The sequence below is a fragment of the Micromonospora sp. CPCC 206060 genome (assembly GCF_036906895.1).
In the GTDB taxonomy this organism is placed as follows: domain Bacteria; phylum Actinomycetota; class Actinomycetes; order Mycobacteriales; family Micromonosporaceae; genus Micromonospora.
The window spans coordinates 112333-168026 of sequence record NZ_JBAKHU010000006.1 but is presented as its reverse complement, the minus strand read 5'-3'; the positions used below and the strand labels follow the sequence as shown (position 1 = coordinate 168026).

The window sequence follows — 55694 nt, the reverse complement described above, 5'->3', positions numbered from 1 at the left end:
AAATCCAGGGGGTGGAGCGGGTCGGTGATCTGCTGGTGCTCTTCGGTGGTGGCGGCCACGGGCCGGAGGCCAGGTCGTGGAGCGTCGCCGTGGGGGCCGCCGACGGCGTTGCCCGCTGGCAGTTCCCCGGCGGGTCGCACGGGTTCACCGCCGGTGGCCTGCCACTGTTCTGGGAGTCCGACGGCACCACCGGTACCGAGACGCTGCGTGCGGTCGACCCGCAGACCGGTCGGGTGCGCTGGTCGCTCCCCCTGCCGGCGGGGGTCACCGTGACGATGCGGCCCCGACAGGATCGTGCCGAGTCGCTGCTCGCCGTCGACCTGTCCGGGAAACTCACCACCTACCGGGCCGACTCCGGTGAGCGGACCGGAACGGCGGAGCTGCCCGCTGCGGGTCCGTTACTGGCGTACCGGACCATCGTCGGAGTCCACGACCTGCTGGTCGCCACGGACACCGGCGGTACGGTCACCGCCTACGGGTACCCCGGTCTGGACCGGCGCTGGTCGATGCAGCTCGACGAACGGCAGAGCGAGTTCCACCCGTTGCCCTGCGGCCGGTACGCGTGCACCTTCCACCTCGGCGGCATGCAGATCCTGGATCCGGCCACCGGTCGCGTCCTGGCGGCAGACCAGCGGTGGCAGTTCATCCTGGCCGTCGGTGACCATCTGCTGGTGACCTCCGCCCACGAGTTGTCCACCTCGGTCGACCCGGTCTGGGTGGTCGACCCGGGTACCAGCCGGGTCGTGGGCGACCTCGGCCGCTGGCGGCTCCCCCTGCTGGCCTGGGTCGGGGTATACGAGGCCGGCGAGCCGGTGATCGGGATCCGGATCGACCCGGTCTCCCGCCGGATGCTCATCGCCGAGCTGGATCCGACCGAGTCCCGGGCCCGGGTGCTCGGCGCGGTCCAGAGCATCTCCGGGGAATGCCACACCGGATCCGGTGTCCTGGTCTGCCGGCGGATGGACGGCTCCGTCGGGGTCTGGCCGGTGGGCCGCTGAGGCACCTGCGGGCCGCTCAGCCGCCCCGTGGGTGCCGGGTCACCAGTTGGGCCGGGCCGGCGCGGGTGGCAGCGGCACGCCGGGCGGCCGGATCACGTAGGTCACCCCGCCGCTGGCCCGTACCTGCCAGGCATGCTCGAACCGGGCCCGGTCCACGGTCCGGCGGACCGAGGTGTCGTCCGGTGCGTACGGGTCGTTGAGCACCGGGTCCCCGTCGACCGTGAAGCCGACCAGCACCAGCAGATGTCCACGGGTGTCGTAGTCCAGGCCGGGCACGTCGCCGACCGCGTACGCCACCGACAGCACCAACGGCAGGCCGGCGGCGATGAACAGTTCCGCCTCGGCCAGGCTGCGCAGCCGGGTCACGAACGCGTCCATCCCGTACCGGCCGGCGTAGGCGGTGTTGAACGGCCAGTTTCCCGCCCCGCCGTAGGCGTGGTCGAAGCAGTGCCGGGCGGCGTGGTCGACGGCCGGGCGCGGGTCCGCCGGGTCGACCCAGGCGTACTCGTCGGGTGCCGGCCCGGCACCGTGGAAGGCGAGCACCATCGACACCGAGGTGGGGCTGCACCAGGAGTCCCCACCGCCGCCCCACTGCGGATGGTGTCCGGCGTGCACCCGCTGGGAGAACCGGGGTACGTCGAGGACCGTGCCGTTCGCCACCCCGGTCGGTGCGCTGCCCGCCACCCTGGTCGGGGTGCCGGTGGTCCCGCCCGTCCCGCCGGGTTGTTGGCCGCAGGCGACCGCGCCGACCGAGCGCAGCACCGGGGTGGCGGTCGAGCCGGCCGGACGCAGCAGCGTCACCCGGATCTGCCAGGCCGGCACGTTCCGGGACCCGGCCAGGACCAGCACGTCCGTCTGTACCTGCCCGTCGTCGTCGTGCTGCCCGGGTACCGAGGTGGGGCGGATGGTGTCGTCGTCGCCGGCCCAGCGGCCGAGGACGTACCAGCCGGTGACCGGGGCGGTGCCGTCGTGGCCGCGCAACTCCACCTCCAGCCAGCAGCCCTCCGGCGTGTCGGCGGTCCAGGACGGGATCACCTCACGGACCGGGAACCCGGTGAGGACCGGCGGTGAGGTCCAGCTTGCGCAGTCGTACCTGCCGGACCGGCCGGTGTGCGGGTCGGTGTGGTCCCGCCACCCGGCCGGCTGGGCGAGCACCAGCCCGGCGGCGCCAGCCCGCAGCCCGGTGCCGGTGCCGGTGGTGAAGTCCGGGAGCGTACGGAATCCGCGGTAGGCGAGGTCCCGACCGGGCAGGGCGGGCGCGGGGCGGGACATGGCACTCCCGGGCGGATTGTAGGAGGATGCCGCGAAGCATGGCGTACCCGAAGATTTTTTGCAACGCCCGCTCCGGCGCGCGGGCCTACCTGCGGTTTGCCGGGTCGGACTAGGTTGTCGTCGACGGGTGCGGGAGGGAGACCGGGGTGCGGGTACTGGTGGTCGAGGACGAACGGCCGCTGGCCGACGCGATCGCGCGTGGGCTGCGCCGGCAGGGCATGGCGGTGGACGTCGCCTACGACGGCTCGGCAGGTCATGAGATGGCCTTCGTCACCCGGTACGACGTGGTGATCCTCGACCGCGACCTGCCCGGCATGCACGGCGACCAGATCTGCGCCGAGCTGGTCTCGTCCGGCACCCTGACCCGGGTGCTGATGCTCACCGCGAGCGGCACGGTCGCCGACCGGGTCGAGGGGCTGCAACTCGGCGCCGACGACTACCTGCCCAAACCGTTCGCCTTCCAGGAACTGGTGGCCCGGGTGCAGGCGCTCGGCCGGCGGGCCACCCCGGCCGCGCCACCGGTGCTCGCGGTCGCCGATCTGGTGCTCGACCCGGCAAAGCGGGTGGTCACCCGGGCCGACGTCCCGCTCGACCTGACCAACAAGGAGTTCGGGGTACTGGCCGAACTGCTCAAGGCCCGGGGTGCCGTGGTCTCCAGCGAGGAGCTGCTGGAGCGGGTCTGGGACGCCAACACCGACCCGTTCACCACCATCGTCCGGGTCACCATGATGACCCTGCGCAAGAAGCTCGGTGACCCACCGCTGATCGAGACCGTGGTCGGCGCCGGTTACCGGATGCCCGAGGCGTACGAGCGATGACCGTCTACCTGACCCGCCGGCTCCGTACCCGTCCCCGGCCCCGCCCCCGGTTCCGCCTGCCGTCCGGTCTCCGCCTGCCCGCGCCCCGGCTCCGGCCCACCCTGCGCCTGCGGCTGACCCTGCTCAACGGGGTACTCCTGGTCGGTGCCGGGGCCATCCTGGTGGTGCTGGCCTGGCTGCTGGTCCGGGACGCGTTGCGCCCCACCGACGAGTTGCAGCCCGGCACCACCGTGGTACTCGCCAACGGCAGCACCGTCGACGCGGGGCAGTGGCAGCAGCAGCTCGTCTCCGCCGCCTTGCAGGAGCTGCTGGTCAAGGGGCTCGGGGCGCTGCTGGCCATCAGCGTGGTCGGGGTGGCCGGTGCGTACGTCGTGGCCGGCCGGGCACTGCGCCCGCTGCACCAGGTCACCTCGACCGCCCGCCGGCTCGGCGAGGCCACCCTCGACCAGCGGATCGGCTACTCCGGTGCGGACGACGAGGTGGCCGAGCTGGCGGAGACCTTCGACGCCATGCTCGACCGGATCGCCGAGGCGTTCGAGTCGCAGAAGCGGTTCGTCGCCAACGCCTCGCACGAGCTGCGTACGCCGCTGGCGGTGATGCGTACCGAGATCGACGTGACGCTCACCGACGACGAGGCGGACGTCGACGAGTTCCGGCGGATGGCGACCGTGGTCCGGGACGCCTCGGAGCGGGCCAACGGGCTGGTGGACGCGCTGCTGGTGCTGGCCCGCAGCGAGGCGCAGTCGGGGCGGCGGCTCGGCCGTAAGGTGGAGACCGACCTGGCCGACGGGGCCCGTAACGCGCTGGCCTCGATGCGCCGTGAGGTGGACCGGATCGGCCTCACCGTGGACACCGCGTTACGCCGTGCACTGGTGGTCGGTGATCCCGGGCTCCTGGACCGGCTGGCCGGCAACCTGGTGGAGAACGCGGTCCGCTACAACCATCTGCACGGTCGGCTCTGGATCCGCACCGGCTCGGACGGGATCGAGTCCTGGCTGGTGGTGGGGAACACCGGCTTCGAGGTCGACCAGGCGGACGTACCGGGGCTCTTCGAACCGTTCCGTCGCGGTGGCCGGGAGCGTACCGGGGCGCGCGGGTCCGGGTTGGGGCTCTCCATCGTGCGGGCGGTCTGTGACGCGCACGGTGGCAGCGTCCGGGTGGTCGCCCAGCCCGGTGGTGGACTGGAGGTCACGGTTACCCTGCCGGCTGCCGGTACCACCCCGGTGGTTGCCGCCTCGGCCAGCGTCCCCGTCGCCACTCCCACGCCTGCTCCGCCCGCCGTCGACCCGACCGCAGACTGAGCGGTCCCGGCGGTCACCGGCGATCCCCAGCCGTCCCGGCGGTCCCGGCGGTCACCGGTCCGCCGGCCCGGCCACCTGGCCGACCCAGGCATGCCGGTCACTCTTGGTCACTTGGGTGGCGACATTACGGTACGTCATGAGCGGCGCCGCCCCCATTAGGCCCCTTCCGACGCTTTGCTCTGCTTCAGCGCCGGCTACACCATCCTGAGCAGCAGGAATGCTGCCGGAGGTTGGAGATGGTGCGGAACTGTCGCTACTGACGGTTGCTGTTTCCTACGCTGAAGCAGAGCAAAGGGAGAGTGTGGGGTGCCACCGACAGGATTCGCCGAGGGTTCCGGCTACGGTCCGTCGTCGGTAGGCGGCTGTTCGCCCCGGTCAGTGTGCCGCCGGATCCGGCGGCGCAATCCGCTTGCCCGTCCCGTTCACCGCAGCGAGAATCGCCCGGTCAGCCCGACGACCGGAGGGAGGTGCGGTGATGTCCATTCCGAACAGTCGCGCGCCCCGTTCCGGTCCACGCTGACACCGGTTCCCACGGGCGCCGTTATCCCTCTGGGAGTAAGACCGTGACCTCGTACATCAGAACCATCACTGTCGACTGCGCCGACCCGTACACGCTGGGCCGGTGGTGGTCCACGGTGCTCGACCGGCGGCTCGGCGACGACGACTTCCCGGGTGACCCGGAGGTCATCCTGCTCGCACCCGACGGAGCCGGCACCGATGTGCTCTTCATCCAGGTGCCGGAGGGCAAGTCGGTGAAGAACCGCCTCCACCTCGACCTCGAACCGACCGACTGTACCCGGGACGAGGAGGTGCAGCGGGTGCTCGCCCTCGGCGCCACCCAGGTGGCGGATCAGCGCCGGCCGGACGGCAGCGGTTGGGTGGTGCTCGCCGATCCGGAGGGCAACGAGTTCTGTGTCCTGCGCAGCGCAGCGGAGCGCGCCGGCTGACCTGGCACAGGCGTTAAGAAGGGCCCCTTCCTATGCATAAAGCGATAAGAAGGGGCCCTTCCTTACACCTACAGGCTTGCGGCACCCGGGGGCAGGAACCGCTTGCCGGCGACCCGTTCGCTGGTGCCGGTCCGGTCCAGGTACGGCGTGACGCCGCCCAGGTGGAACGGCCAGCCGGCGCCGAGGATCATGCACAGGTCGATGTCCTGCGCCTCGGCCACCACGCCCTCGTCCAGCATCAGCCGGATCTCCTGCGCCAGGGCGTCGAGCGCCTTCTGGCGTACCTGCTCGGCGGTCAACGGCTGGTCCCCGACGACCAGCAGCTTCGCCACCTCGGGGTTGATCTCGTCGTCGACGACGATCGGCTGGCCGGCGTCGGCGATCCGCTTCAGGTTCTCGCTGACGGCGAACCGGTCCGGGAAGGCGGCGTGCAGCGTACCGCCCACGTGGTAGGCGACCGCCGGACCGACCAGCTGGAGCAGGGCCAACGGGCGCATCGGCAGGCCCAGCGGGTCCAGCGCGCTGTTCGCCACCTCCAGCGGGGTACCCGCGTCCACCGCCGCGAAGATCTCGCCGAGGAAGCGGGTGAGCAGCCGGTTCACCACGAACGCCGGGGCGTCCGAGACGAGCACGCAGGACTTGCGTAGCTGCTTGCCGACCGCGAACGCGGTGGCCAGGCTGGCGTCGTCGGTCCGTTCGCCCCGGACGATCTCCAGCAGCGGCAGCACGGCCACCGGGTTGAAGAAGTGGAAACCGACCACCCGCTCCGGGTGCTCCAGCTCCGCCGCCATCGCGGTGACCGACAGCGACGAGGTGTTGGTGGCCAGCAGCGCCTCCGGGGAGACGATCTTCTCCAGCTCGGCCCAGACCTGCTTCTTGACGTTCAGGTCCTCGAAGACCGCCTCGATGACGAAATCGGCGTCCGCGAACACGCTCTTGTCGACCGAGCCGCTGACCAGGCCGTACAGCTTGGCGGCCGTACCGGAGTCCATCCGGCCCTTGCTGAGCGCCTTCTCGATTTCGGTGTGCACGTACGCCACGCCCTTGTCGACCCGGGCCTGGTCCAGGTCGGTCATCACCACCGGCACCTGGAGGCGCCGGGCGAAGAGCAGCGCGAGCTGGCTGGCCATCAGGCCGGCGCCGACGATGCCCACCTTGGTGACCGGGCGGGCCAGCCCCTTGTCCGGCGCGCCGGCCGGGCGCTTGGCGCGCCGCTGCACCAGGTCGAACGCGTACAGCCCGCTGCGCAGTTCCTCGCTGAACACCAGGTCGGCCAGGGCCTCGTCCTCGGCGGCGGTGCCGGTGGCGAAGTCCGCGTCCTTCGCGGTGTCCAGCAGGTCGAGGGCCTGGTACGCGGCCGGCACCGCACCGTGCAGCCGCTGGTCGAGGGTCTGCCGGGCGAAGTAGAGCACGCCCGCCCACATGTGCCGGTCGACCTCGGGGCGGGTGACGGTGACCTCGCCCCGCACCACGCCGGCCGCCCACTCCAGGGACCGCTCGAGGAAGTCCGCCGGCTCCAGCAGCACGTCCGCGATGCCCATCCCGGCGGCCTGCTTCGGCTTGAGCATCTTGTTCTGCATCAGCGGGTTCTGGATGATCACCTGGGTCGCCGCCGGGATACCGATCAGGTTCGGCAGCAGTTGGGTACCACCCCAGCCGGGGATCAGGCCGAGCGACACCTCGGGCAGGGCCAGCGCCGCCGCGCCCCCGGACAGCGTCCGGTAGTGGCAGTGCAGGGCCAGTTCCAGGCCACCGCCCATCGCCGCGCCGTTGACGAACGCGAAGGTGGGGACGGTGCTGTCCTTCAGCCGGGCGAAGACCCGGTGGCCGAGCCGGCCGACCGCGAGCGCGGCGTCCCGGTCCGGCAGCAGCGGCAGGCCGGTGATGTCCGCGCCCACGCAGAAGATGTACGGCTTACCGGTGACCGCCACGAACGCCGGATCGGCGGCGAACGCCCCGGTGAGCGCCTCGTCCAGGCTGGCCAGACCGGCCGGGCCGAAGGTGTTCGGCTTGGTGTGGTCGAAGCCGTTGTCGAGTGTGATCAGTGCGGCCGGCTTGGCCAGCCCGGGTACGTCCACCAGGCGCAGCAGCGCCCGGGTGACCACCTCGTTCGGGTTCTGCGGGGTGGTGCTCACTTGGTCACCTTCCGATCGCACTGCGGGGCTCGCAAACCCGGCTCACTCCTCGTGCTCACTTGGCCGTACCCTCCCAGTTCGGGTTCTCCCAGATGACCGTGCCGCCCATGCCGATGCCGATGCACATGGCGGTGAGGCCGTAGCGGACCTCGGGGTGCTCGGCGAACTGCCGGGCGAGCTGGGTCATCAGCCGTACGCCGGAGGAGGCGAGCGGGTGACCGATGGCGATGGCGCCACCCCACTGGTTGACCCGGGGGTCGTCGTCGGCGATCCCGAAGTAATCGAGGAAGGCGAGCACCTGCACGGCGAACGCCTCGTTCAGCTCGAACAGGCCGATGTCGTCGATGGTCAGCCCGGCCAGGCGCAGGGCCTTCTCGGTGGACGGGATCGGGCCGACCCCCATCACCTCCGGCTCGACGCCGACGAAGCCGTACGACACCAGCCGCATGGCGACCGGCAGGCCCAGCTCGCGGGCGGTCGACTCGGCGGCGATCAGGCTGGCCGTGGCACCGTCGTTGAGGCCGGCCGCGTTGCCGGCGGTGACCTTGCCGTGCGGGCGGAACGGGGTCTTCAGGGTGGCCAGCTTCTCCAGCGAGGTGTCCCGGGGCGCCTCGTCCACGGTGGCCAGGCCCCAGCCGGTCTCCGGGTCGCGGATTGCCACCGGTACCAGGTCGGGCTGGAGCTTGCCGTTGGCGTACGCCTTGGCGGTCTTCTGCTGGGAGGCGAGCGCGAACGCGTCGGTACGCTCCTTGGTGATGTGCGGTACCCGGTCGTGCAGGTTCTCCGCGGTGGAACCCATCACCAGGGCGGACGGGTCGACCAGCTTCTCGGCCAGGATGCGCGGGTTCGGGTCGACGCCCTCACCCATCGGGTGTCGGCCCATGTGCTCGACCCCGCCGGCGATGGCCACGTCGTACGCCCCCATGGCGATGCCCCCGGCCACCGTGGTGACCGCGGTCATCGCGCCGGCGCACATCCGGTCGATGGCGAAGCCGGGCACGGTCTTGGGCAGTCCGGAGAGCAGGGCGGCGGTCCGGCCGATGGTGAGGCCCTGGTCACCGATCTGGGTGGTGGCGGCGATCGCGACCTCCTCGACCCGCTCCGGCGGGAGCTGCGGGTTGCGGCGCAGCAGTTCGCGGATGCAGCGGATCACCAGGTCGTCGGCGCGGGTGTTGGCGTACATGCCACCCGCCTTGCCGAACGGGGTGCGGACGCCGTCTACGAAGACGACATCCCGAACTTCACGGGGCACTTGAGCCTCCTTGCCGGCACGGGCGTGGTCCCTCGGATGCTACTCGCCGGTAACTATTGGCGTCAGCATGGCTCATGTGGCGCATCCCACATCCGCCCGGCTCCCCGGCCCGCCCCGGGCTGGCCCCGGCCCGTCCCCGCCCGGCTCCCCGGTCGCCCTCGTTGATCATGAAGTTGTTGTCACTGCCGTCGGCGTGTCGTGACAACAACTTCATGATCAACTTCTGGGTGGTTGGAGGGGTTGGGGCGGTCAGCGGGTGGGTGCCGGTTCCGGCAGGGCGGCGGCCAGCTCGGTGACGAGCAGGCCGAGTTGCCAGTTACGCGCCCCGTACCCGCGCAGCACCCCGGTGATGGTCTCCGGGGTGATCTCGTCCGGCGGTACCCAGGCGAGCCGGCGTACCGAATCCGGCGCGATCAGGTTCTCCGGCGGCAGCTGGTGCTCCGCCGCGATCCGGGTGACCACCTCCCGGCACCGGGCCAGCCGGGCCGCCGCGACCGGGTCCCGCTCCGCCCAGCGGTGCGGCGGGGGCGGCCCCTCGATCGTCGGCGCCACCGGCAGCTCGTCGTCCGGCAGCAGCCGGGCGCTGTCCAGCGCCTCCAACCAGGTACGGGCCAGGCGGCGCACCGACCGGCCACCGAAGCCCGGCAGGGTGAGCAGGGTCCGCTCGTCGCGCGGGTCCAGCTCGGCGGCAGCGATGATCGAGGCGTCGGGGAGTACCCGACCCGGGGCGGAGTCCCGCCGGGCGGCGATGGCGTCCCGGGCGTACCACATCGCCCGGACCCGGGCCTGGGCCCGGGCGCCGCGTACCCGGTGGATGCCGGAGGTGCGACGCCACGGCTCGGCCCGTACCTTGGGCGGTCGCGTGCCCCAGAGCACCAGCGCGGCGAACTCCTCCTCGGCCCACTCGCGCTTGCCCTGCCGGTCCAGTTCGGTGGCCAGGGCGTCGCGCAGGTCGGTGAGCATCTCGACGTCCAGCGCGGCGTACGTCAGCCACGACTCGGGTAACGGACGGGTGGACCAGTCGGCCGCCGAATGGTGCTTCTCCAGGGTGAAGCCGAGTAGCTGCTCGGTCAACGCGGCCAGACCGACCCGCTCGAATCCGGCCAGCCGGGCGGCCAGTTCCGTATCGAAGAGCCGGCGGGGCCGCAGCCCCACCTCGGCCAGGCAGGGCAGGTCCTGACTGGCCGCGTGCAGCACCCACTCGACGTCGGCGATCGCCGCGTCGAGGGTGCTCAAATCGTCCAGCGGCAGCGGGTCGACCAGCGCGGTGCCCGCACCGGCCCGGCGGAGCTGCACCAGGTACGCCCGCTGGCTGTACCGGTAGCCGGAGGCGCGTTCGGCGTCCAGTGCCACCGGACCGGTGCCGGCGGCGAAACGGGCGACGACCTCGGCCAACTCTTCGGTGGTGGACACCGGGGTGGGCGTGCCGTCGCGGGGGGCGGTGAGCGGTACGGGCCCGCCGGGCGTTGGGTCGGGCCCCACGGTCTCCGGCTCCGGCGCGGGCGTCGGCAGGCGGTGCGGCTCGTCCCCCGCTCGACTTTGCGCGGCCCGACGGCGCAGGGGTGGTTCGTCGGTCACCTGACAACCCTAGTGTGCGCCGGGACCCGGCATGTGAAGCCGGTACGGCGAGTCGGCGCTCCGCGTGACACCGTCGTCCGGTCGGAGGATGACGGATCAGGCGGGCGGTACCACACAGAGCCGGACATCGGGGGAGACAAAGCCCGGGGGTGCGGGTACCGTCCACCTGCCGTTGCCGCCGGGGTTGACCGGTGCTGCAACTGTGTAACGAACGTCTAGGGGAGGGCGTCCGCTCATGACTGCCGGGCACGAGCCGTACACCGGCCAACCGCACCAGCCGTACCAGCCATCGGGTCAGCAGCCGCCCGGCCAACCCGCCAGCGGTGCCGACCGGCCGGGTCCGATGCCGCCGCGCTTCGAACCACCGTACGCGCCGACCGCGCCGGCCGGGACCTACGGACGCCCTGCGGGTGCGGTGCCCGCACCGCCCGCCTGGCCCGGCGCCGCCGCACCCGCCGCTGCTCCGGCACCCGTACCGTCCGCGCCGCCGATGCCCGTACCGTCCGCGCCGCCGGTCACCCCGGGCGGCCAGCCGGCCGGGATGCCACCCACCGGCGCACCACCGTCGTACGGGCCGCCGGCCGTCCCCGGTGCGCCACCGGTCCTGGTCCGCCCGGCGGCCGGCCGCAGCCGGCTGGCCGTCGTCGCATTCGTGCTCGCCGTTGTGCTGGCCCTGGTCACCGGGGTGCAGGCGTTCCAGATCAACCGGCTCTCGGACCGGCTCGGCGCGACCGACCGGGCGCTCGCCGAGGCGCAGGCTGCCGATCGCGGTCGCCTCGACGGTCTCCAGGGCCGTACCGACGCCCTGGAGAAGCAGGCCGGCAACGTCTTCAACCCGGAGGCGATCGCCGGCGCCGTGCTGCCCAGCGTGTTCCGGGTCCGGGCCGGCCAGTCGACCGGTACCGCGTTCGCGATCGGCAAGCCGTCCACCGACGGTGGCACGAACCTGTTCACCAACTTCCACGTCGTCGACGCGGTCTGGGAATCCGGCGAACGCCAGGTCTTCCTGGAGCGCACCGACCAGCGCTTCCCCGCGACCATCATCAAGGTCGACAAGGAGAACGACATCGCCCACCTGCAGACCGACGGCAAGTTCACCGGCCTGGTCGCGGCGCCGGAGGCGGTCAAGTCCGGCCAGCAGATCGTGGTCGTCGGCGCACCGCTCGGGCTGGAGGACAGCGTCTCCTCCGGTGTGGTGAGTGCGTTCCGCAAGTCCGACGACGGTTCCGGCACCGTCATCCAGTTCGATGCACCGATCAACCCCGGCAACTCCGGCGGACCGGTGATCAACGGCAGCAAGCAGGTGGTCGGGATCGCCACCGCGAAGGCCCGGGACGCCGAGGGGATCGGTCTCGCCGTACCGATCAAGACCGCCTGCGACAGTTTCCGGATCTGCTGACCGGCCCACCGGCCGGTCCGTGACCAGCCTCAGCTTCCCCGTTCTTGTCCGACCTCAGCTTTCCAGTTGTTGACCGCGGCCGACGCCGCACCGCGACCCTGTCGGAGAGGTTCCGCAGGGCCACGTCGATGGAGGAACACCGCATGTCCTACCCTCCCACCGGCCCCGACGGCTCACCGTCGTACCCGCAGGGCGGCGCCCCCGGGTACCCGGGCCAGCCCGGCGGTGGCCAGCCCGGCACCCCGGGCACCTACGGGTCCCCCCAGACACCCCCCACCCAGCCGATCTACGGCGCACCGCAGTCCACCCCGCCGAACTACGGGGCGCCGCAGTCGTCCCCGCCGGCGTATGGCACCCCGCAGTCGTCCCCGCCGACCCAGCCGATGTACGGCGCGCCGCAGTCCGCCCCACCCGGCGGGCCGGTGTCCGGGTCGCCCGCCCCGGCGCAGCCCGGGTACCCGGGTGCCTCGATGTCCGGGCCGCCGTTCGGTGAGTCGATGTCCGGTCCGCCCGCCGCTCCCTACGGTGCACCGGCGGCCGGTGGTGCGGGCAAGGGTCGTACCGTGCTGATCCTGGCCATCGTCGCCGGCCTGCTCTTCGTGCTCGGTGGCGTGATGACCGGGCTGTACCTGTCGAAGAACAGCGAGCTGGAGCGGACCGAGCGGCAGCTCACCGCCCAGGTCAAGGAGCGCGACACGACGATCGGCGCGAACACCAAGGAGATCGAGAAGCTCAAGACCGATCTCCAGTCGGCCAAGGACAAGCTGGAGGCCACCCAGCAGGACCTGACCGGTACCAAGAACGACCGGGACGAGCAGGCACGGCAGAAGCAGGTCATCGCCAAGTGCCTGGACAAGCTGACCAGCGCGCTCAGCGCGGCGGCGGCGAACAACCGGACGGCGTACAACGCCGCGATCAAGGACCTGGACAAGGTCTGCGACGAGGCCGAGAAGTACCTCTGACCGGCAGCTCCTCGTCGATCATGGAGTTGTGGTGCCCGGACGGCCCCGTTACGAGGCGTTCGTCACCCACCACAACTCCATGATCGACTTTTTCTGTCCGGCGGACAGGTAGCCGGGGTCAGCCTGTGGTGGCCGGCCGGCGGGCCGGCAGGGCGGTCACCCCGGGTGGGGGCAGACCGGCGGTCGAGGCGAGCAGCGCGTACCAGGCGAGCAGATGCGGGCGCAGGTCGTCACTCAACGGGGTCCAGGACGCCCTGATCTCGATGTCACCGGCGGCCGGTGGGCCGGCCAGATCACCGAACCGGGTCGACATGGTCTGGGTGATGGTCCCGCCGATCGCCCGGTGACCCGCGTCCTGCGCGTCCAGCGCATCGGTCAGCCAGGTCCAGCCCACGCTGGGCAGCAGCGGGTCCGCCGCGAGATCCACCTCCAGGTCGGCGGTCACGTAGGTGACCAGCCGGAAGGTGCCCTGCCACGCCTCGTGACCGGCCGGATCGTGCAGCAGGATGAGTCGCCCGGTGGCGACCTCCTCCTCGTCGCGGAGCACGCTCGCGCTCAGCGCGAAGGCGTACGGGGCGAGCCGGCGGGGTGCCCCCACCTCCTCCAGGCTGATCTCCGTCCGAGGGGTGGCCGACCGCAGCCCCGCCACCGCCCGGGCGAAGGTCTCGGGAATCGCGATCGGGGGGGACATGTGCGCAGCCTAAGCCGCCGCATCGTCCGGTAGCTCGGCGGCGCGCCGGTACGCCGACCAGAGCCGTTAACAACCGGACCTGTTAACAAGGGGCCCTTCCTCTACCGAAAGCGTTAACCGGGGGCCCTTCCTTGCATCCCTTCCTTGCTGCGGGTCACATTCTGTGGCGGTGGTCGTCGGCCGTCGCGATCACCGTGGCACCATGGCGGGCGATGACCACCACCGTTGATTCCCCCTTCGTCCGGGCCTGCCGGCGTGAGTCGGTGCCACACACGCCGGTCTGGTTCATGCGCCAGGCGGGGCGTTCGCTGCCGGAGTACCGGGAGATCCGGGCCGGGGTGCCGATGCTGGAGTCCTGCCGCCGGCCCGACCTGGTCACCGAGATCACCCTCCAGCCGGTCCGCCGGCACGGGGTGGACGCCGCGATCCTGTTCAGCGACATCGTGGTGCCGGTCGCCGCCGCCGGGGTCGACCTGGACATCGTCCCGGGCACCGGGCCGGTGGTGGCCGAGCCGGTCCGGGAACGCGCCGACGTCGAGCGGATCCGCCCGATCAGCCGCGACGACGTGTCCTATGTCGACGAGGCGGTCCGGCTGCTCGTCGCCGAGCTGGGCGGCACCCCGCTGATCGGCTTCGCCGGTGCGCCGTTCACCCTGGCCAGCTACCTGGTCGAGGGTGGCCCGTCGCGGACCCACGCGAAGACCAAGGCGATGATGTACGGCGCGCCCGAGCTGTGGCACGCGCTCTGCGGCCGGCTGGCCGAGATCACCCTCGCCTTCCTGCGGGTGCAGATCGACGCCGGGGTCTCCGCCGTGCAGCTCTTCGACTCGTGGGCCGGGGCGCTCTCCGAGGCCGACTACCGCCGGTACGTGCTGCCGCACTCGACCGTCGTGCTGCGTGGCCTCGCCGACGCCGGGGTACCCCGGATCCACTTCGGGGTGGGCACCGCCGAACTGCTCGGCGCGATGGGCGAGGCCGGCGCGGACGTGGTCGGGGTCGACTGGCGTACCCCGCTGGACGTCGCCGTGGGCAGGGTCGGACCGGGCCGGGCGGTGCAGGGAAACCTGGACCCGTGCGTGCTCTTCGCCCCCTGGGAGGTCGTCGAGGCCGAGGTGCGGCGGGTGCTCGCCGAGGGGCGGGCCGCCCCGGGGCACATCTTCAACCTGGGGCACGGTGTCCTCCCGGAGACCGACCCGGACGTACTGACCCGGGTGGTCGCGCTGGTGCACGAGGTGTCTGCGCGACCGAACGGCGACGGGAGCCGTCGGCAGAACCAGCAGGACAGCAGGGAAGGCTAGGAGCGGACCATGCGACGACCGTGGCGGGTGGCGGTGATCGGCGGCGGGATCACCGGGCTGGCCGCCGCGGTCCGGTTGCGCGACCACGCGCCGGCCGGCACCGAGATCACCGTGTACGAGCAGTCCGGCGCCCTCGGTGGCAAGCTGCGCACCGGTGAGCTGGCCGGTTCGGCGGTGGAGTTCGGCGCCGAGTCGTTCCTGATGCGGGATCCGACCGGCGGGGACTCCGCCGCCGTGGCCCTGGCCCGCCGGCTCGACCTGGCCGGGGCGATCGTGCACCCCACCGTCAGGCAGGCCGCGTTGCTGGTCGACGGGCGGCTGGTGCCGATCCCGGGCGGCACGCTGGTGGGCGTACCCGGGGATCTGTCGACCCTGGCGGCGGTGGCCCGGCTGCCCGAGCACCCGGACCCCGACGAGGGCCGGCCGCTGCTCGGACCGGATGCCGACGTGCCGGTCGGCGCGCTGGTCCGGTCCCGCCTCGGTGACCAGGTCACCGACCGGCTGGTGGACCCGATGCTCGGCGGGGTGTACGCCGGCCGGGCCGATCACCTCTCCCTGGCCACCACGATGCCGGCGCTGGCCCGTGCGGCCCGGGTCGAGCACACCCTGACCGGGGCGGTCCGGGCCGCGCAGGCCGCCGCCCCACGCGCCCCGGGCGCGCCGGTTTTCGGCGCCGTCGACGGCGGGATGAGCCGCCTGGTCGAGGCGGCTGCGGCAGCCAGCCGGGCGGTGATCCGGCGCAACGCGGCGGTCCGCGAGCTGACGCCCACCGCGACCGGTTGGCGGCTGGTGGTCGGCCCCACCCCGGCCGCCGAGACCGTCGAGGCCGACGCGGTGCTGCTGACCGTGCCGGCCCGTCCGGCGGCCCGGCTGCTCGACGGCTTCGCCCCGGAGGTGGCGGCGACGGTCGGCGGGCTGGACTACGCCAGCGTCGCCCTGGTCACCCTGGCCCTGCCCGAACCGGAGCTGCCGCAGCTCTCCGGCTTCCTGGTGCCGGCCACCGAGGGCACCCTGATCAAGGCGGCCACCTTCTTCACCACCAAGTGGGGGCACCTGCGCCGGCCGGACGGGGTCGCCCTGGTGCGCGCCTCGGTCGGCCGGTACGGCGAGGAGACCCTGCTGCACCGCGCGGACGACGAGTTGCTCGACCTCGTGCACCGGGAACTGTCGGCGGTGCTCGGCAGCCCGCTGCCCACCCCGCTCGCCGGGCACGTACAGCGCTGGGGCGGCGCGCTGCCCCAATACACCCCCGGCCATCTGGACCGGGTGGCCGCCGCGCGGGTCGCACTGCGGGCCGCGCATCCGACCCTGGCGCTGGCCGGCGCCGGGTACGACGGGGTCGGCATCCCGGTCTGCGTCCGCTCCGGCGAGACGGGTGCCGAGGAGATCATCAAGGCCCTGGGAGGATCGGGATCATGACGGAACAGAGCAACGCGGCACCGGACCAGACGAACGCCGCCCGGATCCGCGAGCTGAACGAGACCATCCGTTACACCATGTGGTCGGTGTTCCGGGTGACCAACCCGCTGCCCGCCCTGCGCGACAGCATCTCCAACGAGGTGGAGTCGCTCTTCACCGAGCTGGCCGGCACGGACGTCACCGTCCGGGGCACCTACGATGTCTCCGGTCTGCGCGCCGACGCGGACCTGATGGTCTGGTGGCATTCCTCGACCAGCGACGCCCTCCAGGACGCGTACGGCCGGCTGCGGCGGACCGTCCTCGGCCGGCATCTCGCCCCGGTCTGGTCGCAGCTGGCACTGCACCGGCCGGCCGAGTTCAACAAGAGCCACATCCCGGCGTTCCTGGGCGGTGAGGAGGCCCGCGCCTACCTTTGCGTCTACCCGTTCGTCCGCTCCTACGAGTGGTACCTGCTGCCCGACGCGGAGCGCCGGGAACTGCTCGCCGAGCACGGCCGGATGGCCCGGGGCTACCCGGACGTCCGCGCCAACACGGTCGCCTCGTTCGCCCTGGGTGACTACGAGTGGATGCTCGCCTTCGAGGCGGACGAACTGCACCGGATCGTGGACCTGATGCGGGACCTGCGCGGGTCCCGGGCCCGCCGGCACGTCCGCGAGGAGATCCCGTTCTACACCGGCCGGCGCCGCTCCATCGCCGACTTCGTGGCCGCCCTGCCCTAGCGCAGACCGGTAAGGAAGGGCCCCCTGTTATCGCTTTCTGCATAGCAGGGGGCCCTTTTTAACACCCGTATCCGGTTCTCCGGCCCGGCCCCTCCCAGCCGCCCCGCGTGCTGTCTATATTGCGCGCGATGACCCGCTCACCGAACGTGACAACGGCTGTTCATGGCCCGGAATCCGGTCCGGCGTCGCCTCGTGGAACGGATCGGTGGGCCAGCGTGCAACATGGAGGATCGCGCGATGGAACAGTCGGCCTCGACCATGCCCCGCCGGCAACTCGGCCGCTACCTGCAACAGCTCCGCGACGAGGGCAACCTGTCGATCAAGACGGTCAGCGAGGTGCTGGACGGCTCCCGGCAGAAGATCTGGCGGATCGAGCAGGGCGTCGGTCCGGTACGCCCCGCCGACGTGCAACTGCTCTGCGAGGTCTACCAGGCGCCGACCGAGCTGGTCGGCAGGCTGATCGACCTGGCCCGGCAGACCCGGGTCAAGGGCTGGTGGCAGGCGTACGACGACATCATGCCGGACTGGTTCGAGCCGTACGTGATGATGGAAGCCGAGGCCACCACGCTCCGGCACTATGACACGGAGCTGATTCACGGGCTGTTGCAGACGCCGGACTACATGGCCGAGGTGATCCGGACCGGCCGGCCGGAGCTGACCGGGGAGCAGCGGGACCGCCGGATCGAGCTGCGCCTGCGACGGCAACGGCTGCTCAACCGGCGCGGGCCGACCGCACCCCGGGTGGAGTTCGTGCTCAATGAGGCGGTGCTGCGCCGCCCGCTGGCCGACCACCCGGCGATGGTGGCCCAGCTCCGGCACCTGCTGGCGGTGGGCGAGCAGCCGAACGTCAGCCTGCGGGTGCTGCCGCTCTGGGCCGGTCCGCACCCGGCGTCGCTGGCCGGCACCTTCAGCATCCTCGAATTCAGCCAGCCCAAACGGGAGAGCGGCGAGCCGACCGTGGTCTACCAGGAGGGGCCGACCGGTGCGCTCTATCTGGACCGCCCGGTGGAGGTCGCCTGCTACCAGGAAATCTGGGCCGGGCTGGTGGCGGTAACGCTGGACGAGACACAATCCCGGCAGGTGATCGCATCGTTCGCAGGGGAGGCCCGATGATCGACCTGACCGGCGTGACCTGGCACAAGAGCAGCCACAGCGGCGCCGACGGTAGTTGTGTGGAGGTGGCCGGCAACCTGCCCGGCCTGGTCGCGGTGCGGGACAGCAAAGACCCGGCCGGTCCCGCGCTCGTCTTCGACCGGCCGCACTGGGCCGTCTTCGTCACCGCCCTCCGCCAGGCCCGGTAATCCCGGATCCTCAGCCTGGCCTGGTAGTCCCGGATCCTCAGCCTGGCCCGGTAGTCCTGGATGCTCAGCCTGGCCTGGTAGTCCCGGATCCTCAGCCTGGCTCCGGGCGCGGTAGCCGGTCGGGGCCGCACCTGGAGGGGTAGGTGCGGCCCCGACCGGGGCTATCGGGTGGTGCTGCCGGCGCGTCGGTCAGGCTGCCGGTGGCGGTCCCGCCACGTCGTCGACCGGTGCTCCGTCGTCCGGTGCCCCATCCGGTGCCTCATCCGGTGCCTCAGGCGGTGGCGGTGCAGGTGAGTGTCGCCGGTGCGGTGTTGGTGCCGTTCCATGAGGCGAGGAAACCAAAGGTGGTGCTCGTGCCGGCGGCAACGGTGCCGTTGTAGCCGACGTTGCGGGCGGTCACGGTCGCCCCGCTGGAGGTGACCGTGGCGCTCCAGCTCGAACTGATCTGCTGGCCGTTGGGGAAGGTCCAGCTCACCGCCCAACCCCGGATCGGGGCGCTGCCGGCGACGACCTCGACCTCACCCTGGAAACCGCCGCTCCACTGCCCGGTCACCCGGTAGCTGGCCGTGCAGGTGGCCGGCGGTCCGGTGGTCGGGGGCGGGGTCGGCGAGAACGTCGGCGACGGGCTGCTGGTCGGCGTGGGCGACGGCGTGCTGGTCGGGGTCGCGGTCGGGGTGGGCGACGGCACGGTCCCGCCGAAGTTCACGTCGCTGCACAGGTAGTACGACTGGTCCAGGTGGCTGGCCTGCCAGATGGTGTAGACGATGTGCCGGCCGGTACGCCCCGGCGCGTTGGCCGGTACGTCGATCGAGACCCCGCCGGCCGGGTCCGGGTTCCACCCCGAGGCCGGGGTGTTGCCGATGCTGCCGGCCAACTCCAGGTCGTCCCAGCCCAGCGGCTCGGTCAGCGCGTTGAAGCCCTGCTTCGTCACGTACACCCGGATGTAGTCCGCGCCGTGGCTGGCCTGGTCGTAGAGCCGGATGCGGAAGTTGTTGCCCACATTGGCGGTCTTCCATGCGCCGACCGTGTCGAGGGCGTTGTACCGGCCACCCTCGGTCCGGCCGCCGCTGCACAGTTGGCCGTTCGGGATGGCGGCCTCATGGTTGCCGCCCACGTTCTCGCGGAACAGGCCGTTCCAGTTCCACATGGCGTTCGGGTTGGCCTGCCAGGCCTGCCAGCACATCGGATCCTCGGTGGCCATCGCCGGGTTCTGGAAGTCGTCACCCCAGCGGTCCCAGCAGCCGTAGTTGCGGGAGGCCGGATCGACCACCGAACCGTGGGCGGAGGCCGGTTGGGTCAGGACGGTACCGAACAGGAGCATCGCGGCGGTGAGGAGACCCGCCATGATCGGGACTCGGCGGAGGCGGGGGGAAAGGGACATCGAGCCCTCCAGGGAGAGGTCTGACGACGACGTTGCCCGGTCTGCCGGGAGTTGCCCGCTCCCGTGCCGACTGCGTGGCTCCCGCGCGGCTCTGTACCCGCAGAATCCCATCTGGCATAGTCGTTAGTCAATAACTGTCCACATTCCGGTGGCTCAGGGAGGACTGATCCGATCCGTCAGCCGGTGACGGGTTCGCGGCGCATCGGGCGGTGCGGGATGCCATCCTCCAGGTATTCCTCGCCGTCGACGACGAAGCCGTACCGGGCGTAGAAGTCGACCAGGTGCGACTGCGCGTTGAGCACGCAGCGGCGGTGGCCGACCAGGGCGAGTGCCTCGGCCAGCAGCCGGCCCGCGTGCCCGGCACCGCGCGCCGCCGGGGCCACCACCACCCGGCCGATCCGGGCCACCCCGTCCGGGTCGGTCAGGATCCGCAGGTAGGCCACCGGCAGGCCGTCGTGCTCCAGCCAGAGGTGGCGGGTGTCCGGCTCGACGTCCCGGCCGTCCAGCTCCGGGTACGCGCACTCCTGCTCCACCACGAACACGTCGATGCGCAGTCTGAGCAGGTCGTGCAGGGTGCGCACGGCCAGGTCGGAGAAGGCGGCGACGCGGAGTTCGATGAGCGGGGAAGGCATCAGCCGATCCTAGGCCGGGTCGACCTGCCGTCGTTCCCCGGCCACCTCGGCTACCTCGGCCGCGCCGGCCACCTCGGCCGCGCCGGCCACCTCGGCCGCGCCGGCCACCTCGGCCGCGCCGGCCACCTCGGCCACCTCGGCCACCCTGGTGGTTCCGGTGCTCCGGCGGCGGGCAGCGGCACGGCGTACCCCGGTCACGGCGGCGGCGACCGCGAGCAGCGCGCCGAGCACCGCCGTGACCCCCCACGGACCGAGGTCGGCCAGCCACCCGCTGAGCGTGCTCTGCACCCGCCCGGCGGCCCCGATGACCGGGTCGTCCGGGTCGCCACCGGCGAAGACCCGTACCTCGTACCAGCCGTACCAGGCGACGTAGCCGCCGGTCAGCACGAGCAGCGCCCCGGCCACCCGGCTGAGCAGCGGACCGGCCTGCCGGGCCCGGCGGACCAGGGTCTCGCGGGCCAGCGCCACGGCCAGTGCGGCCGCACCGACCACCAGCCCCATACCGAGGGCGTACGCCCCGAACAGTCCCACCCCGGCACCGGGCGACCCGGCCTGGAAGCCGGCCACCACCACCGCCAGGAACGGACCGATCGTGCAGCCCAGCGAGGCGATCGCGTACGCCGCGCCGAACGCCACCATCGACGCGAAGCGCAGCCGGACCTGCGGGCCGGTGGCGATCCTCGGGGCGAACGTGGGTAGCTGCCGGCCGGCGAGCAGCCAACCACCGGCCGCCAGCAGGGTGAGTCCGATCAGGACCGACACCCAGGGCAGCCGGCTGGCGACCGCGTCGGCGACCGGTGCGGCCAGCAGCCCGAACGTGCCGAACACCGCGACGAAGCCGAGGGTCATCGCGCCGGTCAGGGCCAGCGCCCGCAGTACCGGGGTGAACGACCGTCGCCCCGGCTCCGGCTGCTCGCCCAGGACGAGCACCGACAGGTACGCCGGCAGCAGGGCGAAGCCGCACGGGTTGACCGCGGCGAGCAGGCCCGCGCCGAGCGCGAGGGCGTACGGTGCGTCGGGCACGCCGGATCCCCCCTCAGCTCAGTGCGGTGACGCGTCGGCGCAGCTCGGCGGCGGAGAGTGGCCCGGAGTGCACGACCGTACCGGCGGAGTCGAGGAGGACGTACCACTCCTGGCTGGTCACCTCGAAGCGGCGCCACACCGCACCGGCGTCGTCGGCCAGGCTGGGGAACCCGCCGATGCCGTTGTCCGCCACGAAGCGGCGCATCGCCGCATCGCCGCTGTTCAGCCCGGAGACCCCGATCAGGTTCACCCGGTCGGCGTTGGCGCGCTGCACCTCGGCGACGTTGGACGCAGCGGCCCGGCAGCGGGTGTACCAGGCGGCCCAGAACCACAGCACCGCCGGCCGGCCGGCGAGCGTGGCCGCGTCGAACTGCTTCCCGTCGACCGTCCGGCCGGTGAACCGCAGGGTGTGGGGTACCGGCTGCGGTGTGCCGCTGCCGGCCGGTGCCGCAGTACCGGTCACCGGTCCGCTCCCGGTGTCCGGGCGGGCGGTCACCTCGCCACCGCCGGTCACCGCGCCGCCGGCCCGCTCGTTGCCGGTCCCGGTGCCGCGCCCGGAGGCCCGGTCGGCGGCGTCCCCGCAGGCGGTGAGCAGGAGGGTGACGGCGAGTACGCCGGGGGCGAGTCGTCGGGCGAGCGGCAGCAGTCGATCTGGCATGACCGGATGCTAGTGCCTGGCCGGTCCCGGACACCCTTACCGCTTCGTTACGGCCGGCCCGTCGTACCCGGTCGTCAACGTGGGGCGCCGGACCGGCGCTGGCCTGCGCGGAGGCGGGGGAGCCATGGCGAGGTGATCGTCGGTACGACCATGTCGGTGGACGGGTTCGTCACCCGATCGACACGGTGCCGCCGGCCGCCTCTGCCGTGAGCTCGGTTGCGGCGCGTCAGGCGGGGCGGGAGCCGACCGCGTCCCGGATCTGGGCGCCCTGCTCACCCTCGGTAGTGCGGGCGCAGTGGGCGCAGCAGAAGAAGCGCCCGGAGACCTCGACCCCGTGCCCGACGATCTTGCACTGGCAGTGCTCGCAGATCGGGGCCAGCTTCTGGATCGCACACTCGAAGGAGTCGAAGGTGTGCCGGTCGCCGCTGACCGTGTTGATCTCGAACGCCATCCAGTAGTCGTTGCCGCAGACCTCGCACGTGGCCATGATGAAACCCCCCGAATCAGGACAGATGACACCAGCCTGCGGCATCACCGGGTCACTGCACGGCAAAACCGGCGAATCGGTTCCCGCCGCTAACGTTGACCATGGACTTGTGGTGGGCGTAGTGCCACTATTTGCCCGGTTTGCGGGGCACCACAAGTCCATGATCGACAGCGCGAAGGGGTGCGCGGGTCAGCCCCCTCGGGTCGGTCAGCCCTCGCGTGGGTCCAGGCGCAGCGAGACCGAGTTGATGCAGTAGCGGGCGTCCTTGGGGGTGTACCCCTCACCGTCGAACCGGTGCCCCAGGTGGGAGTCGCAGTTGGCGCAGCGCACCTCGGTCCGCACCATGCCGTGCGAGCGGTCCTCGACATAGCGGATCGCGCCGGGCAGCGCCTCGTCGAAACTCGGCCAGCCGCAGTGCGAGTCGAACTTGGTGTCACTGGCGAACAGTTCCGCCCCACAGGCCCGGCAGCGGTACATTCCCGGCATCTTGGTGTCGACGTACTCGCCCGTCCAGGGACGCTCGGTGCCGGCCTCACGCAGCACCCGGAACTCCTCCGGGGAGAGCCGGACCCGCCACTCGTCCTCGGTCTTCGGCAGTTCACTCTTGTCAAGACTCACCCGACAACGGTACGTCGCCTGTCGTACCCGTGGCATATGGTCGCCAGATGGGTGGCACCACGAGGTCCGCCGCCACCGAGGTTGAGGTGGCCGGGCGGACGGTACGGCTGACCAGCCCGGACCGGGTGATCTTTCCGGGTCCGGGCTACACCAAGTCCGACGTGTTCCACTACTACCTCGCCGTCGGCGACGCGATCATGCGGTCGTTACGGGACCGGCCCACCACCCTCCAGCGCTTCCCCGAGGGCGTCGAGGGGGAGATGTTCTTCCAGAAGCGGGTGCCGGCCCGGGGCGTACCGCCCTGGCTGCGGACCGCGGAGATCAGGTTTCCCAGCGGCCGGTCGGCCGACGAGCTGTGCCCGGCCGACCTGGCGCACGTCGCGTGGGCGGCCCAGATGGGCACCATCGTCTTCCACCCCTGGCCGGTCCGGGTCGCCGACGTCGACCGCCCCGACGAGCTGCGCATCGACCTCGACCCGCAGCCCGGCACCGACTTCGCCGACGCGGTCGAGGCGGCCGGCGAGGTCCGCGCGCTCCTGGCCGAGCTGGGCGCCACCGGCTGGCCGAAGACCTCCGGCGGTCGTGGCGTGCACGTCTACCTGCGGATCCAGCCCCGGTGGACGTTCACCGAGGTGCGTCGGGCCACCATCGCGTTCGCCCGGGAGGTCGAGCGGCGCCGCCCCGACCTGGTGACCACCGCCTGGTGGAAGGAGCAGCGGGGCGCGCACGTCTTCATCGACTACAACCAGATGGCCCGCGACCGGACCATCGCCTGCGCGTACTCACTGCGCGCCAACGCCCGGGCCACCGTCTCCACCCCGGTCACCTGGGACGAGCTGCCCGACGTCGACCCGGACGACTTCCACCTGGGCAGCGTGCCGGCCCGTCTCGCCGAACGGGGTGACCCGCACGCCGGCATCGACGACACCCCGTGGGACATCACCCCACTGCTGGAGTGGGCCGACCGGGACGACGCCGGTGGCCAGGGTGACCTGCCGTACCCACCCGACCACCCGAAGATGCCCGGCGAACCGAGGAGAGTCCAACCCTCTCGCGCGAAGCGGTCTACCAGCTAAAACGGCCGTCTGTCGAGCGTGGACAGGGGTAGCATAACGCCGACTCGCCCGATAATCTACTGGCATGTCGTCGCCTGAAATCTCTGACCTGGCAGCGTCCTTCCGCCGTCACCTGCGCGCCGCCGGCAAAGCCGAGCGGACCCAGATCCTCTACGGACAGTCGATCCGGTTCTTCTGCGACTGGCTGACCGCGCAGGGCCGGCCGGCCACCCTGGACCAGCTCAACCGGCACTCCATCTCCGCCTGGCTCGCCGACCTCGCCGAGCGGGTCGACATCGAGACGGTGCGCACCCGGCTACGCGGGATGCGCCGGTTCTGCCGGTGGCTCGTCACCGAGGGGGAGCTCGACAAGGCGCCCACCGAGGGCGTCGAGATGCCGGCCAAGACCGAGAAGCCGGTCCGCGTCCTCAACGATGACGAGCTGGGCCGACTGATCAAGGCGTGCACGGTGCCCCGGGGCCGGGCCGGGACGTTCGACCGGCGCATCTTCGACGGCCGCCGTGACGAGGTCATGGTCCGGCTGCTCGCCGACTGCGGGTTGCGGGTGTCGGAACTGGTCGGGCTCACCCTCGCCGACGGCGTCGACCTGGACCAGGAGTTGGTGTACGTCGTGGGCAAGGGCAACCGCCCCCGGGTGGTGCCGTTCGGTGCCCGCACCGGGCAGGCCATCGACCGATACCTGAGGATCCGGTCGGCGCACCCGTACGCCAAGCGGTCCGACCGACTGTTGCTCGGCGAGCGGGGACCGATGTCCGCAGACGGGGTGCGCTGGCGCCTGGAGGTACTCAGCGAGCAGACCGGCATCACCGACCTGCACCCGCACGCCTTCCGGCACACCTTCGCTCACCGTTGGTTATCGGAGGGTGGGCAGGAGCGGGACCTCATGCAGCTTGCCGGGTGGCGCTCCGACGCGATGCTGTCGGTGTACGCCCGGTCGACGGCCGTAGAACGGGCGCGTGCCTCGCACCGCCGGATGGGGCTCGGAGACCGGCTGTGATCAATCGAACGAGTGTTCTAGGCCCGCGTTGCGCCTCAGGCCCTCGGGCGTTTGTGCCGGTAGACACGGGCAGTAATGCCCGACTGTGGCTTAAATCACATGCGGACATCTGTGTCCGGGTGATCGTTTCTGCCAGGCATGTGCGCTGACCTGCGTCAACCCCTGTCAGTCCCCGTCAGTCCCCGTCAATCCCCGTTGAGCACATGGCGAGGGATGCACTCCTATGCAGTCGTATTCCGTCATTCGGATGACCATGGGGGTCATGCATGTCCGGAACAGCGCTGTAGCCCTGTGACTTCGGCTAGACGAACGCGCGGTGTCCCGCTAACGTCACGTCAGCGGGACACCGTAACCACATGGATGTAGTTCTACCCGACCCGAGTTGCAGCTCGGACGGGATGACGCGAGGTGTTGCAGCACCAGTGCGTCAACGCACACGCTAGCGCTGTGCCGTCAACGTCGCCAGTGGCGACTGTGGGCAACTGTAGGCAACTGCTGGCATCTGCCGGCATTTAGTTATACGCAGCGTAACGTGTGACCGTCCGGTAACTCGGGTCGGGCCAACCTGAAAGGTTGACCCGACCATGGCATCGAGCCACCCCTCCGACGCTGCCCAGATCGCCAAGCTTGCCGCCCACCTGAAGTGGGCCAAGTGCGACGACCGGACCACCGCCACCGCTGCCGCACGTAAGGCGTTCCTCGACCGGTTCGAGAGGGAAGTCGACCCGGACGGCACCCTCGACCCGGCCGACCGCGCCACCCGGGCCGCGCACGCCAAGTCTGCCTACTACGCCCGCCTCGCGCTGAAGTCCGCCCAGGCGCGACGTGCCAAGGCCACCGCCCGCAAGGCCGAGCAGCCCGCTGGCGGTGAGGCATGACCGCCCTCGCTCAGGTGTTCGAGTACGGCACCACGCAGATCCGCATCCTGGTGCGCGATGGAGAGCCCCTCTTCAGCGTTCCGGACGTGTGCCGGGGCCTTGAGCACAGCAACCCGTCGGTGGCGTTGAACCTCGTCGAGGAGGAAGACCGCACCCTCATCGACCTGCGGGAAACGGACAGCCCTAACCTAAACCGGACATCGATCAACCCGATGATGTGGTTCGTGACCGAACCCGGCTTTTACACCCTCGCTCTCGCCAGTCAGGCGCCAGGCGCGAAGGCGTTCCGGCGTTGGATCACCCACGATGTGCTGCCTCAGATCCGCAAGACCGGCACGTACGCCCTGGAGCAGCTCACCCCCGCCGAGATGCTGCTCCGTCAGGCTCAGCAGCTCGTCGACCAGGAGCGCCGTATTCGCGCCGTGTCGTCGGGGCTCGCCGACGTCACCGCCCGGGTCGACGCGATCGAGAACCGTACCGGCTGGTGGATCGCGCTGGCCTTCGCCAAGCGTCAGGGGTTGCCGACCGACCACTCCTACCTGCTGCGGCTGGGCAAGCGGGCTGCATCTATCGCCAGGGCGGCCGGCGTCGAGCCGGTGAAGACCGACTCGGTGGTCTACGGGACCGTCAACAGCCTGCCTGAGTGGGCGTGGGAGCAGGCCGCAGGAGAGATCGCGTGACCGTCCGCATCCGACCGGCCTGGCGCGTCCAGGCGACCGGGTGCCGGCGGTACGGCGGGTGCCTGCCGGGTGCACGGTGCCCGGAACACCGGATCGACGTCGACCCGGAACCGCTCGCCGAGCTGCTCGCCCGGTACGCGCCCCGGCGGACCCCATGACCGCCCCCACCGCAGGCGGCATCCTCGCCGCCACCGACGCCATGCGCAGCGACCAGCAGACGTACACCCGCGAGCAGGTCGCCTACCTCATGCACCTCGCCTACGACTCCGGGCGCACCGCCCGGTACGTCGGCGACCTCGCCGAACTGCACGCCGGGTGGGCCCGGCACCCGATCCAGCGGCCCACCGCCGAGCAGCGGTACGCCGAACGGATGGCGGAGATGACCGCCGCCGCCGGACAGGTCAACGCCGAGCTGGGCCGACCGGCCGGCTACCGATACGACGGTGGCCCCGTCCAGTGGGAACCCGAGGTGAAGGGTTGACCAGCACCGCCCACCACCGCGACCTGGACGCGATCCACGCGGCCAGCGAGCAGCTCGCCGACGCCGGTCACCGCGCTGAAGCAGCCCAGCGGAACCGGCAGGCCAGCACGAGCGGATGCACACCCTCGGACCCGTGCCGGGGCGAGGCGTGCCCGTTCTGCTCCCCGGCCGGCTACCTCGACGCCCGCCAGGGCAGGGGTAGCCGGCCACCGGCCCGGCCGGAAACCGCCCGACCGGAACCGGCCCGGCCGCGCTCCGTACGGCTGTTCGCCGCATCCCGGATCAAACCCAAGCGGGTCCGGTGGCTGTGGGCCGACCGGGTACCCGTCGGTGAGATCACCCTCGTTGCCGGCCGGGAAGGCGCCGGGAAGTCCACCTTCCTCGCCTGGCTGGTCCGGGCCATCACCCGAGGGGAACTACCCGGCGAGTTCTACGGCCAGCCCCGGGCCGTGCTCTACGCCGCCGCCGAAGACTCGTGGGAGTACACCGTCGCGCCCCGGCTCATCGCGGCCGGCGCCAACCTGGACATGGTGTTCCGGGTCGACGTGCACGACGCCGAGCACGGCAACGCCCGGATGACGCTGCCGCTCGACACGGCCGAGGTCATGGCGGCCGGCGCCGAAGTCGACGCGGCCGTGCTGATGCTCGACCCGGGACTGTCGTTCCTCGACGACAAGATCGACACGTACCGGACTCCCGAGGTCCGGCCCGCCCTGGAGGCTCTCCGCCGGCAAGCCGAGCGGTTCGGCCTGTCCGTGGTGATGCTCTGCCACTTCAACAAGGGCCAGGGCACCGACGTCCTGACGAAGATCGCCGGATCCCGGGCCTTCGCGGAGGTCGCCCGGGCCGCGCTCGCCGTGGCCGTCGACGACTCCGACGACGAAGACGACGACCAGGGCCCGGCCAGCGAGAAGACCATCATCCTCAGCCAGGCCAAGAACAACCTGGGCCGGTCCAACCACCCGAACCTGACGTACGTCATCCGGGACACCATCGTCGAGACCGAAGACGGTGACGCCCACGTCGGCCGGCTCCACTGGACCGGCGAAAGCGAACGCACCGCCGAGCAGGCCCTCAACGGCGTCAAGGCGGGGAAGAAGAAGACGCTCGGCGACACCGGGCAGGCCATCGTGAACATGGTCAGCGCGCAGCGGCACCCGTCGACCACCAGTGAGGTGGTCGCGGCCCTACCCGACTTCGCTGATGGCACCGTGAAGAAGGAGCTTCGCCGCCTGGTCGAGCGGGACGTGCTCTACCAACCGACCCGGGGTCACTACGCGATCACCTTCAACTACGCCCGCACCGCCGGGCACCGCGTACCGGCCTCGCAGCCGGCCAGGAACGTTCCTGCCACTTCCGTCGGTGCCACTGCCACTTCCGCCACTTCGGCCAGGACCCATAGAGACGCTGCCACTTCTGCCACTTCTGCCACCTTCCCTGCTCACACACACACTCATATAGATAGAGATAGAGGTAGAGATGCCACCACTGCCACTTTGGAGAGTGGCAAAGTGGCGAAAGTGGCAGTAGTGGCAGGGGACAGCGGCCAAAGTGGCACCCCCGACGACTTCTGGTCGAACGTCACCGAGCCACCCCCGGAGGAGTGGTGACCGAGCAGGAACGCGCCCATTGGGAGGAACGCCTCCAGGCCGCCGTTGCCGAGTCGGTACGCCGACGGAAGGCACGCCGGGACGCACGCGCACAGTTCGACGCCGCACGGGCCCACGGCCTGCAACGGCGCCACGCAGGCAAGCTGGCCAGGAAGAACGACACCGACCGAACCGACCAACTGGAGCGTGACCAGTGACCATCGAGATCGGCGGCAACCTCGCCCTCGTCATCATCATCGTCACCGTGCTGCTCGGCCTACGCCGCCGGTGAGCAGGTCATGGCAGGGCGGCAGCACTCGGGCGTGGCGCAAACTCCGCGCCCGGGTACTGCACCGCGACGGATACCGGTGCCGGATCGAACTGCCCGGCTGCACCACCGTGGCCACGCACGTCCACCACACCCTCGGCAAAGCCGCAGGCGACGACCCGGCGCACCTGCTCGCCGCGTGCGCCCACTGCAACCTGAAGACCGGCCAGCCCACCGCAGATCCCGCGCCGCAGCCAAGAACCCGCTGGTGAGCGCGTTTTTTCCGGCCGACCCCCTCCATGGGGAACACCCGCGTCCTGTCTTTTTCTCCCCGCTGGTGCCGCCGACTGGCGGGCGGGTACGGGTACCCGGTGGGGGTATGATGGTGGGGTGGGAGGTGGTGGGGTGGCCGGGTCGGGTCGACTTCGCTCTGCGGATGCGCTGATCTCTCCGGATGTCGCGGAGACCGTGGCGAAGTTGCCCGACCTGACTCCGGCTGACGCCGCCGCGGTGAAGTTGGCCCGCCGGTACGCCGCCGCCATCGACGAGGCCGACCCGGAGGCCGCCGCCGAGGTGCTCGACAAGCTCGGTCCGAAGCTGCTCGCCGCCCTGGAGGCGCTCGGTGCGACGCCGCGTTCCCGTGCCGCCCGGAAGGGGGGTGCCAGTGGCCCGGGCCGAGGGAAGCTCGCCGCGATCCGAGAGGCTCGTCGGCCGGCGTGAGCCGCGCCTGGTGACGGAGCCGCTGCGCCCGTTGACCCGCCGGACGTCGCGCGGCTATGAGGTCATCGACTTCGCCCGTGAGGTGCTCGGCGAGCCGCTGCTGCCGTGGCAGGAAGAGGCGGTCATCCGGGGCCTGGAGTTGAACCCGGACGGCACGTACCGGTTCCGGGTGGTGCTGATCCTCGTGGCCCGGCAGAACGGCAAGACCCACCTGTCCCGGGTGATCTCCCTGTGGAAGCTGTACGTCGACGGGGTCCGGTTGATCCTCGGTGTGGGTCAGGACGTGTCGCTGGCCCGTGAGGTGTGGACGGCCTGCCAGGAAACGATCGGTGAGGTGCCGGAGCTGGCCGCCGAGCTGGACAAGGTCAGTGCCCGCAACGGTGACGAGTGGTTCCGGCTGATCTCCGGCGCCCGGTACAAGATCTCGGCGGCGAACCGGTCTGCCGGTCGGGGCATGTCGGTGGATCACCTCAACTTCGACGAGATCCGCCAGCAGCGCGCCTGGGATGCCTGGTCGGCGCTGAGTAAGACGACCAACGCCCGGCCGTCGGCGCAGATCTGGTGCATCAGCAACGCCGGTGACAGTGAGTCGGTGGTGCTCAACCACCTGCGTGAGGCGGCGCTGGCCGGCGCGGACCCGTCGATCGGGCTGCTGGAGTGGTCCGGGCCGGACGGGTGCGACCTGGACGACCCGCAGGCGTGGGCGCAGGCCAACCCGGGGTTGGGGCACACGGTCAGCGAGCAGGCGATCCGCTCTGCGCTCGGCACGGATCCGCCGGCGGTGTTCCGTACGGAGGTGCTGTGCCAGCGCGTCGACGCCCTCGACTCGGCGATCGACCTGACCGCGTGGAAGGACTGCCGTGACCCGGTCGGCAACCTGGAGTCGGTGCGGGAGCGGATCGTCGCGGTCGTCGACGTCGCCCCGGACGGCCGGCACGTCGCGTTGACCGCCGCTGCGGTGCTCGCCGACGGCCGGGTACGGGTGGAGGTCGTGGCCGCCTGGCCGTCAACGGACGCGGCCCGGTTCGAGCTGGGTCCGATGCTGGAGCGGGTGAAGGCCGCCGCGGTGGGTTGGTTCCCGTCCGGGCCGGCCGCCGCGCTCGGCCCGATCCTGCGTGGTCTCGGCGCCGTCGAGATCAAGGGCGGCGCGGTGGGCGAGGCGTGCCAATCGTTCGCCGAGCTGGTCGCGTCGCGTCGGATCGTGCACCCCGGTGACCCGCTGCTCGATGCCCATGTGACCGGGGCGCAGAAGCTCCACCAGGGCGACGGGTGGCGGTTCGGTCGTCGCGGTGCCGGCCACTGCAACGCGGTGTACGCCGCCGCCGGGTCGGTGTACCTGGCGTTGACCCTGCCCGTGGAGAAGCCGAAGCCGCGTTCGGCGGTGTTCTGAGATGGAGAGCCCGTGAGGAACCCGATGGCGTGGCTGGGGAAGCTGCTGACCCGGTCGACGCGGTACACGGCGACGGACACGGTGACCGGTGAGTCACAGACGTTCACCGTGGTCGACAACATCGCCCCGGACTGGTCGACGTCGGGCTACCGGGGTGGCATGTCGATCCCGGGCGGGTGGCGTGCCGCTGTGCTGATCTCCGACCTGCTCGGGTCGGTGCCGTGGCACGCCTACCGGCAGTACGGCGGAAAGCCGCTGGAGCTGCTGGAGCCGACGCCGCCGCTGCTGGAGCAGCCGAACCCGCCGGACTCCCGGATGACGACGTTCTCGTCGTGGGCGCTGGACCTGCTGTGGGAGGGCAACGCCTTCGGGGTGATCGCGGCCCGCAACGCGCAGGGCTGGCCGACCGCGGTGGTACCGGTGCCGGCGTCGATGGTGGGGGTACGGCGGATCACCGGGCCGGGCATGTCGTCGCAGATCCCGATCGGTGAGCTGGAGTACGCGGTCGGCACGATGCGCCTGGCCGCGTACGACGTGATCCACATCAAGGGGCCGTGTGAGCCGGGTGCCCTGCGTGGCATGGGCGTTCTCGAGGTGCACCTGTCGACCCTGAACCTGGCCCAGGAGCAGAACCGGCAGGCCCGGGCCCTGTCCCGGCATGGTGTGCCGACGGGTGTCCTGAAGTCAGACAACGTGGAACTCGACGAGGCGGAGGCGAGGAAGCTCAAGGCCCGGTGGATGGAGTCGCAGCGGGAGCGCACCATCGCGGTGCTGAACTCGACGACCTCGTTCGTGCCGCTGTCGTGGAACCCGGAAGAGCTGCAACTGGTGGAGGCCCGCCGGTTCGGCCTGACCGACTTCGAGCTGATCTTCGGCCTGCCGGTGGGGTGGCTCGGCGGCATGAACAGCGCACGCCAGTACTCGAACATCGAGCAGGACGCGGTGAACCTGCTGAAGTTCACCCTGGGTGGGCACCTGGCCCGCTTCGAGCAGACCCTGTCGCTGGTGTTCCCGCGCGGTACGACGGTGAAGGCGAACCTCGACGCGATCCTGCGCGCGGACACCCTGACCCGCTACCAGGCGCACGCGATTGGCCTGGACAAGGGCTTCCTGACCAAGGATGAGGTGCGGGCCCTGGAGAACCGGCCGCCGCTGCCCGAACCCGAGAAGCCGTCGCCGCCGCCGGTCGTCGACGAGCCGAGCACCGACCCGAACCCCGAGGGCGAGGAGCCGCCGCTGTGACCGCCAGGACCAGGACCACGAAGAGCACCACCCGGCCGGCCGAATGCGCCGTGCCCGACTGCAAGACCGAACCGACCCGGCGGGGCCTGTGCGACCCGCACTACGACACCCATCGTGGCCTGGCCACCCCGAAGGAGCAGTGATGTCCCCGCTTCTGCACCGGTCGTTCACCCCCGACCTGGAGGTCCGTTCCGGTGGGGACGGCCGCACCATCTTCGGCATCGCCGTGCCGTGGGAAGCTCCGCAGCGCATCGACGACACCCTCACCGAGCAGTTCGCCCGGGGCGCGTTCAACCACCAGTTGCGGGCGGCGAACCGGGTGCGGGTCGCCCGGGAGCACGTCACCCTCGGTGGCACGCTCATCGGGGCGATGCAGGCGATGCGTGACGACACCGCCGGCCTGTACGTGGAACTGCGGGTCAGCCGTACCCCCGTGGGGGACGAGACGCTGGAGCTGGTGCGCGACGGGGCACTACGGGACCTGTCGATCGGGTTCCGGGAGCGCCAGAACCGGCGCCTGTCCGGCGGCATCCTGGAGCGGGTCACCGCCGACCTGTTCGAGGTGGCCGTGGTCATGGCCGGCGCGTACGGGGATCTGGCCACCGCCGCCGGTGTGCGTTCCGCCGAGCCGACCTGCTCGTGCACGGCCGCCCGCCGGCTGGACGTCGCGGCGCAGGTGCTCGCCGGCCTGCCGGTGCTCCCACCCGCCGCCTGAACCTCACCGGTACCCGGTGGGGGTATGCGCTACAGTGGGTTCAGAACGACACCGGCACCCCGGCTACACCCGGCCGCACCTCCGCCTCTCACCTGACGCGGACACCCGGCCGGCCCGGTAGGGCGGCACCCCGGTCACTCGCAGGAACCGTTTCCTCGTGACCGAAGGACCGAACCGTGAACCCGTACCTGAAGCGACTGCGTGAGCAGTACGAGGGCCTGCGCTCCGGCATCGAGGGGTTGCAGACCCGCGCCGCCGACGAGAACCGCGACCTGACCGAGGATGAACTCCGCTCGGTCCGGGAGCAGGGCGAGCAGGCCAAGACCCTCGCCAAGCAGATCGAAGACCTCACCGACATCGAGACCCGCAACGCGCAGGTCGCCGACATGGCCGGCCGGATCACCGCCGCCACCTCCGGCGAGCAGACCCGCGCGTCCGGCGGTGCGACCACCCGCGACCGGGACCCCGGCCACTACACCCAGGGCGGGGAGTTCTCGTTCTTCGCCGACATGTACCGCAGCAGGGCCATGGACGACGAGGACGCGGCCCGCCGGCTGGTGGAGCACAACCGGGCCCTGACCACCGGCGGTGCCGGTGCCGGCGTGGTGCCGCCGAAGTGGCTGACCGACGAGTACGCGGCGATGGCCCGGCAGGGCCGCGCGCTGGCGAACGCGGTCCGCAACATCCCGCTCGGCGCCGACCCCCGGCCGCTGACCCTGCCGAAGCAGACCACCGGCGCCGACGGGACCAACCCCGCCGAGCAGGCCGCCGAGAACGACGCGACCCCGTCGACCGACAAGTGGGCATCCAACGTTGACACGGTGGTGCCGAAGCCGACCCGGGGCAAGCAGGTCATCGCCCGGCAGATGCTCGACATGTCCAGCCCGGCGATCGACCTGCTGATCTACGGCGACCTGCTCGCCGAGTACAACCGGCAGGTGGAGGCGAAGGTCGGCGCGGCGGTGGTCACCGCGTCCGGTGCCGCCGTCGCAACGTTCGCCACCGAGGCCGCGTTCACCGGCGTCCCACCGGCGGTGCCCGCGCAGGACGCCGTCATCGACGCGGCCGTGGCCGTGTGGAACGCCCGTAAGGCACCCGCCGACGTGCTCGCCATGTCGATCAACCGGTGGGGCAAGTTCAAGAAGCTGCGCGACACCACCGGCCGGCCGCTGATCCCCACCGAGTCGGCCGGGCCGGTGAACGTGGCCGGCGTCGGCGACGTCCGCGCCGCCGGGGTGATCGAGGGCCTGGCCGTCGTGGTCACCGAGAGCACCGCCATCGGCGCCTACCCGGACAACTTCCTCGTGCTCCGCGGCTCGGACACCCTGCTGTTCGAGTCGAACATGATGCGGTTCCGCTACGAGGAGCGCAGCGGGCCGGAGTCGGTGGAGCTGGGCGTGTGGGCGTACACGGCGGTGCTGGTCCGGTACGCCGGGTCGTCGTCGAAGCGCGTCGCGATCACCGCCGCCTGACAGGCAGGCTGACATGGCGTGGACCCCGGCGTACGTGACCACGGAGGAGTTGCAAGCCTTCGTGCACTCCACCGAGGCCGTCGACGAACCGCTGCTGGCCGCTGCCGCCGAGGCTGCCTCACGGGCAGTCGACCAGCAGTGCCGCCGGCAGTTCGGGACGGTCGACACTCCGGTGGAGCGCCGGTACACGGCGCACGACGAGTGCGGCCGGTGGGTGGTGGACATCGACGACCTGATGTCCACCACCGGCCTGGCCGTGACCGTGCCGGCGGGCCCGATCACCTCGTTCGACCTGGAGCCGGTCAACGCCGTCGCCGACGGGCGCCCGTGGACCCGCCTGGCCATCACCAGCGGACCCACCGGCGCACCGAACGAGGTGAGCGTCACCGCCCGGTGGGGCTGGACGGCCGTACCACCGGCGGTGAAACAGGCGACCCTGTTGCAGGCGAACCGGTTCATCCACCGCCGGGACTCGCCGTACGGCATCGCCGGGTCGCCCTCGGACGGGTCGGAGCTGCGGCTGCTGGCCCGGGTCGACCCGGACGTGGCCGTGATGCTCGCCCCGTACACCCGACCCAGGTGGGTGTTCGCGTGAACCTGGAGCAGGTGGCCACCGAGCTGGGCAACGCACTGCGCGCCATCGACGGTCTGTCGGTGCCGCAGTGGGGTGTGCAGCGGGTCCACCCGCCGGCCGCCGTGGTGACCCTGCCGGGCCGGGTCGAGTACGACAAGACGTACGGGCGGGGAGCCGACGAGGTGCCGGAGTGGCAGGTCATCGTGCTGGTCGCCAACCCGACACGGCCGGAGTCCCGCCGGACCATCGCCGGGTACGCGGCCGGGTCCGGCCCGACCTCGGTCAAGCAGGCGATCGAGGCCGGCACCTACACCGCCTGCGATCAGCCACGGGTCACGTCGGCGGAGTTCGACGTGGTCACGTACGTCGACGTGAAGTACCTGGCGGCGATCTTCACGGTCGCCATCACTGGCAAGGGGGCATAGACCGATGGCGTTTCAGCACGGCAGCAAGACGTACGTGTCGGTGGGCGGTGACGACATCTCGCCCTGGACCAACACCAGTGAGCTGACCCGGGGCGCCCAGTCGCACGACCTGACGATGTACGGCGCTAACAGCGAGGTCCACGGCGGCGGGTTGAAGAACGGCAAGTTCACCTGCGGCGGCCGGTACGACACCACCGCCGTCACCGGTACCCGGGCGGTGCTCAACCCGCTGGTGGGCACGACGGTGGAGATCATCCGCCGGCCGGAGGGCACCGGCACCGGCAAGCCCGAGCAGACGTTCGACGGGCTGCTCGTGTCGTACGTGGAGACGAACCCGGTCGCGGACTACGTGGCCTGGTCAGCGGAGTTCACCGTGTCCGGCGACGTCGCCGACACCACCCAGGCGTAAGGGAAGGAACGGGCATGGGGAAGGTCAGCAAGGAGGCGCTGTTCGCTCCGCGTCTGCCGGAAGACGACGTCGAGATCCCGGGTGTGGGCACGGTGCGGGTACGGGGCCTGTCCCGGGCCGAGGTGCTGAAGGTGCAGCGGCTGGGCAAGGCCGAGCGGGACGCGCACATGATCGCGCTCGGCATGGTGGACCCGCCGATGCCGGTGACCGACGTGCAGCGGTGGGCGGAGGCGTCCCCGGCCGGCGAGATGGAGGCCGTTTCCCGTCGGATCGGTGAGCTGTCCGGCGTGCTGGAGGGTGCCCAGAAAAGCGGCCTACGAGACGTTCGAGACGAGTAACGGCCTGGAGTTCGAGTTCTTCCTGGCCGCCGAGCTGGGGATGACGGTGGCCCGGATGCGGGCGGAGATGCCCAACGACGAGTTCGTCCGGTGGGGCGTCTACTACCAGCGCAAGGCGCAGCGCGCCGAGCTGGAGGCGTTGAAGGCCAGGAGGGGGTGACGGGGTGGCGCTGATCGAACCGATCAGGGTCGACGGGCTGGCGCAGTTCTCGCGCAACCTGCGCAAGCTCGACAACGAGCTGCCGAAGGCGCTGCGGATCGCGATGAACGAGGGCGCCGAGATCGTCGTCGACGAGGCCGTACCCCGGATCCCCCGGGTCACCGGTGCTGCTGCCCGGTCGGTGAAGGCCCGGTCGACCCGCACCGCCGTCCGGGTGTCGGCCGGGTCGAAGCGGGTCGGCTACTTCCCCTGGCTTGACTTCGGCGGCGAGGGCCGGATCAAGGGCCGCCCGGCGAAGCGGGAGTTCATCAAGGAAGGCCGGTACCTCTGGTCGTCGTACGGGGACCGGCGTGACGAGGTCGCCGCCGCCCTGGAGCGGGCCCTGTTGTCGGTGGTGGCCGCCGCCGGGGTGGAGGTCGACTGATGTCCGGCAACACGGTCACGCTCACCCTGGCCGGTGACGGCGACCAGCTGTCCCGCGCTCTGGACCAGGTCGGCGCCGCCGCTACGCGGATGGGCCAGCAGGTCGGCACCACCGAGTCCGCGTTCGACACCGCCGCGCGCAGCACGGGCCGTTTCGGTGCCGCCCTGGACACCATGGCCGGGTTCTCCGGGCAGGTCGCCGACGGGCTCGGCGGGATCGGTGACGCCGCGACGGCCACGGCCGACATGATGAGCTACTCGGAGCGCAAGGCCGAAGAGCTCGCCCAGGCGCATCAGGACGTCGCCCAGGCCGCCCAGGACGCGAAGCAGGCCGTCGCCGACATGGAACAGGCCCTGCGTGACGTGGCGCAGGCCGGCATCGACGCCGAACAGGCACAGGTGGACCTGGAGCAGGCGCTGTTGGACCAGGCGACCGCGCAGCGGGAGTACAACGCCGCGGTGAAGGAGTTCGGCCCGAACTCGGCGCAGGCGAGGCAGGCGAAGTTGGACCTGAAGCAGGCCGACATCGACGCGAAGCAGGCGGCCGAGGATTCCAAGCAGGCCAACCAGGATCTGAAGCAGGCGAACCTCGACGCCGCGCAGGCCGCCCTGGACCAGAAGGACGCGCAGAACCAACTCGGCAAGAGCCAGCGGGAGGTTGCTGAGCAGTCGTCGGCGCTGCGGAAGGTCGGGGACTACGCGGGCATGGCGTCCGCCGTGATCGGCGGGTTGGCCGGGGTGATCGGTCTGGTTACCGCCGTGCAGTGGGCGTGGAACATCGCCATGTCGGCGAACCCGATCGGTCTGATCGTGCTGGCGATCGGTGTGCTCGTCGCCGCCATCATCTACATCGCCACGCAGACCACCTGGTTTCAGGACCTGTGGAAGTGGGCGTGGGGTGGCATCAAGGACGCCGCCCTGGCCGTCGGCAGGTGGTTCCGGGACACCCTGTGGCGGGATTGGATCATGGGCGCGTGGAACGGCATCATCGACGGCGGTAAGGCCGCGTGGAAGTGGCTGTCGGACCTGCCCGGCAAGCTGAAGGGCGTCTTCTCGAAGGTCGCCGACTTCATCTCGGCACCGTTCCGGGCCGCCTTCAACGCCATCTCCCACGCGTGGAACTCCACGGTGGGTCAGCTGTCGTGGTCGGTGCCCTCGTGGGTACCCGGGCCGGTCGGCGGAGCGTCCATCGCCGCGCCAAAGCTGCCCGTCTTCCACAACGGCGGGATCATGCCCGGCGCGCCCGGGCAGGAGGGTCTGGCGATCCTGGAGGGCGGGGAGCGGATCACCGCGGCCAACCAGGTCGGTCAGGACCGGGGGATCGGCCCGGACGATCTGCGGATGCCGTCCGGCGCAGGCCTCGACGCGATGTTCCTGACCTGGTTGCAGGGTCTGATGCGCCGTAGCGGCATGAGGTTGGTGAAGGCGTGACGAAGCAGCCCGTGCAGGTGGAGCTGTACTACTCCGGTGGCTGGCACGCCGTCCCGGTGTACGTGCGGGATCCGATCACCATCGTCCGGGGCCGGGCCGACGAGGCCAGCGGGCCGACCCCGGCCACCATGACCTGCGCCATCGCCAACCGGACGGGCGACTACAACCCGCGTAACCCGCTGTCCAGCCTGTTTGGGCTGATCGGCCGGAACACGCCGATCCGGGTCGGCATGACCCTCGCCGAGGATGACTTCGCCCGCACCGAGGTCGCCGGGTGGGGCACCGGCCCGGCCGGCGCCTGGCTCTGGTTCGGGGCCGGCGGCACGGTCGCCGCTGCTGACACCACGGTGAGCGGCGGGCAGGGCCGGCACTGGGTGCCCGTCACCAACGCCTACCGGGGCACCTGGATACCGTCCGTGTCGCTGCGCGACGTCGAGCTGGCCGTCACGGTCGACACGTTCATCTCCGATGTCACCGGCGGTGCGGTCGAGCCGGCCGGGCTGCTGCTGCGGATGCAGTCGATCGGCACGTACTACATGGCCCGGCTGGAGATCAGCCCCGCCGAGACCGTCATCCTCGCCCTGTACGGGCCGTCCGGCATGCTCGCCTGGACGTCGCTGGCCCTGGTGTGGACCGGTCAGCCGCTGCGGGTACGGGCCTCGATCGTCGGGCAGGTGCTGTCGGCCGCCGCGTGGGATCCGGCCACCGGCACCGAGCCGGCCGGCTGGCATGTCCAGGCGTACGACTCGGCGATCACCGCCCCCGGCGCGGTCGGCCTCCGGTCCGGGGTCGCGTCCGGCAACACCAACACCAAGCCGGTCGAGTTCCGGTACGACGACCTGGTCCTGACCGACCGGCGCTACTACGGCGAGGTCGCCTCGTGGAAGCCGGGCCGGACCGTCGACTTCGATCCGGACACCGGCCGGGGTGACGCCTGGGCCGCCATCGAGGCCGCCGGGATCCTCCGCCGGCTCGGTCAGGGCGCTGACCCGCTCGCTTCGCCGCTGCGCCGGGCCCTGACCGCCGCCACACCGTCCGCGTACTGGCCCCTGGAGGATCTCGACGGAGCCCAGGCCGGCCAGTCCGCCGTTGCTGGTGTCGACGACATGCGCCCGTTCGGGTACTCCAGGTTCACCGCCCCCGGCACCGCCGTACCCGAGCCGGCCGCCGGCCTACCGAAGTTCGGCAGCGGGTCGGGCATCCCCGGCTCGGCCCCGGTCGTTGACCTGGCCGAGGGCGGGGTGCTGGTCGGCTACCCGCCGGCCGGTGACGGCACCTCGTGGCGCATCGAGTGGGTGATGGTCTGCCCCCGCGACAAGGCCGCCGCCCGCATCCCTATCCGATGGACCACCGATGGCACGTGGGACACCTGGGATTTCCAGGTTGAGTCCACCGGCATCTTCGGCACGTTCGGCACCGGACTCACCGCCGCCGGGTCGGCGACCGCCTCGTTCGGCATCTTCGACGGCCTGCCGCACCACTACATGATCGAGGCCGTGGTGATCGGCGGGATCACCTCCGCCGACCTGTACATCGACGGCACCCCGGTCGCCTCCTACGGGGCGTTCGTGCCGCCCATGACCGGTACGCCGGGCAGCATCCGGTCGGTGGTGGTCAACCCGCTGGAGGAGGTCAACGGCACCGACTCCATGCCGATCATCGGCCACATTGCCGTGTGGAACCCGTACCCGACGTTTCCGCCCGACACCACCGCGGCGATGCACGGTCACGCCGGCGAGACCACCGCCGCCCGGTTCACCCGGCTGTGCGCCGAGCAGGACGTCGACGCCATCGTCGTCGGCAACCCGGCCGAGGCCCCGACGATGGGTGCCCAGCGCATCGCCACCTTCGCCGACCTGCTCGCCGAGATCGAGCGCACCGACGGCGGGATGGTGTACGAACCGCGTGACTGGCTGGGCCTGGTCCTGCGCACCGGGGCGAGCCTCGCCGACCAGGACGCCGCCCTCACCGTCGACTACGCCGCCGAGCAGGTGGCGCCCCCGTTGGCGCCGGTTCTCGACGACCAGAACACCCGCAACGACGTCACCGCCCGGTCCACGGCCACCGGCGGCACCGCCCGCGCCGTGCTGGAGTCCGGCCGCATGTCGGTGCTGCCGCCCCCGGCCGGGGTAGGGCGGGTCACCACGCAGGTCGACGTGAACCCGGCCGACGACACCCGCCTGCCCGACTACGCCGGCTGGGCCCTGCACCTGGGCACCGTCGATGAGGTCCGCTTCGCCAGCCTGACCGTGGACCTGGTCGCCAGCCCGGAGCTGCTCGACGCCGCGGCGTCGGTGGACGTCGGCGACCGGGTCACCGTGACCGGTCTGCCCGTCGACGTCGCCCCCGGCGAGGTGGAGCTACTCGTCCCCGGCTACACCGAGACGATCCCCTCCCACGGCCGGACCATCACCGTCAACGCCACCCCATACACCCCGTACGAGCAGGTCGCGACCGCCGACGGTGACCCCCGGGCACCCGCCGACGGGTCCACGCTGGCCGCCGGCCTCACCGCGCTGGGGCTGTCCCTGTCCCTGGCCAGCACCGCCGAAAACGGGCCGTGGACCACCGACCCGGCCGACTTCCCCCTGGACGTCCGCGTCGGTGGGGAACGGATCACCGTCTCGGCCATCACCGGGGCGGGCAGTCCGCAGGCCGCCACCATCACCGCCCGAGGTGTCAACGGGGTGCAGAGGGCGTGGCCCGCCGGCACCGAGGTTGACGTCTGGACCCCCGCCGTAGCAGCCCTGTGAGGAGCAGAGCATGTCGATCACCATTGCGTCGGGGATGCGACTCACCCCGGCCCGCCTCAACCGCCTGGCGCCGAAAGTGGCCCGTAAGACGGCCTCACAGGTGGTCAACAACTCGGCCACATTCGTCAACGACACCGCGCTGAGCGTGCCGGTAGAAGCGAACGCCCTCTACAAGGCCCACCTGTACATCGTCCAGAACAGCAACACCACCGCCGACTTCAAGTACCAGTTCTCGGCCCCGGCCGGCACCACCCTCACGAACTGGACGTTCATGTCCGGCAACACCGCCAACTGGACCACCATCATCGCCCCGTTGGGCGGGGTGACCGGCGTCAACGGCATCGGCGCGGACTCCCCGCTGAACGCCTGGGGCATCGTCGCGATCGGCGCGTCCGGCGGCAGCTTCACCGTCCAGTGGGCACAGAACACGCCCAACGTTAGCGACACCACCGTCAAGGCCGGCAGCTTCCTCGAACTGCTCCGCTTCGCCTGAGAGGACACCGATGGTCATCCCCACGAACGGGTACGTCCCCGACCGGGTCACCTACCACGTCCACAACCCGAACCCGATGGCGCGCGACCTGATCACCCTCGACATCACCATCAACGGCGAGAACACGATGGAGCCCGACGAGGCGGACGCCCTGCTCCGTCCGCACATGGAGGCGCTGCTCGCCGAGGTGGTGGCGGCATCGAGCGAGCCGTCCCTGCGGCTGCTGCGCACCTACCACGGCCGCCGCGACGAGGACCTCACCCCGGAGCCGCCGGCATGAGCGGCTACTACCTGGCTCCCGCCCTGGCCACGCTTCGGGACGAGATCAACCGGCGCTGGCCGCACCGGGACCGGACGTCGGACGGCTGGATCGGCGACACCGCCCACCAGGCCGAGCCGTCCGACCACAACCCCAACTCGCGGGGGTCGGTCGACGCCCTGGACATCGACGCCGACGGCGTCCACATGCCGACCATCATTGCGGCCGTGCAGCGGCACCCGTCCGCGCACTACTGGATCTGGCAACGCACCATCGCCGACGCCGACGACGGATGGCGCCCCCGGGAGTACACCGGCCGCAACCCGCACGACAAGCACATGCACGTCAGCATCCGACAGACCCGCACCGCCGAGCAGGACCGCCGGCCGTGGCTCGACGACCAGGAGGAAGAGGAGATGACCGAAGCGCAGATCGTTGCCGCCGTCCGCAAGGGCGTCCACGGCCTGCTGAAGGAGGCCGCCGCCGCTGCCGGCATGGAGACCGCCGGGGAACCCACGGCCACCGGCCGGCAGGTCCGCGACTACGTCACCGCGCTGGTCGACCGGGCCGTCGACGAGCCGACCATCACCGCCGGAGTCGTCGCCGCCCTCGACCCGGCCGCGTTCGCCGCCGCCCTGCCCCACGACCTGGCCGAGCGGGTCGCCGCCGAGCTGGCCGACAGGCTCGCGTCATGACCGACCCGCTCGGCCCGGTCACCATCACCGCCCGGGAGGTGTACGACGCGGTCATGAAGGTGGCCGCCTCCGTCGACCGGCTCGTCAACCAGGGCGACGGGCACGGGGAGGACATCCGCGACCACGAAACCCGGCTCCGCGCGCTGGAGGCCGGCCGGTGGCCGTTGCCGGCCGCGTCTCTGCTCATCGGCCTGGCCGCGCTCGGCGTGGCCCTGCTGCCCATCCTGACGAAGTGAGGAACCCGTGAAGAAGCTCCGCCCCTACGCGAAGGCCACCGTCGGCGCCCTGGTCGCCGGACTCACCGCGCTGGGTACCGCCCTGGCCGACAACCAGGTGACCCCGGTCGAGTGGATCGCCGTGGCCCTGGCCGCCCTGGCCGCCCTGGGCACCCTCGGTGTGGTGTACGCCGTACCGAACCGGACCGCCGGCCGGTGAGCAAGCCGAAGCCGACGCCACCACCGAAGCCGGAACCGGTCCGCACGACCAGGCCGACCGGTCCGGCCGGGCCCCGGCCACCGGCACCACCACGCGGACGCTGACCGGGCACAGGGGGACGACCTGTCCCTCTGTGCCCCACCGGAGTTGAGAGTGACGGCCTGTCACTCTCAACTCCGGCTACTGCTCGTCGACGCGCTGGTGGGTCCTGTGCTCGCGGATCCACGCGAGCACCTCATCGCGATTCCAGATCCGCATCCGGCCGTTGCCGACCACGTCGACCGGCTCCGGGAAACCGGGCCGCCGGACGATCTCCGTCGCCCGGGTACGCGACACCCCGCCGAGCATCTCGGCGACATCGGCCAGGGCAGCGAGTCTCACGCCGCGACCGTAGGCAGGTAGACGGTTGCCGGTCCGGCACTTGCCGACTTGACGGGGTCGAAGTGGCAAGTGAGGCTGTTGTGGTCACCCCACAACCCCGGAGGGTCACCACATGATCAGCGAACACGCCGCCCTGCTCGGCGCACCCACCGCCGTACAGGCCATCTGCCGGACGCCCGGCATCGGCGAGCACGTACCCCACCGCCCGGACTGGGAGTGCGCCGCGCCCGGCTGTGGCGAACCGTGGCCGTGCCCGGTCGCCCGGGCCACCATCGGTGCTGCCGCCCCCGACCGGGTCAACCTGTCCATCACGATGGCGACGATCCTGACCGCCGCTGTCGCCGACCTGGGGGAGTCCGTCGACCCGGGGGAGCTGTTCTACCGGATGCTGCGCTGGACCCGGTGATGCTGCCCGTCACCGACCCGACAGTCGGCATTGCCGGGCGCCGATACCGTGAGCTGATGGGACGTCGCGTCATCGTCGCCGCCGTCATCGTCGCCCTGGCCGCCGCCGGCTGCTCCACCGGTAGCCAGCCCGGCCCCGCCGCCGACCGGACGCCGGCCGGCACCCCGACCACCGCCGCCGCACCCCCGGCCAGCACCGACCCCGGACCGGCGCCGGGACTCCGGGACTGGATCTACCTGGTCGGCACCGAGATGCGGCCCGGCATCTACACCACCACCGTGCCCGCCGACCACGGCCACCCCTGCTACTGGGCCAGACTGCGCAGCTTCGGCCAGCCCGGCTCCGTGATCGCCGAAGGCAACCCCGAACCCGGGCAGACCGTCCAGGTGACCGTTCTGCAGGACGACCGCGGCTTCAAGGTGTCCAACGGCTGTACCTGGCAACCCGCCCAGCAGGTGTAGACCGGCTGCCGTCATTACTGATGACGGCAGGAAGGGGGTACGCAGTGCGTACCCCCTTCGCCAACCGTTGGGCAGAGGCCAACGATTGCCCACAACTCCGTCACCGCGACGGAGTCAACCACCGCCGTAACAGAGGTGGTTGATAGGGACAGCCTGTCCCCATCAACCGTGGGCCTATCCCCACGGTTGCAAGCCGATGTCCGGTTTAGGTTAGCGATGCCCGTTCCCGCTGCTCACCGCAAGGGGAGCGATTCGCTCCCTTGCAAGGGGGCGTACACAATCCGTACCCCCTCGGAGGGTGTTGCTCCCATCAACACCCCGGGATCTGCACTGCTGTTACGGCAGTGGAGGCCCTGCCCTCATCAGTAGTGAGCGCAGGGGGTGTCATCAGTGGTGACACCCCCTGCTGTTACCGCTGTTACGGCAGGAACTGCTACCGGCTGTCCCGCACGATCCGGGCCGCCTCGACCAGGCCCGCCGCGATCTGCTCCGCTTCCTCCGGGCTGTACCCGTCCCGCAACTCGACGATCATCACCTCGGCCGCACCGCGCTCCCCGGTGGACAGGTTGTCGCACGCCACGATGTCCACCTGGGCCACCCGCTGACCGTCCCGCTCGACGACCGCCACGGTCCGGGTGTGCTGCCGCAGGTCACAGATGCTGTCGTTGCGCAGCTCGGCCGGGTCGGCGTGGCTGACCGTGCACCACGGCGGGCAGGTGAGGAACGCCTCCACCTCGTCGAGCAGTTCGTCGGCCCCGTCGACCGGCGGCGGGTCGGCCCACCACTCGGCTTCCTCCGCCGCCCGGGCCAGGCCGGCGACCGGCAGCGGCTCGTCGGGCGGGAACACCCCGACTTCCCGGGCGAGCGCCTCCAGGTCGTCGCGGAACTGCTCGTACGGCACGTCCCCGCTGTCGTGGGCCCGGATGATGTCCGCCAGCCGGCCGAACTTCTCCGGGTTCGCGTCCCGGGCCCGGCGAACCAGTTCGGCATCCAGGAACTCCTGGATCTCGTCGTGCAGCACCCGCCGGCCAACCTGGTAGACGAGTTCGGTCGGGTCATCGATGAACTCGGCGAGGAACTCGAAAGCGTCCCGGGCGCCATCGCGACGGCCAGCGTGCATCCCCGCGTCCATAGAGGTGTCGATGACCGCGTCCAAGTCGGTGCTGGTGTACCGCTCCCGGCGGAACCGGCTGGCCAGCGCCCGGGTGCCGGGCCGGGTGCTCGGCTGCTCCCACCGCTTCCGGCGGGGAGTCCGGGCGCTCACCGGGTCACCTGCTCGGCGGGAGCGTTGACAGTGATGTACGTGACCACCCGCACCGACCAGCCCGGCAACGCCTGATGCTGGCTCGCGCGGCTTACCTCGGCGCCGAACGAGTCGAACCACCGGTCGGCACCCAGGATCGGCTTGCCGCCGGCCGCCGGGTCCGGCAGGGACAGGTACCGGGTCCAGGCCCACACGCCGCCGGGGAAGTCGTTGCCCAGGTGCAAGACCAGGGTGTGGTCGTGGCCGATGCGGATGTCGGTGGGGATGGGCAGGCTGGACATGATGCCGGCCATGACGAGAGCGAACGCCTGTTCGCGCGTGGCCAGGATGGCTGGAATGATGGACACGGGTCAGACCTCCATAGTCTGATCAAGTCCCCGGGCGGAGGGTCAGAGCTCCGTTCCGGGGGCGTCTAAGGGCAGATGAATCCGCCCGATAACCTCCCCGTCTACGCTCGTCGGTGACCTGCGTTTTCCCTGGTGTGGCACAGCGCGTGGGCTAGGACTCCCCGAAGATGCCCGGCGAACCGAAACGGGTTCAACCGTCCAAGGACCGGGACCGGGACCGGACCGCCGGTTCCTAGCCGGACCGCGTACGACGCGCACCGCAGATGGGTGGCTGCCATCGGTAACCATCCGGTGGGCTCCGTGGCGAGCTGGCGTACCTGGTCAGCAAGGTACGCGGCACCGCCGCGCAGCGGCTACTCTGCGCGTCCGATCACGGACATCGGATAACGATCAAGTAACGGGCGCGAACCTTTCCCGGCCCACGCCGAGTCTGTCTGGGCATCGGTCCCACCGGGGGCCGGGAAGGGCGTGGCATGAAGCTGGTCTTGAGACGGGCACGCGAGGCACGCGGGCTGCTGCTCGCCGCCGCTGTCGCGGCACTGGTCGCCACCGCACTGGTCACCGGTCTGTCCGAATACAACCGTCGGGCCACCGACGCCGGACAGCGGGCCGTGCTGCGGGCCGCCACGGCCGAGGAACGCAGCCTTCTGGTCAGCGGCGCCGGTGGCCGGGACGCCGCCGAATTCGCCGCCCGGGACCGGGCCGTCCGCACCGAGTTCGCCGCCGGGGTCGAGGGGGTCCCGGTGACCGTCGCCGGTGCCCGGTACGGCACCGGTCGGCAACTAACCGGTGACCTCGGCCCGGCCGCCCCCACCGGCGGCGATCCGGTCTTCGCCGCCCTGGTCACCCTGGACGACCTGGCCAACCGGGCCGAACTCGTCGACGGCGAGTGGCCCGCGCCCGGCGGTGCGCCGCTGCGGGTCACCCTGCCCGAGAAGGTCGCCACCACGCTGGGGCTGACGGTGGGGGAACGGATCCCGTTGACCGACCGCAGCACCGAGAAGACCAGCGAGGTGACGCTGGTCGGCACCTGGCGCCCCCGCGACCCGACCGACCCGTACTGGCGGCTCGCCCCGGGCGTCGGCGAGGGCAGCGCCGGATCGACCACCTCGTACGGGCCGTTCGTGCTGCACGCCGACGACTTCGCCGCCACCTTCCCGGGCGGCTTCTCGGCGAGCTGGCTCGTCGAACCGGACCTGGCCGCCCGGGCGCCGGCCGACCTGGTCGGGGTCAAGGACGCGATCGCCGGGATCGCCGCCGCCCTGCCGGAACGGGCGCAACTGGGCAGCTCGGCGCAGAGCATCACCCAGGTGGACCGGCTCATCGACCGGCTGGTCCGGGCCGACCTGGTCGGCCGGTCCGCGCTGCTCACCCCACTGCTGCTGATCGTCGTGCTGGCCGGGTACGCGCTGACCCTGGTCGCCGTGCTGCTCAGCGAGGACCGGCGCGGGCAGAGTGCCCTGCTGCGTGCCCGGGGTGCCGCCCGGTGGCAACTCGCCGGCCTGGCCGCCCGGGAGGCGACCCTGGTGGTGCTGCCCGCCGCGCTGCTGGCGCCCCCACTGGCCGCCCAGGCCCTGCGGCACAGTGCCGTCGGCACACCCACCGACACCGGGCTCGACCTCGGCGGCTCCCCGCTGACCTGGACGGTCGCCGTCGCGGTCGCCGCCGGTTGCCTGCTGGCCATGCTCTCCCCGGCGCTGCGGCACGGCGGCACCTACGTCGCCGACATGGCCGCCCGGTCCCGCCCCGCCCGGTCCGCCGCCGCCCAGCGCATCGGCCTGGACCTGGCCCTGGTCGGGCTGGCCGGGCTCGCCTGGTTCCAGCTACGCCAGTACTCCTCCCCGCTGGCCGGCGCGAACGGCCGGCTCGGCATCGACCCGCTGCTCGCCGCCGCACCCATCCTCGGCGTACTGGCCGGCGGGGTGATCGCCCTGCGACTGCTGCCACCGACCACCCGGTTCGCCGAACGGTTCGTCAACCGGCGACCCTGGACCGCCACCATGTTCGGCATGTGGCAGGCGGGCCGCCGCCCGCACGCCGGGCCGGTACTGCTGCTCGCCCTCGCCGTCGGGGGTAGCACCCTCGCCTGGTCACTGGTCACCACCTGGGAACGCTCGCAGGTCGACCAGGCCAACCACGAGGTTGGCGCCGATCTGCGCCTGGTCGAGTCCGACGGTGCCGCCCCGGCCGGGCGGGCCGCCCAGCTCGCAGCGCTGCCCGGGGTACGGCAGGCCGTCCCCGGCTGGCGGGACGACATCCGGATCGGCCCGGACAACACCGCCGCCACCGTCGTGGCGGTCGACGCGGTCGCCGCGACCCAGCTGGTACGCCTCAGCGACACCCTCACCGCCGACCCGCCCCGGCAGCTCCTCGACGGACTGGCCCGGGCCCGCCCGCAACCGGCCGGTGTTCCGGTAACGGCCGGGGCGCAGCGGCTCACCGGCACCGTCCGTACCCCGGTGGAAGGGACGTTCTCCCAGCGCGACATCACCGTCAACGCCCTCTTCACCACCGCCGACGGGCTGGCCTGGCGTACCCCGCTGCCCACCACCCCGAGCACCGGCGCACCCCGCGCCTTCGACGTGGCCCTGCCCGACGCGGGCGGCCGGGAGCTGCGGTTGGAAGGCTTCGAGCTGATCGGTGGACCGCTCGCCGGCACCGTCTACGGGATGTCGGTGACCGGACTGCGGACCGTCGGCGCGGACGGCACCAGCCAACCGGTGGACCTCGCCGCCGGCGGGGAATGGGGCGCGTCGGACGGCCGGGGCGGCTCCCCGGCCCCGGCGACCGCCGGCTCCGCAGCCGGTGGTGGCTCCGTCGAGGTGCGCTACACCGCACCCCGGCCCTCGGACTTCTTCGACCAGGTCTTCGTCCGCTACGCCGTCGTCCGGAACGCCCCGGTTGAGGCGGTACCGGCCCTGGTCACCCCGCAGGTGCTCGACGCCCTCGACCTGGGCGTCGGGGACCGCACCCCGTTCCAGCTCTCCGGGGTGACCCTGCCGATCCAGGTGGTGGGGGTGCTCGACGCGGTACCGGCCACCACCACCCCGGCCGCCATCCTGCTGGACCTGCCCTCGGCGGTGCACTGGCTGATCCAGGACCGGGGCGCGATCCGGCCCCAGCCGGAGTGGTGGCTCCAGGTCGACCCCGGCCAGCACACCGCCACCGCCACCGCCGCTGCGGCCCTGACCGGAGTCGGTGTCCTGGACCGCCAGGCGGTTGCCGACACCGCCGCCCGCGACCCGTACTGGCTCGGTGCGCGTACCGGCCTGCTGGCCGCCGCGTTCGGCGCGGTGCTGCTCGCCCTGGTCGGCCTCGCCGTCGACGTCTGGGCCACCGCCCGGCGCCGGATCAGTGAACTGGCCGTCCTGCACACCCTCGGCGCCACCCCCCGGCTACTGGTCCGGGCGCTGCTCGCCGAGCAGGCGTTCCTCGCCGGGATCGGCGTCGGTGTCGGCCTGCTGGTCGGTGCCGGAGTGGGCGCCACCATGGCCCCGCTGGTGATCCTCAACCGGGCCGCCGGACGGCCCGTACCGCCGGCCGCCTTCGAACTGCCCTGGCTGGCGACCGGCGGTACCGCCGCCGGGCTGCTGCTGGCGGCCCTGACGTTCAGTGCCATGGTCGCCGTCGGCATCCGCCAGCGGGTGGCGGCGGCCCAGCTCCGGATCGGGGGAGACCGATGAGCCCGTTGAGCGCCCTGCGCCGGGTACGCGCCTACGGCGGACAGTTCACCCTGCTGGCGGTCCTGGCGATGGTGACCGCCCTGCTGGTCACCGGGGTACCCCGGATCGCCGACCGGCTCACCGAGGAAGGGCTGCGCCAGTACCTCGCCGCCCAGCCGGCCACCCAGCGGGACATCCTCTACACCGCCGACCCCGGCGGCTCCGGACTGTCGATGACCAACGCGCCCGCCCGGGCCGGCAAGCTCGCCGAGCTGCACCAGGCGATGCCCGAACCGCTGCGCCGGGTGATCGGCGAGCAGTGGTACGCCGCGCAGACCGGCTTCCTCACGACCAAGGGGGCCGACCTCACCGCCGCCCGGCTCCGGGTGGAGCTGGGTCTGCGGACGGTGAGCGGGGTACGCGAGGCGGCCACCCTGACCGGGGGGCGGTGGCCGACCGACGACCGTGAGCCCCGCAGCCCGATCGAGGTGGCGCTCGCGGTCGACGTGGCCCGGCAGCTCGGCCTGAAGGTGGGCAGCAGGCTGTGGATGTCGGTACTCGGCCCGGATGGCGAGACCGAGGTGAGCCGCACCGCCGTGGTGGTGACCGGCATCTTCGCCGCCGCCGACCAGGCCGGTGGGATCTGGGACTCGCTGCCCACCCCGCTGCGGGTGGCCCCACCGATCGGGGACGGCCCGTTCCTGGCGGTCGCGGTGACCAGCGACGCGCACATCGACGCGGTGCGCTGGCCGGTCACCTACAGCTGGCGGTACCGGGTCGACAACGGGCGGATCGACGCCCGGGACCTGGCCGCGGTGACCGCCGCCGCCGCCGAGATCACCCGCAACCGGCCGCCGGAGCTGCGCCTGTCCCAGGGCGTGGACCTGCTGCTCGACGACTTCGTCGACTCGCTGACCGCCAGCCGTACCCTGCTGGCCGTCATCTCCGCCGGGGTGCTGGCCACCCTGGCCGGACTGGTCGGGCTCGCCGCCGCCCTGGCAGTACGCCGCCGCCGGGCCGAGTTCGTCCTGCTCCGCGCCCGTGGCGGGTCATCCGGTACGGTCGCCGGCCGGAGCCTCGTCGAGGCCCTGCTGGTGATCCCGCTCGCCGTGGCGGCCGGCTGGTCCGCCGGGCTGCTGCTTCCCGGCTCGTCGGCCGGGGCCACCTGGCCGGTGGCCGTCGTCGCACTGCTGATCACGCTGGCCCTGCCGGTACTGACCCTGGCCAGCCGGGGTGGCCCGGCCGGCCGTCAGGACGTGACCTCGGCCCGTCCCTCGGTACGCCGGCTTACCGCCGAGGTCACCGTGCTGGTGGTGGCGGTGCTGGCGGCGTATCTGCTGCGCCGGCGCGGCCTGGCCGACGACGGGACCATCGATCCGCTGCTGGTGTCGGTGCCGGTGCTGCTGGCGGTGGCCGCCGCGCTGGTGGCGCTGCGCGCGTACCCGTGGCCGGTGCGGCTGGCCGGCAACCTGGCGGCCCGGTCCCGGGGCAGCGTCGCCTTCCTCGGCCTGGCCCGCGCGGGTCGCGGATCGGCCACCGCGCCCCTGGTCGTCGTGGTGATCGCGGTCGCCACCGCCGCCTTCTGCGGGGTGGTGGCCACCGGTATCGGCGACGGCCGGGACCAGGCCGCCACCCGGGCCGTACCCGGGGACGCACTGCTCACCGCCGAGGGCTTCGCCCCGGACACCCGGGACCAACTCGCCGGGCTGCCCGGGGTCCGGGCGGTCATGCCGCTGCTCGCCCAGACCGGTCAACCGATCTTCCCCGACACGGCCCGCCAGGCGGCCGACGTGTCGAACGTGTCGGTGCTGATGGTGGACGGTCCCGCGTTCGCCCGGGTGGTCGCCGACGCGCAGGTGGCGGTCGACCTGCCGGGCGCGTTGACCGGGCCGGTCCCGGCGGACGGGCCGGTGCCGGCGCTGGTCTCCCCGGCGGTCGCCGCAGACCTGTCCGCCGCCGGGCTCACCGACCCGTTCGTCCAGGTGCAGGGCAGCCGGTACGCCTTCCGGCCCGCCGGCACGGTCGACGACTTCCCGCTGCTGACCGGGGCCGGTGACCGGTTCGTGGTGCTCGCCTGGCCGGCCCGCCCGGCGTTCGCCGAACGTCCCCTGACCCCGACCGGTTTCCTGCTCGCCGGTACGCCGTCGGATCCGGCGGCGCTGCAACGGCTCGGCGACGACGGCCAGCGCCGGTACCACGAGACGGGTCTGGTCACCGGCGGCGCACCGGATCGGCCCAGCGTGGTGACCACCTGGGCGCAGGCCCGCGCCGACCTGGGTGGGCGGGGCGTCAACGGGCTGCTCAGCTTCGCCTTCGTCGCCGGTACCGGCGGGGCGGTGCTGCTCGGGCTGCTCGCCATCGCCTTCGCCGTACTGGCCGGGGCCCGCAGCCGGGGCCAGGTGCTCTCCCGGCTGCGCACCCTCGGCCTGTCCCGCCGGCAGTGGCGGGGGTTGCTGGCACTGGAACTCGCGCCGCTGGTCGGGGCCGCCGTGCTCACCGGCGCGGTGGTCGGCGCACTCCTGCCGGTGCTGCTCAACCCGGTCCTCGGCCTGGCGGAGTTCACCGGCGGCGCCCCGGTACGGGTGCAATTCGAACCCGGTCTCGTCGGCGGCATCGTCGGGCTCGGGGCATTGGCCCTCGGCTTCGCCGTCGTGGTGGAGGCCCTGAACAACCGCCGGATGCGTCTCGGTGAGGTGCTCCGGCTCGGAGAGGAGAGCTGACATGACGGCTACCGCTGAGGCTTCCGCCGTACCGGATCTCGCCACCCTCCAGCAGCGCGCCGCGCAGCGGGCGGCGGAACGCGCCGGGGGCAGTGACCGGCTGCGCGGGCACATCGTCTGCGACGGGCTGGTCCGGATCTTCAAGACCGAAGGGGTCGAGGTGGTCGCGTTGCAGGGCCTCGACCTGGTGATCGACCGGGGGGAGCTGCTGGCCATCGTCGGCGCCTCCGGCTCGGGCAAGTCGACCCTGTTGAACATCCTCTCCGGGCTGGACACCCCGACCGCCGGGATCGCCCGGGTCGCCGACTACGACCTGCTCGCCCTCTCCGCGCGTCGTCGGCTCAGTTACCGGCGGAAGGTGGTCGGCTTCGTCTGGCAGCAGACCGGCCGGAACCTGCTGCCGTACCTGACCGCCCGGGAGAACGTCGAGCTGCCGATGCGCCTGGCCGGGCGGCTGCGCGGCCGGGCCGGCCGTCGCCGGGCGATGGACTTGCTGGAGATGGTCGGGGTGGCCCACCTGGCCGGCCGGCGACCGGCCCAGCTCAGCGGCGGTGAACAGCAGCGGTGCGCGGTGGCGGTGGCGGTGGCCAACGACCCGGAGGTGCTCTTCGCCGACGAGCCGACCGGTGAACTCGACGAGGCCACCGGCGCGGACGTGTTCGGGGCGCTGCGCACCATCAACGCCGAACTCGGGGTCACCATCGTGGTCGTCACCCACGACCACGCCGTGGCCGACCAGGTGCGCCGGACGGTCGCGATCCGCGACGGCCGGACCGCTTCCGAGGTACGCCGGACCGCCCGGATCGGTGACGACGGCAGCACCGAGCTGGTCAGTGAGGAGTACGCGGTACTGGACCGGACCGGACGGATGCAGTTGCCGGCGGCGTTCGTGGACGCCCTGGCGCTGCGGGAGCGGGTCCGGCTCACCCTGGAGCCGGACCACGTGCAGGTCCGCCCCGGTCAGGAACAGAGTCAGTCAAATGGGGGGAGTGGGGAATGAGCGAGCGGAGCACAGCGGTGCTGGCCGGGGTGACCACGGAGGAGGTCGTCCGGGCCGAAGGGCTCAGCCGGGTCTTCGGCCGGGGTGAGCATGCGGTGCACGCGGTACGGGACGTCTCCTTCACCGCGCTGCGCGGGGAACTGGTGGCGATCCGGGGCCGGTCCGGTGCCGGGAAGACCACCCTGCTGAACCTGATCGGTGGCCTGGACCGGCCGAGTGCCGGTCGGGCCGTGGTCGCCGGGCAGGACGTGACCGCCGCGGGTGAGCGGGAACTGCTGGGGCTGCGCCGGGGCACCATCGGCTTCGTGTTCCAGACCTTCGGCCTGATCCCGATCCTCTCGGCCGCCGAGAACGTGGGCGTACCGCTGCGGCTGGCCCGGGTGCCGGCGGCCGAGCGGGAGGAGCGGGTGGCCGTACTGCTGGAACTGGTCGGCCTCGGGGGGCACGCGGCGCAGCGGCCGTACGAACTCTCCGGCGGCCAGCAGCAGCGGGTGGCGGTGGCCCGGGCCCTGGCCAACGAACCGGACCTGCTGATCGCCGACGAGCCGACCGGCCAGCTCGACTCGGAGACCGGCCGCTCGATCATGGACCTGCTGCGTGCGGTGGTACACGCGCGGGGCATGACCGCGCTGGTCGCGACGCACGACCCGAACCTGATCGAGCTGGCGGACCGTACCCTCACCCTGCGCGACGGCCGACTCGTCGACGACTGACGGCGGGATGCCGGGCGTGGGCACCCGGTGGGCCCGACCTGTGGGTTCACCGGGTGCCCACGCCCGGATCAGCTCGCGGGTGTGGCGGCGGCCCGGGGCGGCCCGGCGGCGGCCCGGCGGAGGACGACGAGCGGCGGAGACGCTGTCGAGCTGCTCCGGTTGTGCTATCGGTGCCGGCGGTGCCCATCCGCTCCGCCTGCCCCGTCCGCCCCGTTCGCTGTGTCTGCCCCGTCTGCCCCGTCTGCCCCGTTCGCTGCGTCCGCCCCGTTCGCCCTGTTCGCTGCGTCCCGTTCGCTGCGTCCGTCCGTCTGCTCCGTCTGTGCAGGCAGCTCGACAGCGTCGCCGATGCCGCGATGACACCGCCGGTCAGAGGACCAGTTTCATCCCCTCGTGACTGGCCTCGAAGCCGAGTGCGGCGTAGAACCGCCTCGCGTCGGAGCGGCGCTTGTCGGTGGTCAACTGCACCAGTCCGCAGCCGCGCTCCCGGGCCTGGTCGATCGCCCAGGTGATCATCGTCCGGCCGAGCCCGCCGCCCCGGCGGTCGGTGCGGACACGTACCCCTTCGATCTGGGCGCGCTCGCCACCACGGCGGGTGAGTGACGGGATGAAGGTGAGCTGGAGCGTGCCGACCACGTCGCCGTCGACGTCGGCAACCACCAGAACGTTGCGCGGGTCGGCGTCGATCGCGTCGAACGCCGCCCAGTAGGCCGCGTCCACATCCTCGCCGACCACCTCGCGACTGACGCCGAACCGGTCGTCGGCGAGCAGCGCCACGATGGCGGGTACGTCGGACCGTTGTGCCTCGCGGAAGACCACGTCACCCATGGGGCACCATAATGCCTCATGGACGCACTGCTGCTGCCGTTCCGCAAGATCTACCGGGTCACGGTCTGGTTCGCCAACTCGCCCCGGACGTTGATCCTTTCCTATCTCCTGATGATCGTGGTCTCCGGCATCATCTACGGTCAGGTCGAGAACCGCAGTGCCGGTGACGCGGTCTGGTGGGCGGTGGTCACCGCCTCCACCGTGGGCTACGGCGACATCTCGCCGACCACCTGGCAGGGGCGGACCCTGGCCGCGCTGCTCATCTCCACCATGGTGCTGCTGGTCATCCCGCTGATCACCGCGCACTTCGCGAGCAAGCTGATCGTCGACGAGGACGCCTTCCGGCACGACGAGCAGGAGGAACTCAAGGCCAACCTGCGCGCGGTACGGGCCCTGCTGGAGCAGTTGGCTGCCCGGGAGGGCCTCACCCCGGACGACCTGGCCGGCACGATCGAGGCCGGCCCGACCGTCAAGGTCGATCCGTTTCGCGGCGTGGGCCGGAGCACCGGGTCGGCCCCCGTCAGCGGGCCGGGCAGCGCTGCCCGGCCGGAGGAACCGTCAACCCGATCAGGTAGGCGTCGACGGCTGTGGTGATGCAGGAGGTCTGCGGGTAGGCGGTGTGCCCCTCGCCCTCCCAGGTCAGCACCTGACCGACCCCGAGCATCGCGGCCAGCTTCGGAGTCTGCTCGTACGGCGTCGCCGGGTCACCGGTGGTGCCGACCACCAGGATCGGCGGCGCGCCGGTCGCCGGGCCGGTCGGGTACGGGTCCGGTCGGGCCGGCCACGTCGTGCAGCTCAGCAGCCCCACCGCCAGCGCCGGGCCGAAGAGCGGGTACCGCTGCCGCCACTGCGACTGCAACGCGCGGACCCGGGCCACGTCCGGCCGGTCCTCGGTGTCGGCGCAGTTCACCGCCAGATTGGCGTCGAACAGGTTGGAATAGTCGCCGTCGGCGTCCCGGCCGGCGTACGCGTCGGCCAACCGGAACACGCCCTGCGGATCACCCGCGGCGAGGCGGTCGAGCGCCTGGGCCAACTGCGGCCACTGCGCCTCTGAGTAGAGCGACGAAATCACCGCGTAGAAGATCCAACCCGGGGTGGCGGTCCGGCCGTCCGCCCCGCGTAC

The 55694-nt window shown here is 71.9% G+C and carries 62 protein-coding genes (2 of these 62 only partly in view); 46 read left to right on the top strand and 16 right to left on the bottom strand.

Annotation, left to right across the window (positions count from 1 at the left end):
• Positions 1 to 998, top strand: the 3' portion of a protein-coding gene (locus V6U90_RS08245; protein WP_334432836.1) for an outer membrane protein assembly factor BamB family protein. It extends 337 nt beyond the left edge of the window; the window shows 998 of its 1335 coding nt (coding positions 338–1335); the start codon falls outside the window, past its left edge; the stop codon is at positions 996 to 998.
• Between the two features lie 39 nt (positions 999 to 1037).
• On the opposite strand, the gene V6U90_RS08240 is transcribed toward V6U90_RS08245, so the two are convergent.
• On the bottom strand, positions 1038 to 2270 hold the full coding sequence (locus V6U90_RS08240; protein WP_334432834.1) for a C39 family peptidase: 1233 nt from the start codon (positions 2268 to 2270) through the stop codon (positions 1038 to 1040).
• A 146-nt stretch (positions 2271 to 2416) separates the two neighbouring features.
• Here V6U90_RS08240 and V6U90_RS08235 point away from each other — a divergent pair, with 146 nt between their 5' ends.
• The 3 genes from V6U90_RS08235 to V6U90_RS08225 all read left to right on the top strand — a co-directional run bounded on the left by V6U90_RS08235 (position 2417) and on the right by V6U90_RS08225 (position 5336).
• Positions 2417 to 3088 carry a response regulator transcription factor gene (locus V6U90_RS08235; protein ID WP_334432832.1) on the top strand — a complete coding sequence of 224 codons (672 nt, stop codon included), beginning with the start codon at positions 2417 to 2419 and terminating at the stop codon, positions 3086 to 3088.
• A gap of 74 nt (positions 3089 to 3162) precedes the next feature.
• Positions 3163 to 4389 carry a sensor histidine kinase gene (locus V6U90_RS08230; protein ID WP_334432875.1) on the top strand — a complete coding sequence of 409 codons (1227 nt, stop codon included), beginning with the start codon at positions 3163 to 3165 and terminating at the stop codon, positions 4387 to 4389.
• A 563-nt stretch (positions 4390 to 4952) separates the two neighbouring features.
• Positions 4953 to 5336 carry a VOC family protein gene (locus V6U90_RS08225; RefSeq protein WP_334432830.1) on the top strand — a complete coding sequence of 128 codons (384 nt, stop codon included), beginning with the start codon at positions 4953 to 4955 and terminating at the stop codon, positions 5334 to 5336.
• 68 nt (positions 5337 to 5404) lie between these two features.
• Here V6U90_RS08225 and V6U90_RS08220 read toward each other — a convergent pair whose 3' ends face one another.
• The 3 genes from V6U90_RS08220 to V6U90_RS08210 all read right to left on the bottom strand — a co-directional run bounded on the left by V6U90_RS08220 (position 5405) and on the right by V6U90_RS08210 (position 10301).
• Positions 5405 to 7471, bottom strand: coding sequence for a 3-hydroxyacyl-CoA dehydrogenase NAD-binding domain-containing protein (locus V6U90_RS08220; protein WP_334432828.1), 2067 nt, complete (start codon positions 7469 to 7471; stop codon positions 5405 to 5407).
• Between the two features lie 55 nt (positions 7472 to 7526).
• Complete coding sequence (locus V6U90_RS08215; RefSeq protein WP_334432826.1) at positions 7527 to 8723, bottom strand: thiolase family protein; 1197 nt, start codon at positions 8721 to 8723, stop codon at positions 7527 to 7529.
• 249 nt (positions 8724 to 8972) lie between these two features.
• A complete protein-coding gene (locus V6U90_RS08210; protein WP_334432824.1) occupies positions 8973 to 10301 on the bottom strand; it encodes a ribonuclease D in 1329 nt (442 codons plus the stop codon).
• Positions 10302 to 10536: 235 nt separating this feature from the next.
• Between V6U90_RS08210 and V6U90_RS08205 the strand changes: the two genes are divergently transcribed.
• A complete protein-coding gene (locus tag V6U90_RS08205; RefSeq protein ID WP_442933549.1) occupies positions 10537 to 11700 on the top strand; it encodes a trypsin-like peptidase domain-containing protein in 1164 nt (387 codons plus the stop codon).
• Between the two features lie 143 nt (positions 11701 to 11843).
• Positions 11844 to 12662 carry a hypothetical protein gene (locus V6U90_RS08200; RefSeq protein ID WP_334432821.1) on the top strand — a complete coding sequence of 273 codons (819 nt, stop codon included), beginning with the start codon at positions 11844 to 11846 and terminating at the stop codon, positions 12660 to 12662.
• 118 nt (positions 12663 to 12780) lie between these two features.
• Here V6U90_RS08200 and V6U90_RS08195 read toward each other — a convergent pair whose 3' ends face one another.
• Positions 12781 to 13353, bottom strand: a complete 573-nt coding sequence (locus V6U90_RS08195; RefSeq protein ID WP_334432819.1) for a DUF3000 domain-containing protein — start codon at positions 13351 to 13353, stop codon at positions 12781 to 12783.
• A 212-nt stretch (positions 13354 to 13565) separates the two neighbouring features.
• On the opposite strand from V6U90_RS08195, the gene hemE reads away from it, so the two are divergent.
• The 5 genes from hemE to V6U90_RS08170 all read left to right on the top strand — a co-directional run bounded on the left by hemE (position 13566) and on the right by V6U90_RS08170 (position 18090).
• On the top strand, positions 13566 to 14651 hold the full coding sequence (hemE, locus tag V6U90_RS08190; protein ID WP_334432817.1) for a uroporphyrinogen decarboxylase: 1086 nt from the start codon (positions 13566 to 13568) through the stop codon (positions 14649 to 14651).
• 9 nt (positions 14652 to 14660) lie between these two features.
• Positions 14661 to 16070, top strand: a complete 1410-nt coding sequence (hemG, locus tag V6U90_RS08185; RefSeq protein WP_334432815.1) for a protoporphyrinogen oxidase — start codon at positions 14661 to 14663, stop codon at positions 16068 to 16070.
• On the top strand, positions 16067 to 16789 hold the full coding sequence (gene hemQ, locus V6U90_RS08180; protein ID WP_334432812.1) for a hydrogen peroxide-dependent heme synthase: 723 nt from the start codon (positions 16067 to 16069) through the stop codon (positions 16787 to 16789). The genes hemG and hemQ overlap by 4 nt, the downstream gene beginning before the upstream one ends.
• Before the next feature lie 237 nt (positions 16790 to 17026).
• Entirely contained in the window at positions 17027 to 17902 is an 876-nt protein-coding gene (locus V6U90_RS08175) for a helix-turn-helix domain-containing protein (RefSeq protein ID WP_334432809.1), read from the top strand.
• Positions 17899 to 18090, top strand: a complete 192-nt coding sequence (locus V6U90_RS08170) for a DUF397 domain-containing protein (RefSeq protein ID WP_334432807.1) — start codon at positions 17899 to 17901, stop codon at positions 18088 to 18090. The genes V6U90_RS08175 and V6U90_RS08170 overlap by 4 nt, the downstream gene beginning before the upstream one ends.
• 271 nt (positions 18091 to 18361) lie before the next feature.
• On the opposite strand, the gene V6U90_RS08165 is transcribed toward V6U90_RS08170, so the two are convergent.
• The 6 genes from V6U90_RS08165 to msrB all read right to left on the bottom strand — a co-directional run bounded on the left by V6U90_RS08165 (position 18362) and on the right by msrB (position 22889).
• Positions 18362 to 19435: a lytic polysaccharide monooxygenase auxiliary activity family 9 protein gene (locus tag V6U90_RS08165; protein ID WP_334432805.1), complete on the bottom strand. Its 1074-nt coding sequence runs from the start codon at positions 19433 to 19435 to the stop codon at positions 18362 to 18364.
• Positions 19436 to 19647: 212 nt separating this feature from the next.
• The gene (locus tag V6U90_RS08160; RefSeq protein WP_334432803.1) at positions 19648 to 20103 is read right to left on the bottom strand and encodes a GNAT family N-acetyltransferase; all 456 of its coding nucleotides are present in this window, start codon (positions 20101 to 20103) and stop codon (positions 19648 to 19650) included.
• A gap of 9 nt (positions 20104 to 20112) precedes the next feature.
• Positions 20113 to 21126, bottom strand: a complete 1014-nt coding sequence (locus V6U90_RS08155; protein ID WP_334432801.1) for a cytochrome c biogenesis CcdA family protein — start codon at positions 21124 to 21126, stop codon at positions 20113 to 20115.
• A 13-nt stretch (positions 21127 to 21139) separates the two neighbouring features.
• Positions 21140 to 21784 (bottom strand): TlpA family protein disulfide reductase, encoded by a 645-nt coding sequence (locus V6U90_RS08150; RefSeq protein ID WP_334432798.1) that lies wholly within the window; start codon positions 21782 to 21784, stop codon positions 21140 to 21142.
• A 226-nt stretch (positions 21785 to 22010) separates the two neighbouring features.
• On the bottom strand, positions 22011 to 22271 hold the full coding sequence (locus V6U90_RS08145) for a Prokaryotic metallothionein (protein ID WP_334432796.1): 261 nt from the start codon (positions 22269 to 22271) through the stop codon (positions 22011 to 22013).
• Positions 22272 to 22478: 207 nt separating this feature from the next.
• The gene (gene msrB, locus V6U90_RS08140; RefSeq protein ID WP_334432794.1) at positions 22479 to 22889 is read right to left on the bottom strand and encodes a peptide-methionine (R)-S-oxide reductase MsrB; all 411 of its coding nucleotides are present in this window, start codon (positions 22887 to 22889) and stop codon (positions 22479 to 22481) included.
• A gap of 47 nt (positions 22890 to 22936) precedes the next feature.
• Here msrB and ligD point away from each other — a divergent pair, with 47 nt between their 5' ends.
• The 28 genes from ligD (at position 22937) to V6U90_RS08000 (ending at position 42792) form a co-directional block, all read left to right on the top strand.
• Complete coding sequence (ligD, locus tag V6U90_RS08135) at positions 22937 to 23965, top strand: non-homologous end-joining DNA ligase (RefSeq protein ID WP_334432792.1); 1029 nt, start codon at positions 22937 to 22939, stop codon at positions 23963 to 23965.
• A 64-nt stretch (positions 23966 to 24029) separates the two neighbouring features.
• Positions 24030 to 24962: a tyrosine-type recombinase/integrase gene (locus tag V6U90_RS08130; protein ID WP_334432790.1), complete on the top strand. Its 933-nt coding sequence runs from the start codon at positions 24030 to 24032 to the stop codon at positions 24960 to 24962.
• A gap of 584 nt (positions 24963 to 25546) precedes the next feature.
• A complete protein-coding gene (locus tag V6U90_RS08125) occupies positions 25547 to 25840 on the top strand; it encodes a hypothetical protein (RefSeq protein ID WP_334432788.1) in 294 nt (97 codons plus the stop codon).
• Positions 25837 to 26520: a BRO-N domain-containing protein gene (locus V6U90_RS08120; RefSeq protein WP_334432786.1), complete on the top strand. Its 684-nt coding sequence runs from the start codon at positions 25837 to 25839 to the stop codon at positions 26518 to 26520. Before V6U90_RS08125 ends, V6U90_RS08120 begins: the two co-directional genes overlap by 4 nt.
• On the top strand, positions 26517 to 26678 hold the full coding sequence (locus V6U90_RS08115; RefSeq protein WP_334432783.1) for a hypothetical protein: 162 nt from the start codon (positions 26517 to 26519) through the stop codon (positions 26676 to 26678). The genes V6U90_RS08120 and V6U90_RS08115 overlap by 4 nt, the downstream gene beginning before the upstream one ends.
• Positions 26675 to 27001: a hypothetical protein gene (locus tag V6U90_RS08110; RefSeq protein WP_334432781.1), complete on the top strand. Its 327-nt coding sequence runs from the start codon at positions 26675 to 26677 to the stop codon at positions 26999 to 27001. Before V6U90_RS08115 ends, V6U90_RS08110 begins: the two co-directional genes overlap by 4 nt.
• Entirely contained in the window at positions 26998 to 28611 is a 1614-nt protein-coding gene (locus tag V6U90_RS08105; RefSeq protein ID WP_334432779.1) for an ATP-binding protein, read from the top strand. The genes V6U90_RS08110 and V6U90_RS08105 overlap by 4 nt, the downstream gene beginning before the upstream one ends.
• Complete coding sequence (locus V6U90_RS08100; RefSeq protein ID WP_334432777.1) at positions 28608 to 28808, top strand: hypothetical protein; 201 nt, start codon at positions 28608 to 28610, stop codon at positions 28806 to 28808. Before V6U90_RS08105 ends, V6U90_RS08100 begins: the two co-directional genes overlap by 4 nt.
• A 70-nt stretch (positions 28809 to 28878) precedes the next feature.
• A complete protein-coding gene (locus V6U90_RS08095; protein ID WP_334432775.1) occupies positions 28879 to 29130 on the top strand; it encodes an HNH endonuclease in 252 nt (83 codons plus the stop codon).
• Positions 29131 to 29248: 118 nt separating this feature from the next.
• On the top strand, positions 29249 to 29578 hold the full coding sequence (locus tag V6U90_RS08090) for a terminase small subunit (RefSeq protein ID WP_334432773.1): 330 nt from the start codon (positions 29249 to 29251) through the stop codon (positions 29576 to 29578).
• A 10-nt stretch (positions 29579 to 29588) separates the two neighbouring features.
• On the top strand, positions 29589 to 30968 hold the full coding sequence (locus tag V6U90_RS08085; protein ID WP_334432771.1) for a terminase: 1380 nt from the start codon (positions 29589 to 29591) through the stop codon (positions 30966 to 30968).
• Between the two features lie 12 nt (positions 30969 to 30980).
• Entirely contained in the window at positions 30981 to 32210 is a 1230-nt protein-coding gene (locus tag V6U90_RS08080; protein WP_334432769.1) for a phage portal protein, read from the top strand.
• Positions 32207 to 32353, top strand: a complete 147-nt coding sequence (locus V6U90_RS08075) for a hypothetical protein (RefSeq protein WP_334432768.1) — start codon at positions 32207 to 32209, stop codon at positions 32351 to 32353. Before V6U90_RS08080 ends, V6U90_RS08075 begins: the two co-directional genes overlap by 4 nt.
• Positions 32353 to 32925 carry an HK97 family phage prohead protease gene (locus tag V6U90_RS08070; protein WP_334432765.1) on the top strand — a complete coding sequence of 191 codons (573 nt, stop codon included), beginning with the start codon at positions 32353 to 32355 and terminating at the stop codon, positions 32923 to 32925. The genes V6U90_RS08075 and V6U90_RS08070 overlap by 1 nt, the downstream gene beginning before the upstream one ends.
• Before the next feature lie 176 nt (positions 32926 to 33101).
• Positions 33102 to 34397: a phage major capsid protein gene (locus V6U90_RS08065; protein WP_334432763.1), complete on the top strand. Its 1296-nt coding sequence runs from the start codon at positions 33102 to 33104 to the stop codon at positions 34395 to 34397.
• Between the two features lie 13 nt (positions 34398 to 34410).
• Positions 34411 to 34992, top strand: a complete 582-nt coding sequence (locus V6U90_RS08060; RefSeq protein WP_334432761.1) for a hypothetical protein — start codon at positions 34411 to 34413, stop codon at positions 34990 to 34992.
• Complete coding sequence (locus V6U90_RS08055; protein ID WP_334432759.1) at positions 34989 to 35396, top strand: hypothetical protein; 408 nt, start codon at positions 34989 to 34991, stop codon at positions 35394 to 35396. Before V6U90_RS08060 ends, V6U90_RS08055 begins: the two co-directional genes overlap by 4 nt.
• A 4-nt stretch (positions 35397 to 35400) precedes the next feature.
• A complete protein-coding gene (locus V6U90_RS08050) occupies positions 35401 to 35805 on the top strand; it encodes a hypothetical protein (RefSeq protein ID WP_334432757.1) in 405 nt (134 codons plus the stop codon).
• Between the two features lie 14 nt (positions 35806 to 35819).
• Positions 35820 to 36143: a hypothetical protein gene (locus V6U90_RS08045; protein ID WP_334432755.1), complete on the top strand. Its 324-nt coding sequence runs from the start codon at positions 35820 to 35822 to the stop codon at positions 36141 to 36143.
• On the top strand, positions 36103 to 36303 hold the full coding sequence (locus tag V6U90_RS08040) for a hypothetical protein (protein WP_334432753.1): 201 nt from the start codon (positions 36103 to 36105) through the stop codon (positions 36301 to 36303). The genes V6U90_RS08045 and V6U90_RS08040 overlap by 41 nt, the downstream gene beginning before the upstream one ends.
• 4 nt (positions 36304 to 36307) lie before the next feature.
• Complete coding sequence (locus V6U90_RS08035; RefSeq protein ID WP_334432751.1) at positions 36308 to 36727, top strand: HK97 gp10 family phage protein; 420 nt, start codon at positions 36308 to 36310, stop codon at positions 36725 to 36727.
• Positions 36727 to 38157, top strand: a complete 1431-nt coding sequence (locus tag V6U90_RS08030; RefSeq protein WP_334432749.1) for a hypothetical protein — start codon at positions 36727 to 36729, stop codon at positions 38155 to 38157. Before V6U90_RS08035 ends, V6U90_RS08030 begins: the two co-directional genes overlap by 1 nt.
• Complete coding sequence (locus V6U90_RS08025; protein WP_334432748.1) at positions 38154 to 40910, top strand: hypothetical protein; 2757 nt, start codon at positions 38154 to 38156, stop codon at positions 40908 to 40910. The genes V6U90_RS08030 and V6U90_RS08025 overlap by 4 nt, the downstream gene beginning before the upstream one ends.
• 10 nt (positions 40911 to 40920) lie before the next feature.
• The gene (locus V6U90_RS08020) at positions 40921 to 41403 is read left to right on the top strand and encodes a hypothetical protein (RefSeq protein ID WP_334432747.1); all 483 of its coding nucleotides are present in this window, start codon (positions 40921 to 40923) and stop codon (positions 41401 to 41403) included.
• Between the two features lie 10 nt (positions 41404 to 41413).
• A complete protein-coding gene (locus V6U90_RS08015; protein WP_334432745.1) occupies positions 41414 to 41683 on the top strand; it encodes a hypothetical protein in 270 nt (89 codons plus the stop codon).
• Entirely contained in the window at positions 41680 to 42357 is a 678-nt protein-coding gene (locus tag V6U90_RS08010) for a hypothetical protein (protein WP_334432744.1), read from the top strand. Before V6U90_RS08015 ends, V6U90_RS08010 begins: the two co-directional genes overlap by 4 nt.
• The gene (locus V6U90_RS08005; RefSeq protein ID WP_334432743.1) at positions 42354 to 42593 is read left to right on the top strand and encodes a hypothetical protein; all 240 of its coding nucleotides are present in this window, start codon (positions 42354 to 42356) and stop codon (positions 42591 to 42593) included. Before V6U90_RS08010 ends, V6U90_RS08005 begins: the two co-directional genes overlap by 4 nt.
• A 7-nt stretch (positions 42594 to 42600) precedes the next feature.
• The gene (locus V6U90_RS08000) at positions 42601 to 42792 is read left to right on the top strand and encodes a hypothetical protein (protein ID WP_334432741.1); all 192 of its coding nucleotides are present in this window, start codon (positions 42601 to 42603) and stop codon (positions 42790 to 42792) included.
• Between the two features lie 180 nt (positions 42793 to 42972).
• Here V6U90_RS08000 and V6U90_RS07995 read toward each other — a convergent pair whose 3' ends face one another.
• Entirely contained in the window at positions 42973 to 43173 is a 201-nt protein-coding gene (locus V6U90_RS07995) for a helix-turn-helix transcriptional regulator (protein ID WP_334432739.1), read from the bottom strand.
• 112 nt (positions 43174 to 43285) lie between these two features.
• On the opposite strand from V6U90_RS07995, the gene V6U90_RS07990 reads away from it, so the two are divergent.
• Both V6U90_RS07990 and V6U90_RS07985 read left to right on the top strand, forming a co-directional pair.
• A complete protein-coding gene (locus V6U90_RS07990) occupies positions 43286 to 43579 on the top strand; it encodes a hypothetical protein (RefSeq protein ID WP_334432738.1) in 294 nt (97 codons plus the stop codon).
• Positions 43580 to 43635: 56 nt separating this feature from the next.
• Positions 43636 to 44040, top strand: coding sequence for a hypothetical protein (locus V6U90_RS07985; RefSeq protein ID WP_334432736.1), 405 nt, complete (start codon positions 43636 to 43638; stop codon positions 44038 to 44040).
• A gap of 433 nt (positions 44041 to 44473) precedes the next feature.
• On the opposite strand, the gene V6U90_RS07980 is transcribed toward V6U90_RS07985, so the two are convergent.
• The gene (locus tag V6U90_RS07980; protein WP_334432734.1) at positions 44474 to 45304 is read right to left on the bottom strand and encodes a DUF6907 domain-containing protein; all 831 of its coding nucleotides are present in this window, start codon (positions 45302 to 45304) and stop codon (positions 44474 to 44476) included.
• Positions 45301 to 45651 carry a hypothetical protein gene (locus V6U90_RS07975; RefSeq protein WP_334432733.1) on the bottom strand — a complete coding sequence of 117 codons (351 nt, stop codon included), beginning with the start codon at positions 45649 to 45651 and terminating at the stop codon, positions 45301 to 45303. Before V6U90_RS07975 ends, V6U90_RS07980 begins: the two co-directional genes overlap by 4 nt.
• Before the next feature lie 473 nt (positions 45652 to 46124).
• Between V6U90_RS07975 and V6U90_RS07970 the strand changes: the two genes are divergently transcribed.
• From V6U90_RS07970 to V6U90_RS07955, 4 genes are read left to right on the top strand one after another with little or no spacing between them, the layout of a single operon-like run.
• A complete protein-coding gene (locus V6U90_RS07970; protein ID WP_334432732.1) occupies positions 46125 to 49334 on the top strand; it encodes an ABC transporter permease in 3210 nt (1069 codons plus the stop codon).
• Positions 49331 to 52033, top strand: coding sequence for an FtsX-like permease family protein (locus V6U90_RS07965; protein ID WP_334432731.1), 2703 nt, complete (start codon positions 49331 to 49333; stop codon positions 52031 to 52033). The genes V6U90_RS07970 and V6U90_RS07965 overlap by 4 nt, the downstream gene beginning before the upstream one ends.
• Position 52034: 1 nt before the next feature.
• Positions 52035 to 53033, top strand: coding sequence for an ABC transporter ATP-binding protein (locus V6U90_RS07960; protein WP_334432730.1), 999 nt, complete (start codon positions 52035 to 52037; stop codon positions 53031 to 53033).
• Positions 53030 to 53746 (top strand): ABC transporter ATP-binding protein, encoded by a 717-nt coding sequence (locus V6U90_RS07955; RefSeq protein ID WP_334432728.1) that lies wholly within the window; start codon positions 53030 to 53032, stop codon positions 53744 to 53746. The genes V6U90_RS07960 and V6U90_RS07955 overlap by 4 nt, the downstream gene beginning before the upstream one ends.
• 366 nt (positions 53747 to 54112) lie before the next feature.
• On the opposite strand, the gene V6U90_RS07950 is transcribed toward V6U90_RS07955, so the two are convergent.
• Positions 54113 to 54571 (bottom strand): GNAT family N-acetyltransferase, encoded by a 459-nt coding sequence (locus V6U90_RS07950; RefSeq protein ID WP_334432726.1) that lies wholly within the window; start codon positions 54569 to 54571, stop codon positions 54113 to 54115.
• Positions 54572 to 54589: 18 nt separating this feature from the next.
• Here V6U90_RS07950 and V6U90_RS07945 point away from each other — a divergent pair, with 18 nt between their 5' ends.
• Complete coding sequence (locus V6U90_RS07945) at positions 54590 to 55165, top strand: potassium channel family protein (RefSeq protein WP_334432724.1); 576 nt, start codon at positions 54590 to 54592, stop codon at positions 55163 to 55165.
• On the opposite strand, the gene V6U90_RS07940 is transcribed toward V6U90_RS07945, so the two are convergent.
• Positions 55092 to 55694: the 3' portion of an alpha/beta hydrolase gene (locus tag V6U90_RS07940; protein ID WP_334432870.1), read on the bottom strand. The gene runs 954 nt beyond the window's last position; only the last 603 of its 1557 coding nucleotides appear in the window; its start codon lies off the right edge, out of view — the gene reads right to left on this strand; it ends in the stop codon at positions 55092 to 55094. The genes V6U90_RS07945 and V6U90_RS07940 overlap by 74 nt on opposite strands.

What these genes read in the sequence shown, in the direction of transcription:
- V6U90_RS08160 (WP_334432803.1), bottom strand. Translation starts at nt 20,103, where the DNA reads ATGCCTTCCCCGCTCATCGAACTCCGCGTCGCCGCCTTCTCCGACCTG.
- V6U90_RS08020 (WP_334432747.1), top strand. Translation starts at nt 40,921, where the DNA reads ATGTCGATCACCATTGCGTCGGGGATGCGACTCACCCCGGCCCGCCTC.
- V6U90_RS07965 (WP_334432731.1), top strand. Translation starts at nt 49,331, where the DNA reads ATGAGCCCGTTGAGCGCCCTGCGCCGGGTACGCGCCTACGGCGGACAG.
- ligD (WP_334432792.1), top strand. Translation starts at nt 22,937, where the DNA reads ATGGGTGGCACCACGAGGTCCGCCGCCACCGAGGTTGAGGTGGCCGGG.
- V6U90_RS08110 (WP_334432781.1), top strand. Translation starts at nt 26,675, where the DNA reads ATGACCGCCCCCACCGCAGGCGGCATCCTCGCCGCCACCGACGCCATG.
- V6U90_RS08130 (WP_334432790.1), top strand. Translation starts at nt 24,030, where the DNA reads ATGTCGTCGCCTGAAATCTCTGACCTGGCAGCGTCCTTCCGCCGTCAC.
- V6U90_RS07990 (WP_334432738.1), top strand. Translation starts at nt 43,286, where the DNA reads ATGATCAGCGAACACGCCGCCCTGCTCGGCGCACCCACCGCCGTACAG.
- V6U90_RS07960 (WP_334432730.1), top strand. Translation starts at nt 52,035, where the DNA reads ATGACGGCTACCGCTGAGGCTTCCGCCGTACCGGATCTCGCCACCCTC.
- V6U90_RS08050 (WP_334432757.1), top strand. Translation starts at nt 35,401, where the DNA reads ATGGCGTTTCAGCACGGCAGCAAGACGTACGTGTCGGTGGGCGGTGAC.
- V6U90_RS08070 (WP_334432765.1), top strand. Translation starts at nt 32,353, where the DNA reads ATGTCCCCGCTTCTGCACCGGTCGTTCACCCCCGACCTGGAGGTCCGT.
- V6U90_RS07950 (WP_334432726.1), bottom strand. Translation starts at nt 54,571, where the DNA reads ATGGGTGACGTGGTCTTCCGCGAGGCACAACGGTCCGACGTACCCGCC.
- hemQ (WP_334432812.1), top strand. Translation starts at nt 16,067, where the DNA reads ATGACGGAACAGAGCAACGCGGCACCGGACCAGACGAACGCCGCCCGG.
- V6U90_RS07945 (WP_334432724.1), top strand. Translation starts at nt 54,590, where the DNA reads ATGGACGCACTGCTGCTGCCGTTCCGCAAGATCTACCGGGTCACGGTC.
- V6U90_RS08240 (WP_334432834.1), bottom strand. Translation starts at nt 2,270, where the DNA reads ATGTCCCGCCCCGCGCCCGCCCTGCCCGGTCGGGACCTCGCCTACCGC.
- V6U90_RS08125 (WP_334432788.1), top strand. Translation starts at nt 25,547, where the DNA reads ATGGCATCGAGCCACCCCTCCGACGCTGCCCAGATCGCCAAGCTTGCC.
- V6U90_RS08015 (WP_334432745.1), top strand. Translation starts at nt 41,414, where the DNA reads ATGGTCATCCCCACGAACGGGTACGTCCCCGACCGGGTCACCTACCAC.
- V6U90_RS07955 (WP_334432728.1), top strand. Translation starts at nt 53,030, where the DNA reads ATGAGCGAGCGGAGCACAGCGGTGCTGGCCGGGGTGACCACGGAGGAG.
- V6U90_RS08195 (WP_334432819.1), bottom strand. Translation starts at nt 13,353, where the DNA reads ATGTCCCCCCCGATCGCGATTCCCGAGACCTTCGCCCGGGCGGTGGCG.
- V6U90_RS08120 (WP_334432786.1), top strand. Translation starts at nt 25,837, where the DNA reads ATGACCGCCCTCGCTCAGGTGTTCGAGTACGGCACCACGCAGATCCGC.
- V6U90_RS07985 (WP_334432736.1), top strand. Translation starts at nt 43,636, where the DNA reads ATGGGACGTCGCGTCATCGTCGCCGCCGTCATCGTCGCCCTGGCCGCC.
- V6U90_RS08005 (WP_334432743.1), top strand. Translation starts at nt 42,354, where the DNA reads ATGACCGACCCGCTCGGCCCGGTCACCATCACCGCCCGGGAGGTGTAC.
- V6U90_RS08165 (WP_334432805.1), bottom strand. Translation starts at nt 19,435, where the DNA reads ATGGCGGGTCTCCTCACCGCCGCGATGCTCCTGTTCGGTACCGTCCTG.
- V6U90_RS08045 (WP_334432755.1), top strand. Translation starts at nt 35,820, where the DNA reads ATGGGGAAGGTCAGCAAGGAGGCGCTGTTCGCTCCGCGTCTGCCGGAA.
- V6U90_RS08200 (WP_334432821.1), top strand. Translation starts at nt 11,844, where the DNA reads ATGTCCTACCCTCCCACCGGCCCCGACGGCTCACCGTCGTACCCGCAG.
- V6U90_RS08170 (WP_334432807.1), top strand. Translation starts at nt 17,899, where the DNA reads ATGATCGACCTGACCGGCGTGACCTGGCACAAGAGCAGCCACAGCGGC.
- V6U90_RS08010 (WP_334432744.1), top strand. Translation starts at nt 41,680, where the DNA reads ATGAGCGGCTACTACCTGGCTCCCGCCCTGGCCACGCTTCGGGACGAG.
- V6U90_RS08205 (WP_442933549.1), top strand. Translation starts at nt 10,537, where the DNA reads ATGACTGCCGGGCACGAGCCGTACACCGGCCAACCGCACCAGCCGTAC.
- V6U90_RS08145 (WP_334432796.1), bottom strand. Translation starts at nt 22,271, where the DNA reads ATGGCCACGTGCGAGGTCTGCGGCAACGACTACTGGATGGCGTTCGAG.
- V6U90_RS08150 (WP_334432798.1), bottom strand. Translation starts at nt 21,784, where the DNA reads ATGCCAGATCGACTGCTGCCGCTCGCCCGACGACTCGCCCCCGGCGTA.
- hemE (WP_334432817.1), top strand. Translation starts at nt 13,566, where the DNA reads ATGACCACCACCGTTGATTCCCCCTTCGTCCGGGCCTGCCGGCGTGAG.
- V6U90_RS07970 (WP_334432732.1), top strand. Translation starts at nt 46,125, where the DNA reads ATGAAGCTGGTCTTGAGACGGGCACGCGAGGCACGCGGGCTGCTGCTC.
- V6U90_RS08175 (WP_334432809.1), top strand. Translation starts at nt 17,027, where the DNA reads ATGGAACAGTCGGCCTCGACCATGCCCCGCCGGCAACTCGGCCGCTAC.
- V6U90_RS08030 (WP_334432749.1), top strand. Translation starts at nt 36,727, where the DNA reads ATGTCCGGCAACACGGTCACGCTCACCCTGGCCGGTGACGGCGACCAG.
- V6U90_RS08060 (WP_334432761.1), top strand. Translation starts at nt 34,411, where the DNA reads ATGGCGTGGACCCCGGCGTACGTGACCACGGAGGAGTTGCAAGCCTTC.
- hemG (WP_334432815.1), top strand. Translation starts at nt 14,661, where the DNA reads ATGCGACGACCGTGGCGGGTGGCGGTGATCGGCGGCGGGATCACCGGG.